At 38.1% G+C, this 57,224-nt stretch carries 48 protein-coding genes; 17 read left to right on the plus strand and 31 right to left on the minus strand.

The window, feature by feature from the left end:
- Nucleotides 1-238: 238 nt before the first annotated feature.
- Both ACZOVS_RS08220 and ACZOVS_RS08225 read right to left on the minus strand, forming a co-directional pair.
- Nucleotides 239-1,849 carry a S41 family peptidase gene (locus tag ACZOVS_RS08220; protein ID WP_483996747.1) on the minus strand — a complete coding sequence of 537 codons (1,611 nt, stop codon included), beginning with the start codon at nt 1,847-1,849 and terminating at the stop codon, nt 239-241.
- A gap of 49 nt (nt 1,850-1,898) precedes the next feature.
- The gene (locus ACZOVS_RS08225) at nt 1,899-2,474 is read right to left on the minus strand and encodes an L-threonylcarbamoyladenylate synthase (RefSeq protein ID WP_483996748.1); all 576 of its coding nucleotides are present in this window, start codon (nt 2,472-2,474) and stop codon (nt 1,899-1,901) included.
- 292 nt (nt 2,475-2,766) lie between these two features.
- On the opposite strand from ACZOVS_RS08225, the gene ACZOVS_RS08230 reads away from it, so the two are divergent.
- On the plus strand, nt 2,767-4,830 hold the full coding sequence (locus tag ACZOVS_RS08230) for a hypothetical protein (protein ID WP_483996749.1): 2,064 nt from the start codon (nt 2,767-2,769) through the stop codon (nt 4,828-4,830).
- Between the two features lie 39 nt (nt 4,831-4,869).
- Nucleotides 4,870-5,424, plus strand: coding sequence for an FKBP-type peptidyl-prolyl cis-trans isomerase (locus tag ACZOVS_RS08235; RefSeq protein ID WP_483996750.1), 555 nt, complete (start codon nt 4,870-4,872; stop codon nt 5,422-5,424).
- A 167-nt stretch (nt 5,425-5,591) separates the two neighbouring features.
- Here the strand turns inward: ACZOVS_RS08235 and ACZOVS_RS08240 are convergent, their stop codons facing one another.
- From ACZOVS_RS08240 to ACZOVS_RS08255, 4 genes are all read right to left on the minus strand, one after another.
- Nucleotides 5,592-6,233: an outer membrane beta-barrel protein gene (locus tag ACZOVS_RS08240; protein WP_483996751.1), complete on the minus strand. Its 642-nt coding sequence runs from the start codon at nt 6,231-6,233 to the stop codon at nt 5,592-5,594.
- Nucleotides 6,234-6,645: 412 nt separating this feature from the next.
- Complete coding sequence (locus tag ACZOVS_RS08245; RefSeq protein ID WP_483996752.1) at nt 6,646-7,713, minus strand: hypothetical protein; 1,068 nt, start codon at nt 7,711-7,713, stop codon at nt 6,646-6,648.
- Between the two features lie 97 nt (nt 7,714-7,810).
- Nucleotides 7,811-9,808: an alpha-amylase family glycosyl hydrolase gene (locus ACZOVS_RS08250; RefSeq protein ID WP_483996753.1), complete on the minus strand. Its 1,998-nt coding sequence runs from the start codon at nt 9,806-9,808 to the stop codon at nt 7,811-7,813.
- A gap of 26 nt (nt 9,809-9,834) precedes the next feature.
- Nucleotides 9,835-11,523 carry an alpha-amylase family glycosyl hydrolase gene (locus tag ACZOVS_RS08255; RefSeq protein WP_483996754.1) on the minus strand — a complete coding sequence of 563 codons (1,689 nt, stop codon included), beginning with the start codon at nt 11,521-11,523 and terminating at the stop codon, nt 9,835-9,837.
- Between the two features lie 160 nt (nt 11,524-11,683).
- Between ACZOVS_RS08255 and ACZOVS_RS08260 the strand changes: the two genes are divergently transcribed.
- Genes ACZOVS_RS08260 through ACZOVS_RS08270 form a run of 3 tightly spaced genes read left to right on the plus strand, consistent with a single transcriptional unit; the run spans nt 11,684 to nt 15,319 of the window.
- Nucleotides 11,684-12,142 (plus strand): nucleoside-diphosphate kinase, encoded by a 459-nt coding sequence (locus ACZOVS_RS08260; protein ID WP_483996755.1) that lies wholly within the window; start codon nt 11,684-11,686, stop codon nt 12,140-12,142.
- The gene (locus ACZOVS_RS08265) at nt 12,139-13,950 is read left to right on the plus strand and encodes an alpha-amylase family glycosyl hydrolase (RefSeq protein ID WP_483996756.1); all 1,812 of its coding nucleotides are present in this window, start codon (nt 12,139-12,141) and stop codon (nt 13,948-13,950) included. Before ACZOVS_RS08260 ends, ACZOVS_RS08265 begins: the two co-directional genes overlap by 4 nt.
- Before the next feature lie 7 nt (nt 13,951-13,957).
- Nucleotides 13,958-15,319, plus strand: a complete 1,362-nt coding sequence (locus ACZOVS_RS08270; RefSeq protein ID WP_483996757.1) for an alpha-amylase family glycosyl hydrolase — start codon at nt 13,958-13,960, stop codon at nt 15,317-15,319.
- Between the two features lie 64 nt (nt 15,320-15,383).
- Here ACZOVS_RS08270 and ACZOVS_RS08275 read toward each other — a convergent pair whose 3' ends face one another.
- From ACZOVS_RS08275 to ACZOVS_RS08300, 6 genes are all read right to left on the minus strand, one after another.
- Entirely contained in the window at nt 15,384-17,426 is a 2,043-nt protein-coding gene (locus tag ACZOVS_RS08275) for a S9 family peptidase (RefSeq protein ID WP_483996758.1), read from the minus strand.
- 1 nt (nt 17,427) lies between these two features.
- Nucleotides 17,428-19,764 (minus strand): TonB-dependent receptor, encoded by a 2,337-nt coding sequence (locus ACZOVS_RS08280; protein WP_483996759.1) that lies wholly within the window; start codon nt 19,762-19,764, stop codon nt 17,428-17,430.
- A gap of 228 nt (nt 19,765-19,992) precedes the next feature.
- Nucleotides 19,993-20,886 carry a DnaJ C-terminal domain-containing protein gene (locus tag ACZOVS_RS08285; protein ID WP_483996760.1) on the minus strand — a complete coding sequence of 298 codons (894 nt, stop codon included), beginning with the start codon at nt 20,884-20,886 and terminating at the stop codon, nt 19,993-19,995.
- Between the two features lie 208 nt (nt 20,887-21,094).
- Entirely contained in the window at nt 21,095-22,060 is a 966-nt protein-coding gene (locus ACZOVS_RS08290) for a LiaF transmembrane domain-containing protein (protein ID WP_483996761.1), read from the minus strand.
- Nucleotides 22,050-22,487 (minus strand): PspC domain-containing protein, encoded by a 438-nt coding sequence (locus ACZOVS_RS08295; RefSeq protein ID WP_483996762.1) that lies wholly within the window; start codon nt 22,485-22,487, stop codon nt 22,050-22,052. The genes ACZOVS_RS08290 and ACZOVS_RS08295 overlap by 11 nt, the downstream gene beginning before the upstream one ends.
- Nucleotides 22,488-22,498: 11 nt before the next feature.
- Nucleotides 22,499-22,699 carry a PspC domain-containing protein gene (locus tag ACZOVS_RS08300; RefSeq protein WP_483996763.1) on the minus strand — a complete coding sequence of 67 codons (201 nt, stop codon included), beginning with the start codon at nt 22,697-22,699 and terminating at the stop codon, nt 22,499-22,501.
- 319 nt (nt 22,700-23,018) lie between these two features.
- Between ACZOVS_RS08300 and hisS the strand changes: the two genes are divergently transcribed.
- From hisS to cmk, 5 genes are read left to right on the plus strand one after another with little or no spacing between them, the layout of a single operon-like run.
- Nucleotides 23,019-24,386: a histidine--tRNA ligase gene (gene hisS, locus ACZOVS_RS08305; RefSeq protein ID WP_483996764.1), complete on the plus strand. Its 1,368-nt coding sequence runs from the start codon at nt 23,019-23,021 to the stop codon at nt 24,384-24,386.
- The gene (gene hutH, locus ACZOVS_RS08310; RefSeq protein WP_483996765.1) at nt 24,383-25,891 is read left to right on the plus strand and encodes a histidine ammonia-lyase; all 1,509 of its coding nucleotides are present in this window, start codon (nt 24,383-24,385) and stop codon (nt 25,889-25,891) included. Before hisS ends, hutH begins: the two co-directional genes overlap by 4 nt.
- A gap of 54 nt (nt 25,892-25,945) precedes the next feature.
- Nucleotides 25,946-26,452 carry a hypothetical protein gene (locus ACZOVS_RS08315; RefSeq protein WP_483996766.1) on the plus strand — a complete coding sequence of 169 codons (507 nt, stop codon included), beginning with the start codon at nt 25,946-25,948 and terminating at the stop codon, nt 26,450-26,452.
- Nucleotides 26,449-26,961, plus strand: coding sequence for a hypothetical protein (locus ACZOVS_RS08320; protein WP_483996767.1), 513 nt, complete (start codon nt 26,449-26,451; stop codon nt 26,959-26,961). The genes ACZOVS_RS08315 and ACZOVS_RS08320 overlap by 4 nt, the downstream gene beginning before the upstream one ends.
- Nucleotides 26,958-27,752 (plus strand): (d)CMP kinase, encoded by a 795-nt coding sequence (cmk, locus tag ACZOVS_RS08325; RefSeq protein ID WP_483996768.1) that lies wholly within the window; start codon nt 26,958-26,960, stop codon nt 27,750-27,752. The genes ACZOVS_RS08320 and cmk overlap by 4 nt, the downstream gene beginning before the upstream one ends.
- A gap of 143 nt (nt 27,753-27,895) precedes the next feature.
- Here the strand turns inward: cmk and ACZOVS_RS08330 are convergent, their stop codons facing one another.
- The 8 genes from ACZOVS_RS08330 to ACZOVS_RS08365 all read right to left on the minus strand — a co-directional run bounded on the left by ACZOVS_RS08330 (nt 27,896) and on the right by ACZOVS_RS08365 (nt 36,498).
- Nucleotides 27,896-29,941 carry a cation:proton antiporter gene (locus ACZOVS_RS08330; protein WP_483996769.1) on the minus strand — a complete coding sequence of 682 codons (2,046 nt, stop codon included), beginning with the start codon at nt 29,939-29,941 and terminating at the stop codon, nt 27,896-27,898.
- A gap of 135 nt (nt 29,942-30,076) precedes the next feature.
- Nucleotides 30,077-31,603 carry a glycine--tRNA ligase gene (locus ACZOVS_RS08335; protein WP_483996770.1) on the minus strand — a complete coding sequence of 509 codons (1,527 nt, stop codon included), beginning with the start codon at nt 31,601-31,603 and terminating at the stop codon, nt 30,077-30,079.
- Between the two features lie 4 nt (nt 31,604-31,607).
- A complete protein-coding gene (queA, locus tag ACZOVS_RS08340; protein WP_483996771.1) occupies nt 31,608-32,657 on the minus strand; it encodes a tRNA preQ1(34) S-adenosylmethionine ribosyltransferase-isomerase QueA in 1,050 nt (349 codons plus the stop codon).
- A gap of 99 nt (nt 32,658-32,756) precedes the next feature.
- Nucleotides 32,757-33,776: a PTS sugar transporter subunit IIC gene (locus tag ACZOVS_RS08345; RefSeq protein ID WP_483996772.1), complete on the minus strand. Its 1,020-nt coding sequence runs from the start codon at nt 33,774-33,776 to the stop codon at nt 32,757-32,759.
- A gap of 7 nt (nt 33,777-33,783) precedes the next feature.
- On the minus strand, nt 33,784-34,497 hold the full coding sequence (gene truB, locus ACZOVS_RS08350; RefSeq protein WP_483996793.1) for a tRNA pseudouridine(55) synthase TruB: 714 nt from the start codon (nt 34,495-34,497) through the stop codon (nt 33,784-33,786).
- A 6-nt stretch (nt 34,498-34,503) separates the two neighbouring features.
- The gene (locus ACZOVS_RS08355) at nt 34,504-35,310 is read right to left on the minus strand and encodes an undecaprenyl-diphosphate phosphatase (RefSeq protein ID WP_483996773.1); all 807 of its coding nucleotides are present in this window, start codon (nt 35,308-35,310) and stop codon (nt 34,504-34,506) included.
- 34 nt (nt 35,311-35,344) lie between these two features.
- Nucleotides 35,345-35,605 (minus strand): DUF3098 domain-containing protein, encoded by a 261-nt coding sequence (locus ACZOVS_RS08360; protein ID WP_483996774.1) that lies wholly within the window; start codon nt 35,603-35,605, stop codon nt 35,345-35,347.
- A gap of 11 nt (nt 35,606-35,616) precedes the next feature.
- Nucleotides 35,617-36,498 (minus strand): cell division protein FtsX, encoded by an 882-nt coding sequence (locus ACZOVS_RS08365; RefSeq protein WP_483996775.1) that lies wholly within the window; start codon nt 36,496-36,498, stop codon nt 35,617-35,619.
- Between the two features lie 131 nt (nt 36,499-36,629).
- Between ACZOVS_RS08365 and ACZOVS_RS08370 the strand changes: the two genes are divergently transcribed.
- From ACZOVS_RS08370 to elbB, 4 genes are read left to right on the plus strand one after another with little or no spacing between them, the layout of a single operon-like run.
- Nucleotides 36,630-37,364, plus strand: a complete 735-nt coding sequence (locus ACZOVS_RS08370) for an MlaE family ABC transporter permease (RefSeq protein WP_483996794.1) — start codon at nt 36,630-36,632, stop codon at nt 37,362-37,364.
- The gene (locus tag ACZOVS_RS08375; RefSeq protein ID WP_483996776.1) at nt 37,361-38,113 is read left to right on the plus strand and encodes an ABC transporter ATP-binding protein; all 753 of its coding nucleotides are present in this window, start codon (nt 37,361-37,363) and stop codon (nt 38,111-38,113) included. Before ACZOVS_RS08370 ends, ACZOVS_RS08375 begins: the two co-directional genes overlap by 4 nt.
- A gap of 19 nt (nt 38,114-38,132) precedes the next feature.
- Entirely contained in the window at nt 38,133-38,696 is a 564-nt protein-coding gene (locus ACZOVS_RS08380; protein ID WP_483996777.1) for a CvpA family protein, read from the plus strand.
- A 4-nt stretch (nt 38,697-38,700) separates the two neighbouring features.
- The gene (elbB, locus tag ACZOVS_RS08385; protein WP_483996778.1) at nt 38,701-39,342 is read left to right on the plus strand and encodes an isoprenoid biosynthesis glyoxalase ElbB; all 642 of its coding nucleotides are present in this window, start codon (nt 38,701-38,703) and stop codon (nt 39,340-39,342) included.
- A 190-nt stretch (nt 39,343-39,532) separates the two neighbouring features.
- Here the strand turns inward: elbB and ACZOVS_RS08390 are convergent, their stop codons facing one another.
- Nucleotides 39,533-40,807: a M64 family metallopeptidase gene (locus ACZOVS_RS08390; protein ID WP_483996779.1), complete on the minus strand. Its 1,275-nt coding sequence runs from the start codon at nt 40,805-40,807 to the stop codon at nt 39,533-39,535.
- Nucleotides 40,808-41,758: 951 nt separating this feature from the next.
- Between ACZOVS_RS08390 and folK the strand changes: the two genes are divergently transcribed.
- A complete protein-coding gene (gene folK / locus ACZOVS_RS08395; protein WP_483996780.1) occupies nt 41,759-42,262 on the plus strand; it encodes a 2-amino-4-hydroxy-6-hydroxymethyldihydropteridine diphosphokinase in 504 nt (167 codons plus the stop codon).
- Nucleotides 42,259-42,900, plus strand: a complete 642-nt coding sequence (locus ACZOVS_RS08400; protein WP_483996781.1) for a deoxynucleoside kinase — start codon at nt 42,259-42,261, stop codon at nt 42,898-42,900. Before folK ends, ACZOVS_RS08400 begins: the two co-directional genes overlap by 4 nt.
- A gap of 36 nt (nt 42,901-42,936) precedes the next feature.
- On the opposite strand, the gene recN is transcribed toward ACZOVS_RS08400, so the two are convergent.
- From recN to dapA, 7 genes are all read right to left on the minus strand, one after another.
- Nucleotides 42,937-44,592 carry a DNA repair protein RecN gene (recN, locus tag ACZOVS_RS08405; RefSeq protein WP_483996782.1) on the minus strand — a complete coding sequence of 552 codons (1,656 nt, stop codon included), beginning with the start codon at nt 44,590-44,592 and terminating at the stop codon, nt 42,937-42,939.
- 6 nt (nt 44,593-44,598) lie between these two features.
- Nucleotides 44,599-45,510, minus strand: a complete 912-nt coding sequence (gene porD, locus ACZOVS_RS08410; protein WP_483996783.1) for a type IX secretion system protein PorD — start codon at nt 45,508-45,510, stop codon at nt 44,599-44,601.
- 8 nt (nt 45,511-45,518) lie between these two features.
- Nucleotides 45,519-46,727: a bifunctional phosphopantothenoylcysteine decarboxylase/phosphopantothenate--cysteine ligase CoaBC gene (gene coaBC, locus ACZOVS_RS08415; RefSeq protein WP_483996784.1), complete on the minus strand. Its 1,209-nt coding sequence runs from the start codon at nt 46,725-46,727 to the stop codon at nt 45,519-45,521.
- Nucleotides 46,728-46,739: 12 nt separating this feature from the next.
- Nucleotides 46,740-47,078: a DNA-directed RNA polymerase subunit omega gene (locus ACZOVS_RS08420; RefSeq protein WP_483996785.1), complete on the minus strand. Its 339-nt coding sequence runs from the start codon at nt 47,076-47,078 to the stop codon at nt 46,740-46,742.
- A gap of 5 nt (nt 47,079-47,083) precedes the next feature.
- A complete protein-coding gene (locus ACZOVS_RS08425; protein WP_483996786.1) occupies nt 47,084-47,896 on the minus strand; it encodes an outer membrane protein assembly factor BamD in 813 nt (270 codons plus the stop codon).
- A 92-nt stretch (nt 47,897-47,988) separates the two neighbouring features.
- On the minus strand, nt 47,989-50,508 hold the full coding sequence (locus tag ACZOVS_RS08430; protein WP_483996787.1) for a M14 family zinc carboxypeptidase: 2,520 nt from the start codon (nt 50,506-50,508) through the stop codon (nt 47,989-47,991).
- 6 nt (nt 50,509-50,514) lie between these two features.
- The gene (gene dapA / locus ACZOVS_RS08435; protein WP_483996788.1) at nt 50,515-51,402 is read right to left on the minus strand and encodes a 4-hydroxy-tetrahydrodipicolinate synthase; all 888 of its coding nucleotides are present in this window, start codon (nt 51,400-51,402) and stop codon (nt 50,515-50,517) included.
- 273 nt (nt 51,403-51,675) lie between these two features.
- Here dapA and ACZOVS_RS08440 point away from each other — a divergent pair, with 273 nt between their 5' ends.
- Entirely contained in the window at nt 51,676-52,443 is a 768-nt protein-coding gene (locus tag ACZOVS_RS08440) for an MBL fold metallo-hydrolase (RefSeq protein WP_483996789.1), read from the plus strand.
- A gap of 82 nt (nt 52,444-52,525) precedes the next feature.
- Here ACZOVS_RS08440 and ACZOVS_RS08445 read toward each other — a convergent pair whose 3' ends face one another.
- From ACZOVS_RS08445 to ACZOVS_RS08455, 3 genes are all read right to left on the minus strand, one after another.
- Nucleotides 52,526-54,436: an outer membrane beta-barrel protein gene (locus ACZOVS_RS08445; protein WP_483996790.1), complete on the minus strand. Its 1,911-nt coding sequence runs from the start codon at nt 54,434-54,436 to the stop codon at nt 52,526-52,528.
- Between the two features lie 139 nt (nt 54,437-54,575).
- On the minus strand, nt 54,576-56,411 hold the full coding sequence (locus ACZOVS_RS08450) for a TPR end-of-group domain-containing protein (RefSeq protein WP_483996791.1): 1,836 nt from the start codon (nt 56,409-56,411) through the stop codon (nt 54,576-54,578).
- Nucleotides 56,412-56,520: 109 nt separating this feature from the next.
- A complete protein-coding gene (locus tag ACZOVS_RS08455; RefSeq protein WP_483996792.1) occupies nt 56,521-57,054 on the minus strand; it encodes an RNA methyltransferase in 534 nt (177 codons plus the stop codon).
- Nucleotides 57,055-57,224 lie beyond the last annotated feature (170 nt).

Consider the following 57,224-nt stretch of genomic DNA (forward strand, 5'->3'; position numbering starts at 1 on the left):
TTGCTGAATGACCCTTCTGAGTTGCTTGCCATCCTCCTCCTCCCTTTCCGCTACGCTCCAAGGACGGAGGAGGATGGTTGCACTTCTATCTTGAATCTATAGTTTTTTTAAAACTTTTTATTCACAATAATATTAAACGTACAACTTTTTCATATCTCTCAATCCCATGACAACATAAACAAAGCCTCTTCAACATTATTGTCAAAGAGGCTGATATTTGAAAGTCGGATAATTATCATTATTTACCATTCAAAATGTCATTATACATTTTTTTATTGTGAAGAACTTCAAGAGCTTTTTTTACGGCATCATCCTCACGCATAGTTACTTGATAATAATTCTCGATATCCCATATATTTCTGGCTATCAATGCTTTAATCTGCATTTTCAACAACTTTTCCGAACGTTTGTACTGTTCCTCATCCCATGTCACGCCTTCTTTTTCTGCCAATGTCCGCAAATCATCTATCATGGAATCTGTAATTTCAAAGCTGTCGTTGTAGGATTTAAACACAGGATATTTTTCTTTGACTGCGTCTCGGTTTTCCAAGACATAATCCATAACATAACGATTCATGACACCCTTCCTAAGGACATCAGTATATAACCTCGATGAAAACGTTGTATCGACAGGTATGAAAATATCGGGCATGATACCGCCTCCGCCATAAACAGTCCTACCGTTTTTCATCGTTGCATATTTAAGAGAATCAGGGAACTGTATGCTGTCGGCATGATAGTACTCTCCATGATTGTATCGTTTAGTCAGTTCTTTGTAATAATCATCTGTGCCATTATCATACGAGCGTTGGATACATCTGCCGGTAGGAGTATGATAACGAGCTGTTGTAAGACGAATCAAAGAACCATCAGGCAGCATGAAAGGTCTCTGTACCAAGCCTTTACCAAAGGAACGGCGACCGATAAGCACGCCTCTGTCCCAGTCCTGCACCGCTCCGGACACTATCTCACTCGCCGAAGCAGATCCCTCGTCTATAAGCACCACAAGACCTCCATTTACAAAATTGCCGTTGCCTTTAGTTTTCTCAACCATTTTAGGAGAATGCAATCCTTCTGTATATACAACTACTTTATCCTTATCGATGAACTCATTACATAAATCGACGGCAATGTTGAGATAACCGCCGGAATTTCCTCTCAAATCGAACACTAAAGATTTCATATTCTGTTTCTTGAGTTTTTCCAAAGAAGCCTTGAACTCATCAGCCGATGACTTGGCAAATCTGTCAAGTCTGATATATCCTACATTTTTGTCCAACATAAACGCCGCATCTATGCTATTCAAAGGTATTTTATCTCTGATAACCTCAAAATCAATAAGTTCTTTCTCATTACCTCTCTTGACTGTAAGAAGTACTTTAGAACCCTTCTTACCTCTCAAACGTTTGGTAACATAATCGTTATCAACTTTCTTGCCGACAGAACTCTCCCCATCTATTTTAACAATTTTGTCACCAGCCATGATGCCGACTTTCTCAGAAGGTCCTCCTGATACCGGAGACACCACGAGTATTGTATCACGCAACAACTGAAAAGTGACTCCAATACCTTCAAAACTGCCAACAAGTTTTTCATTGGCTTTCTCAACATCCTCCTTGGAAATATAAGCTGAATGCGGGTCTAAATCTTTCAACATTCCCACAATGGCATCTTCTGTAACTTTCCTCAAATCCGAACTGTCAACATAGAAATTATCGATAATATATAAGGTGGTGCCAAGTTTCTGTAAAGTCTCCTTTTCATTGACAGAAATATTGTTTTGTGCTACTGCACCACAACAAAACGAAAAAATCAGACAAGCTAAAACACTAAATCTTAAATATCTCATATACAATTATTTATTCAATAACAAACTAAAAAAACATCTGTTCAGTAAATCATGACCTTATAACCTTAAAAGTATTATCTTCAAACAGTCTTATTATAGTGGAAGGCTTTGGTTTTGTAAGTACATCATGAAACAAAAGCACTTCATAATCAACTAATTGTTTGACATTATCAGAAATTTCACCATAATACATTGGAGAAGGATCCCCACTGATATTTGCCGATGTGGAAGTTATAGGACGACCAAATTTTTTTATAACCTCTTTACACAACTCATTTGATGTCACTCTGACACAAACAGTACCGTCTGCCGAAATATTTTTCGCTAATCCCTTTGATTCAGAATATATTATACTTAAAGGATTATGAGCAGCAGCAATAAGGTCTCTTGCAACCGCAGGCATATTCACCACATAGTCGGATATCCTTTCAATGCTGTCAACAAGTATTATAAGCCCTTTACCTAAAGGACGGTTTTTTATCCTAAAAAGCCGTTCCACAGCCTTACTGTTAGTAGCATCGCAACCTAATCCCCAAATAGTATCGGTGGGATACAAAATCACCTTGCCTTGCTTAAGATAATCCACACATCTGTTAACCTCTTGTTCAAATTCAACATTATTCATAAAACCAAAGATAATTACATATAATATTGATAATCAATTTACTCAAAATATAAAAAACTTCTTTTCAATTCTCTAAACGAAAAAATACCAGATTTTGTTATCATTGTATTGATTTTTGTTAAAAAATCTTAAAAAATCTTTTACAAAGATAAACATTTTATTTTGATTCATTCCAAAACAAGAAAGAAAATTATTATCTTTGCAAGCAAAATAAAATCATCGGATTTTTTGAAATCTTCATATATTTCAGTCGATATTCTGACTATCCGAAGCAAGAGAACTCATCGATAATATGTGGTTGATAGTTATCGCTTTATTAATAGGTGTCATTTATGCCTCGTTGCTTTATCTGTTCGACAAAAAACGTCAATACAGTATAAAACTTGCAGTATTGTTGTTTTTACTAAGGACATTGGCGACAGCATTGCTTGTACTACTGTTTTTCAATCCTATCATTAAACAAAAGACGAGTATCACAGAAGACCCCATATTGGTTGTATTGCAAGACAACAGCGCTTCGTTGGTTTCCGGCAGTGACTCTTCATTTTTCGCAAACGAATATCCTGAGTTATTTAATAATTTGAAAGACAGACTATTAGAGGATTATAACGTTGACATATACCTCATAGGTGAGTCTTTAACAGAAGGTGACAGCATCAATTTTGAAGAGAATTATACTGACATCGATTATGCTTTTGAAAGGATACGACGTCTTTATTCGAAAAAAAATGTCGGAGCCGTATTACTATTGTCTGATGGCATTTACAATAGAGGAATAGCACCTGAATTGCGTACTGAAAACTATCCATTCCCTATTTATGCCGTGACTCTCGGTGATACTACGAGACACCCGGATTTTCTCGTAAATGACGTGAGATACAATAAAACAGTTTCTTCAGGAATGTCTTTCCCAATCAGAGCTACAGTCAATGCCGTAAACTGCAGGAACGAAACAATGAACGTTGGCATCAAAGTCAACAATGAGATAGTTGACAGCAGGAACATTACGATCAATTCCGACAGATTTTCCCAAACCATAGACTTCATGTTGCAGGCTTATTATGAAGGGAGTATGCAGATTGAGGTTTTTGTTGACGGGCTGAAAAATGAAATACAGACAAAAAACAACAGACGACGTTTCTTTGTCGATGTCTTGGATCGCAAATACAAAATACTGTGTCTTGCTCAAGCCCCTCATCCTGATATTGCAGCAATAAAAAGCACACTTGGTGATAATTTCGACATGCAAATTATCTTCGATGTAAACGACATAAAAAACCTGTCGGATTATAACCTCTTGATATTGCATCAGATACCATATACATCCATGGTGTCTTTCGAATCATTGAAACACATATTGGATGACAATAAAAAACTTCCTATCTTGACAATAATAGGTAAAAATACTGATTATGAAGAACTTAACAAGATTCAAAATGCCGTATGTCTGAAAAAAGGAGCTGTTCAGTCTGTTCTGGAAGTCAAAGCACGCTACAACAACAATTTCGCTCTTTTCAATACAGAAAGTAAATTGAAAGAACAGATAACAACATTTCCACCCCTTGCTGTACAACATACTGAAATGTCATTCAACATGGGACGAGAAGATCTTATTTTGGCAAATATTGGTGACATGCAAACCCAATTTCCTCTTTTGACATTTACCACCGACCTTGAAGGAAGAAAGACAGCTTTTCTTTTTGGTACAGGAATATGGCAATGGAGATTGTATGATTATTTCAAAAACGACAATCATTCCGGATTTGACGAATTAATCAGTAAAACAGTGCGTTATCTGATTATTGACAAAGACAAAGAACTGGACATTTTCCACAAGGAAAGTTATCAAAACAACGAAAAGATACGTTTTACCGCAGAAATGTTGAATCCAACCGGAGAACTCACCAACGAGCCGGAACTGATGATACGTATGTTCAACAAACACACTAAAGAAACTTTCGACTTTATTTTCTCTAAAGATGAAAACAGATATATTCTAAATGCCGGCATCTTGCCGGAAGGCACGTATTCTTATATTGCACAAGCCACTTCGGGCAACATACAATACAAAGCTCAAGGCAATTTTGAAGTCGTCGCAACGAGCATCGAGGCTCAAGACGTTACTGCCAACCACGACAGAATGTCACTCATTGCTGAACATACCGGTGCTAAAGCATATTTGCTCAACGACATGGATTCTTTATTCGAAGACCTCAATCATGACAAAAGGATTACATCAATATCAAGACAAGAGACTCGTTATGATGATTTAATACAATTGAAAGGTATTTTCTTTATCATCTTGATTTTGCTTACGACAGAATGGCTCTTGCGAAAGATATTCGGAACATACTGACATTTGAATCGTTTTAAATTACAACATAAATATTGAATAATGAAGATAGCAAAAAACACATTGGTCACCATGACGTATATCTTGCGTCGTGAGAATGAAAACGGAGAGATTATACAGGAAGTCAAAGAAGACAAGCCTTTTGATGCCATTTTGGGCAAGGGCATGTTGCTTCCAAAATTTGAAGAAAACCTCATGGATCTCGAGCCCGGCGACACATTCAGCTTCCCTCTTACTCCCAAAGAAGGATATGGCGAATTTGACGAGACCAGACTTATGGATGTCAACAAAGAGATTTTTATGAACAACGGAGTATTGAATACCGAATTATGCAAAGAAGGAGCACAAGTTTGGTTCAGTTCCGGCGACGGTTCTCAACCTTTCCCCGGCATTGTGAAAGAGATTCACGACTCTACTGTCACTGTCGATTTCAACCATGAATTGGCGGGAGTGCTACTATATTTTACAGGAAAGATTCTTGAGGTTCGCGATGCTTCAGACATAGATTGCGGCTGTGGGCATTGCCACGGCAGCTGTTGCGATACCGAAGACAACAACGATTGTGGCTGTTGTTGTGACGGCGGCTGCAACAGTTGACAATTTAAAAAATAACAGTTGGACAAATAATCCAACTGTTATTTTATATGCATCAAAAAACATATCTAAAAACACTCTTTGATAAGTAACTACTTCCTTTAATATTATAAAAAAAGTGTGCCAAACAAAATACGACACACTCATTATACTTAAAAAATCAAATATTATTAAAACACATAAATAATACCCAATGTAATAGGTGAATTATTGTTAACTCCAAAATAGAAATTGTTGTCAATCGTTTCAACATCTAAATCAGTAACATCACCAAACTCTGTTTCCTTTATAGATTGATAACCTAATTGAAGGAGGTTGAGATTACTGTAGAACAAAATATTGTCTGTCAAAGAATATGAAATACCCGGTACAACAGAAATACCCCAAATATTGGTCTTGTTAATATCGACTGTTGTATTAGCAGCAGTACCTTTTGTTTTAGCATACGAATATGTAAACATAGCATCCGCATACAAATCGATATCGCCAAAATTAGCGAAAACATAACGGAAATATGGAGACACACTAAATGAATTCAATGTTCCCTTTAATTCCTCATTCAATTCTTTCTCCTTAACAGTTGTTGTTGAAAAACCCAATACAATACCGGCACCTATATTATCATTAAACATATAACCGACACTTGGGTTAAAATAGAAAGTAAAACTTTTGGGACCTTCATTAGTTTCAGAACCCATAGTAACTTTATTTGCGGTTGTTCCCAATCCAATATTACCACCTACAAAAAGTTGGGCGTTGCAGAAAAATGCTGCAGCTACAAAAACCATAGTAAAAAATAATTTTTTCATCATAATGTTGAATTTTAATTGATTAATAATAATTTTAATTAACAGTCATTTTTTATAAGACAGATTTTTCAAAGTTCATCATTTCCGCCTTTGATGCTGCAAAAATATATATTTTTTAAACATCCACAACAATATATCATCAAAACTAAACATATCATCAGCTTTTATATCTATTTTTACATTTAATAAAAAATTTCCAAATCATTATCTTATCTTAAAAACACTGTCATATTTAGAATGAGTATAAAATACAAATTGTCACAACAACATTTAAATAACCATACGACATCTAACAAGGTTTAATAAACCAATTTTGATTTTCGTCAACTTAAACTCACCAAACCGACAAGGACGTATCAAATAATCATAATGATACGTCCTTATTGACAAATAACAAAACCCATTAAGGATACTATTATTTTCTTCTTCCCGATGATGACGAAGTAGAAGTGTTAGTTGTATTTTTTTTGACTTTTACACTTGAAGATCTGTTATTTCTTGTATTGTTAGAGCTTGAATTGTTTGCATTATTGTTAACTCTTGGCGTAGAGTTATTATTCGTACCACTGTTTATCGTTGTCGCCCGATTTGTCGTATTTGTTCTTGTCCCGGAATTTATTGTAGTTGTCGTTGTGGTAGAGCGATTTGTCGTTGTAGCACTCGAAGTATTTGAAGATGTCGTAGGACGACTTGACGATGTTGTTGTTTTCCTCTCAGAACGACTGTTGACTGAAGGTCTTGCCGATGACACATTATTCACTGATGTTGCCGGGCGTCTGTTCCTAATTTGAGAACCTGCCGATGATGGCAAAGTATTGTTTACATGAACACCTCCACTTGAAGATGAAGGTCTCGTTAAAGTGTTATTATGAGGTCTGACATTTGACTGATATTGCGGACCACCTTGAATTATCACACCATAAGGACGTGCATATCCCGCTGTCACATATCCGTAAGTGTTATAATAACCATAGTAAGGAGGTCTGTGAAGACGCACATCAATATGATAATAAGTTGGCACCGGAGGAGCAGATTTTACGATATATGTCACTGAAGGCGGATTATTGACACATATCACGAGAGGTTCAAAATCCTCATACATGGTCAACGGATACCATTCACCCATATATTCATATATCGGCATCACGGTATAATAATTATCATAATACACATTCCTCAAATCTATATCGATTTTTATTCTCTTGATGCTTCCGGCCTTGACTTTTATTCTTTTTACAGCATAATAATATTCCGTATCCGGTTCAAGCAATATCATAAAATCTCCTTTGTATGTATCAGAACCAATATTCTGCACATCAAAATACAATCTCAGGAAGTCTGTATCCATATTAGAATAATATTGCATGGTGGGTTGTGACACCATCAGCAATTCCGGTTCATAATATTGAATATCGGTCTGTGCCTTTAGACCTACAGAAAAAACAAGAGTCATTGCCAAAACCATTATTTTCAATGTCTTCATAATATCCTCCTTTTTATTTATTTATTTCCATAATTGTAACTATCAAAAAGCGTGCAAAAAAACAAAGTAATATTTTTCAAAATAAAAACATCATTTTTTAAATCTTCTCATACACCGCAGCAGTACGGCTTACATTATAAATCTTCATTATAACGTGGTCCTCCCGTCTTTCAGTAGGGAACAACACATCATGGGAAATATTGCCAAATCCACCGAATTCAACGTCATCGGTAGTAAAAATCATACGGTAATCGCCTGTTTCCTTCACGTTGATTTCATAATCCGGAATGGATTTCACTCCCCAATTAAACACAAAAACGAGTCTGTTGCGTTCATATACCAATGTTTTATTGTCCTCATCAGCATTTAAGAGCCAAGCCATTTGGGAAGACATCAATTTATACCGTTTAACAAAAGCGAGCATTGCCTTGTCAAAGTCGTTAAGGAAATGATATCTGAGATAATCGGCATCGACAAGAGACCACTGACGGCGTGCATAATGATAACTGAGGTTGTTTTCCGGACGAGGAAAATCTATCCATTCCGGATGACCGAACTCGTTACCCATAAAATTAAGCCATGCCTCACCACCAACAGTTATTGTCAGAAAACGTATCATTTTATGAAGAGCCATACCACGGTCTATGATGATGTTTTGTGATTTCAAATCCATAAAATCATACATCTCCTTATCCATAAGTCTGAAAGCCAAGGTCTTATCACCCACAAGAGCTTGGTCGTGAGACTCACAGTACGCCACTGTCTTCGTATTAGGCAGCCTGTCGTTCATCACATGGAAAAACTCTCCCATATTCCATTGTTCATCAGTATAGTCTTTCAGCACTTTAATCCAAAAATCAGGCAACCCCATGCCGAGTCTGTAATCAAAATCGATGCCTCCGCTTTTCACGTCTGCACATAATCCCGGCATGCCACTGACATCTTCCGCAACAGTCACGGCATCATGTTTCAGCCCATGAGTCAACACATTTGCCAATTGCAAATATACCACGGCATCCTTATCCACATTATTGCCAAAATATTTCCATGGGTCATCGAAAACGACTCCCATACCATGGTCAAGATATAACATGGAAGTCACACCATCAAACCGAAAACCGTCAAAGTTGAAATCTTCCAACCAATAACGGACATTTGACAACAGAAAACGCAAAGTATCTTCTTTGCCATAATCGAACAGTCTTGAGTCCCATAGAGGGTGATAGCCTTCTTTTCCCGTCTTAAAATATTGATAATCCGTACCATCAAACAGATTGATACCCTCTCTTGTATTCTTCACCGTATGAGAATGTACCAAATCCATAATAACCTTGATACCGAGATGATGAGCTTCATCAATCAACATTTTAAGTTCTTCCGGGGTACCGAAACGAGAACTCGGGGCAAAGAAATTGGATACATGATAACCGAAAGAGCCATAATAAGGATGTTCCGCTATTGCCATCAATTGCAAAGCATTGTATCCATCTTCTTTAATACGAGGCAACACATTGATTCTGAACTCATCATAAGTTCCGACGCCTTCTTTTTCCTGAGCCATGCCAACATGGGCCTCATAAATAAAAAGAGGATCTTTTTTATTGGAAGGGCTATCATATTTAAAGACATAAGGGTGTGGAGGATTCCAAAACTGACCTGTAAAATCATGAGTAACAGGGTCTTGTACTGCTCTTCTTATGTATGTGGGGATTCGTTCCATTTCTCCAATACTCGACTGCACTATGACTTTCAAAAGACTGCCGTGAACGAGACGTCCGGCATACTGAGCATCAGGAAGAAACAATTCCCAGATACCATTGCCAACATTTTCGAGAGGATGATCATAACGTTGCCACCCGTTAAAATCGCCTGTCAAAGATAAATAAGATGCTGCAGGAGCAAACTCTCTATACCACCATCCATGCCGCATTTTATCGTAATTGAATCCGAAAAACTTATGCGCAGTAGCGAAGTTTGCAAGACTGCCATACTGCTGTACCAATCCGTCATAACGACGCTGATAACGTTCATAGCGTTCCCGGACAGCCTGCGCCACAGGCTCCAACCATGCATCTTGTTTTACTATATCCAACATACCTTGCTATTTTAACAACTACAACATCATTTTTTATAAAATTCTCTCAACGACATAACCTTGACATCAGAAGGTTCAAGTAATAAAGGTACTCCTTCATCATCAACAGTATGAATATCAACATCAATTTTACAATCATTAAAGACATCATACAATATCCACCTGCTGTTCACATCTACCTTCATCAATGACAAGGCATCAGAAGGGATCTTCACTTTCACATCTCGACACTCCTTGTCATTGAAATTAACGACGACAAGAAGCCTGTCATTATTATAATAACGCAAAAAAGCATATACAAATTGCGGGTCGAAGTCAGAATACCATGGATTAGCCCACATAAGGTCGTAAAACTCTCCACGACGTATGGCATCGCTGTCAAGACGCAAATTAAGCAATCGTTTGTAAAATTCATACAACTTTTTCTGTTGTTTGTCAAATCCGCCTCCGTCGAAAGCCCCATTATTCATCCAACGCTGATGTTTTGGCATTGTGACATAGTCAAATATCGACGTTCTGCCATCATCTCCGCTAAACCCGTTTGAGCCGCGGGCATCCTCTCCGCTCTCCTGTCCATCATATATCATAAAAGGACCTCTATTCATCAACGCCGACACTGTCACAGCAGGCAGAGCCTTGAAAGAATCACCATAATAATGTTCAGAAGCCACTCGCTGTTCATCATGATTCTCCATAAAACGCAACATCCTGTCGTCCAAACCGTTTAGCACCTTCCACGTATCCGTAATACTATCCGCTCTTTGTTTGTGACGACAAATGTTCTCCAAAGTATTGTACAATCCGACTTTATCATAAAGATAATCGAAACCGGCATCCAAATAACGACGATACAAGTCGGGACGGTAAATCTCAGCTATCATCACCACATCATATTCTCTATGAATATTATCCAACACCCAGGCCCAAAACTCGACAGGCACCATTTCTGCCATATCGACACGAAAGCCGTCAATATCCTTGCCACACCAAAAACGCAACACATGCAACATTTTATGCCACGTATCCGGAATATCTTCAAAATAAGTCCTGCCCTCACTATAATCAATACCATAATTCAACTTCACAGTATCATACCAGTCGTTGACAGATGGAGTTGGAACAAACACATCATTACCGGAAGCCTTGGCAGGATATTCCTGATAGTCGGAAACATCAGATGCAACACCATACGGCAAAACAAACTTCTGCTGAGGGCAATAATAGAAGTTGTTATTAGTAGAAAAGGACACCATGACATTGTCATGAGCACCAAAATCCTCTACATACGCCGGGCGACAAATAGACTTATATTCACGCGCAAGATGATTTGGAACAAAATCGATAATCACTTTAAGACCATGATCATGAATACGTCGCACTAATTCCTCAAACTCTTTCATTCTCTTATCAGGGTCAATGGCGAGGTCCGGGTCTATGTCATAATAGTCCACTATGGCGTATGGAGATCCTGCTTTACCCTTGGTTATTTGCCGATGTGTGGCATTAATACCAAGCTCAGGATATGCTGTCAGCGAAGCATGACGCAATACGCCGGTAAGCCATATATGCGTTATTCCCAATGACTTAAGAGCCTCAATGGCTGTATCGTCAATATCGGCAAAAGTGCCGCATCCGTTCTTATCTTTGTCCCCGTCAAAGACAGTATTATCATTCTTGTTTCCGAAAACACGAGGAAAAAGCTGATAAATATTCATGTTTTTTATTGTGTAACAAATTTAAAATGTAAAAGTACCAAAAAAAATCGATTATTTCACACTTTTAACCTTATTATTATTCAAATTTTACAAATAAAACTCCTTCAAAAAGAAAAAACATCAAACATTTAAGTGTTTGAAATGTTTATTAAGAAAAAACATGAACGACACATTATTAACAACCAAAGATAAAAGCCGGGACTATAGACAGATTTATTATGATGGATTTATCATCATCAAACCTCATTTTCTCGAACATTATGATGAAATTGCAAAAGAACTTCGCATGCGCGACTTCACAATAATTGAAGCAGAGCGCAAAAGACTCACCTTGGATGAAGCTAAGGAATTGTATGTGATGCACAAAAATAAGGATTTTTTTGATGAACTTATACATTATATGAGTAGCGACGACAGCATAGGCATGGCAGTATTGTCGCCCTTCAGTGACAGAGATACTGCAATAGAAGCTGTCAATGACATCAAAGATAAATATCGTAAAAGATACAGCACAGATTCCATTCATAATGTTATTCACAGTTCCGACAGTTATGATAACGTACTTCGCGAAGCTGCAATATATTTCCATGATTTACCTCTGTTTTCAAAAAACCAATGATGCGTATATACCTATTAATATTACTGACGATAATATGTCTCAATAAAACAAACTGCAAAAACATAGACATTATCATAGAACCTCCTTCCTGGTGGGTAGGAATGAAAAATCCGGAATTGCAGCTCATGATTTATGGTAAAGACATAAGCAGCTATGAGGTGAAATGTAACAGCAACTCTGTAACAATAAAAGATATTATCAAGACAAGCAATCCGAACTATCTCTTTATAGATATTGTCATAGATGAAAGTGCGCAAGCCGACACTCTCGATTTCATCTTCACAAAAAAAGGCAAAACATACAAAGTGCCATATATTCTTCAAGAACGCAAACCGATGTCTTCAGAACGACAAGGGTTCGACACTTCTGACGTGATATACCTTCTCATGCCGGACCGTTTTGTCAATGGGAATAAAAAAAATGACAATATCATAAGAATGAAAGAGAAAACAAATCTCCTTGACCCTGACGGTCGTCATGGAGGCGACATACAAGGTATCATAGACAGCATGAATTATTTCAACGACATGGGATACACAGCTTTATGGCTAAATCCCGTTCTCGAGAATAACAACGATGCTTATTCTTATCACGGCTATGCCATCACCGATTTTTACAATATTGACCCGCGTTTTGGTGACAATACATTATATAAAGAAATGGTAAACCAAGCCCACCGGAAAGGCATTAAAGTCATCAAAGATATGGTTTTCAATCATTTTGGTAAAGGACACCGATGGTATGAGGAACTGCCGGACAGCAGTTGGATCAACAGATGGGACAACTTTACACGCTCCAATTACCGTGGTTCTGTCATCAGTGACCCATACAGTTCCCAATACGACAAGGATATTATGACAAAAGGATGGTTCGACACAAGCATGCCTGACCTTAACCAGGAGAATCCTTTAGTTGCCAATTATTTGATTCAAAATGCAATATGGTGGGTAGAATATGCCGACCTCGATGGCATACGTATGGATACCTACCCGTATTCTGACGAAGCATTCATGAAACAGTGGATGCTGCGTATGAAAGAAGAATATCCCAATCTCAGCATAGTAGGTGAGGCATGGCTCAACAACAAGACACAAGTAGCCTTCTGGCAGGATAACGACTTCTATGGCAATGACAGTAATCTCGACTTTGTTATGGATTTCCCTTTACAAAGTGCTATTGTCAAGGCCTTCACCACTGATGAAGGCTGGGACAGCGGCATGGCTGCACTTTATGAATCACTCAGCCAGGATTTCGCATATCCAAATCCTAATAACATCTTGATTTTTATGGACAACCATGACTTAAGCAGGATATTTTCACTTATAAACAAAGACTTCGACAAATGGAAAATGGCAACTGCCTTTCTTTTGACGACAAGAGGAATACCACAGATTTGGATGGGTACAGAATTGTTGAACACCGGCTTCGAATGGAATGGTCATGGCAAAATGAGACAAGATTTCAACACAATAACAGATGATGTTGACAGCGTCATGGCATACGAGGCTCGCAACTATATGAAAACATTGCTTAACTATCGCAAAAATTCTGATGTTTTGCAAAACGGAAAACTGCTGCATTTCATACCTCATGACGGAATATATACCTACTTCAGATATAACGACAACGACGCCGTCATGGTGATCCTCAACAATAACGATGATGAGATGACTATAGACACAGAACGTTATAACGAGATATTACGTCATTATCATACAGGTAAAGACATAATAACAAATAAAAGATATGATATTAAAAATCCTGTCACAATAAAACCTCACAACGCATTAATACTTGAATTACAATAATAATATCATGAAAAAATCACCTATTATCTTAATTTCAATTCTTCTCGCCATTTCAAGTTGCAATACGGGAACAGAAACAAACAGCAGTGCCACCATCATAGACGCTCCACCATCATGGACAGAGAACGCGGTACTTTACGAGATGAATGTACGTCAGTTCACAAAGAAAGGCACTTTCAACGCAGCAGCGGAACATCTTCCACGATTAAAGAATTTAGGTATTGACATAATATGGCTCATGCCTATTTATCCCATTGGAGAAGTCAACCGCAAAGGCAGTCTCGGAAGTCCTTACGCTGTAAAAAACTATACTGAAATCAACCCTGAACTCGGCAATGCCAAGGATCTAAAAAACTTCATCGACAAGGCACACAACTTAGGCATGAAAGTCATCCTGGACTGGGTTGCCAACCATACTTCACCGGACAATATTTATCTCAGCCAATATCCCGACTGGTATGAATATGACATATACGGAGACCTCGTAATACCGGAAGACTGGACAGACGTCGTAGAACTTAACTACGACAATGCCGAACTCAGACAACGCATGATCAATGACATGAAATATTGGGTTACTAATTTTGATATCGACGGTTTCAGATGCGACATGGCAGGTATGGTGCCCACTTCTTTTTGGGAAGAAGCCACTGCTGCTCTTGACAGCGTCAAGCCGCTTTTCATGTTGGCAGAAGACGAACAAGACAGCACTCTTACATACAAAGCCTTCGATGCCAACTACGGTTGGGTGATGCATCATCTGATGAATGACATTGCAAAAGGCAAGAGAGATGCCAAAGACCTTGCCAATTACATAGGTACCAACATGCACAACTTCGAAAAGAGAGCATACAAAATGTTATTCACTTCCAATCATGATGAAAATGCCTGGAACGGCTCTGAAATAGAACGACTTGGAGACGGAGTAGAAGCATTCGCTGTGCTTACCTACAGTTTACCCGGAATACCAATGATGTATAACGGACAAGAAATAGGTCTCGCAAGACGTCTGAAATTCTTTGAAAAAGACAGCATACAATGGATTGACAATCCAAAATACAGTACGTTTTACCGTAAACTCAATGCAATAAAGCATTCCAATCCCGCCCTCGCCAATGGCAACAATGGCGGAAAAGTTAAGACATTCATCACCAATCATCCTAACAAGGTATTGGCATTTGAGCGTACAAAAGGTGAGAACTGCGTGATAACGATAGCCAATTTAAGCGATAAAACATTAGAACTTGACATCAACCTGAAAGGCAATTATAAAAACCTGTTTACAGACAAAATCATCACCATAAACAAAAGATTATCAATGGAACCATGGGGTTATTATCTTCTATCTCCCATCACTGATAACAAATAAAGCAAGTTTAAATGTAGGGGTATATCAGATTTGTTTGATATGCCCCTAAATTAAAAATGATATTTTATCTATCAATACCTAATTGGTCTAACATAAAAGCATATTCCATTGCCACTTCCTTATAAGCCTCAAAACGACCCGAAGCGCCTCCATGACCATATTCCATCTCTGTTATAAGAAACAAATCATTTTTGTCTGTCTTATGTGTCCTCAACTTAGCGACCCACTTGGCTGGTTCCCAATACTGTACCTGACTGTCATGTAATCCGGTAGTTACCAACATGGCTGGATAGTCCTTATATTCCACATTGTCGTATGGTGAATATGAAAGCATATAATCGTAATAAACCTTTTCATTGGGGTTTCCCCATTCATTATATTCTCCGGTAGTAAGAGGAATAGACTCATCCAACATTGTAGTAAGAACATCGACAAAAGGAACCTGTGCAATAATGCCGCGCCACATCTGAGGTGCCATATTGGCAACAGCACCCACGAGCAGACCTCCAGCACTGCCACCCATGGCAAACATCTTGTCATACGAGGTATAACCATGCTCTACGAGATATTTCCCACAAGAGATAAAATCAAGAAAAGTATTCTTCTTTTTAAGCAATTTACCATCTTCATACCATTTTCGTCCCATCTCTTCCCCGCCTCTTACATGAGCGATAGCCCAAATGAAACCACGATCCAACATGCTTAATCGTGCCACAGAAAAATAAGCATCAAGACTGTTTCCATAAGAACCATAACCATATAATACTAACGGATTACCCTCATTTTTTCTCAAGTCTCTCTTATAAACCATGGAAACCGGGACCTCGACACCGTCATGAGAAGGAACAAAAAAGCGCTCCGTCACATATTGAGAGGCATCATATCCACCCATCACTGTCTTCTGTTTCAATATCTCTTTTGTCTTATTCTTCATATCATATTGGAATACGGTATCCGGTGTCTTCATCGAAGTATATACATAACGCAGCAAATGAGTGTCGAACTCCGGATTTGAAGCCGTCTCTGCAGTATATGCCGGCTCTCCGAAATCCAAATAATAATCTTCCTTGCCGTCCCACGACACTATGCGCAGTTGCAGCAAGCCTTTATAACGTTCTTCAAGGACAACATAATCAGAAAAGAGACTGAAATTTTCCAACAACACATCATCACGATGAGGTATCACTTCTTCCCAGTTACACATCTCTGTAGCATCTATTGAAGTCTTCATCATCTTGAAATTACTAGCACCGTCAGCATTGGTATGAATATAAAACTTATCTCCATAGTGTCCTATACCATACAACATATCAGGTTGCCTTTTCTGAAACAGTTTGAATTCAACATCAGGAGTGTCGGCATCGATAAAACGACTTTCCGAAGACATGGTACTCTCACTGTTGATAATTATATATTTACCCGACTTGGTTTTAGACACAAAAGTATAATATGTGGCATCATCCTCATAATACACCTCCACATCATGCGATGTGTCGGTATCAAGAAGATGACGCATCACTCGACATGAACGCAATGACTCGTCCTTAACGCTGTAAAACAAGGTTCTGTTGTCATTTGCCCATACCATATTGCCGGAAGTATCCGCAATATCTTCTTCAAATATTTTTCCGGTAGCTATCTCTTTGATAAATATGTGATACTGTCTTCTACTGACAGTATCTATGCTGTATGCTATCAACTTATTGTCCGGACTGATGACGTAACTTCCTATATCGAAGAAAGCATGTCCTTCAGACATAGCATTACCATCGATAAGCACCTCTTCTTCATTATCCATATTGTCTTTGCGCCTGCAATACAGAGGATATTCCTTACCTTCCTCATAACGCACATAATAATAATAGCCGTTTTTCATAACCGGCACCGACATATCTTCTTGTTTTATTCTGCCTACAATCTCATCGTACAATGACTTACGCAGAGGTCCAATATGTTGCATCATAGCATCGGCGTAAGCATTTTCCGCCTTAAGATAATCAATAACATCTTGATTATCACGCTGATTAAGCCAATAATAATCATCAACACGAGTATGTCCATGTATTGTCATCTCGTGAGGTATTCTTTTCACCAAAGGTTGATTCATATCAGAAAGATAATGTTAAACCAAAGCTCGGCATCAGAGGTAACTGATAAATCTCTTCGCCGGTAAGTAAATCAATATAGAATATATTATTTCTGTTATAAACATTAGTAATACTAAAATCAGCTTCGAGCAAGATATTCTCGGTAAAATAGAACTTACGTTTCACATCTATATCAAGACGATGGTAAGTAGGTAACTGTCCTCCGTTAAGATCACTGTAAATTAACCCGAGGTCTCCGCTTGATAACAAGAAATTGTCATTCATATTTTCAAACTGATAATGTTCATAGAAACCGCCAAGCTGTGTAAACGGGAATCCCGTACCGAAATTCCAGCGACCACTGAACTCCCATTGTCTTCTCGGTCCTGCGGAATATGTCACTATAACATTTACATTATGACGTCTGTCATAGTGAGTACGGTAGTTTATCATCTCATGACCTTTATCCTCATAATTTTTATTTACATAGGCCAAAGAGTAGGCAGTCCAAATGTACCATCTGAAGTCTTCATATTTCAAAGAAAAATCCACACCGTATGCAGCTCCGTCCTCTATCATAAAATCTTTTTTCAATATCTCTTCCGTACCGGCAGGAGCATCATTCTCTGCATACAATTGATTTCTATTCATATTCGTCAACTGTCGGAAATCTTTATAATATCCCTCTATGTTGAGAGAAATATTTTGCATAACGTCAAACTCTGTTCCCAAAATATAGTGAATAGCTTTTTGCAGTTTCGATTTTACCTCTTTACCGTCAAAAGTAGAAGGAATATTATCTTGTCCTGACAAGAAACCATAGAAAAGGTTCACTACGTCACGATCACTATTGGCAGCAATAAGATTCTGGGAATAGAAACCACCGGCAGCTTTGATACGGAACCAGTCATTGACATTATATTTCAATGACAGACGAGGTTCAGGCGATATCTCTGCAAGAGAAGCATACCAATGAACACGCATACCCGGTTCGAGGATGAGTTTGTCAAATTGCATCCTGAATTTGGCATAAATACCAAGTTCAGTAGTGTTGTCAGTGTAATTGAGATGTATTCCGTTGGTCTTGGTATAATCGAAAACGGTTTTAAAACCAAGCATTTCTATACCATACTTAAGTGTATGTCTTCCAAGAAAATAGGTAAAGTTAAATCCTGCATTGAAACCATCTATGGAACTCGACCTGTCAGGGTTATTGGTCTCTCTCATTACCGCATCATAATTGGAATATGCTATATTACCTTCTACAAGTACCGGAGACTTGCCAGGTATAATAACAAAATTGGTACCTCCACCGTATGAAGTCCATCCGAAATCGGATATGGACTTATAATTATTAACATTATCTTTGAAGTTGAAACCGAACAAGTTTATTTTACTTCCATTGGAAGTATTTAAAGAAACCTTGCCATAAACGTCTTGATAATTATAAGGTAACACTTCACCGTCCAAGATACCCTTATAAATGGATTTACTTGTCTGTTCAAGATATGAATTTTTAGCAGAAAGTATGAATGATATACTTGTATCATCAAGGTCTTTAGCTTTTTTAAGAGGACCTTCAACCATAACTTTTGACCCGAAAGTAGTAGCACCTATTTTCCCGGATATACGTTTTTTATTGCCGTCACGAGTAGTGATATCCATAACTGATGACACTCTTCCTCCATATTCCGAACCGAAGCCTCCTGTATATATTTCAGCATTTCTGATGATATCGGTATCGAAAACAGAAAACAACCCGATGGAATGGAACGGATTGTAAACTATCATACCGTCGAGCAACACCTTATTTTGTATAGGAGAACCGCCTCTGATATACAACTGTCCTCCCTGGTCTCCGGTAAACACCACACCGGGCAACACCTGCAAATATTGCGCAAGGTCTGCTTGTCCACCAACAGTAGGTATCTTTGTAATTGTCTTGGGAGTAATATTGACTACGGAAGTCTTTGTCTCAGTACGCGCCTCTATCTTTTCAGCTGTCACACTGACAGCTTCCAACTGAACACTCGACTCAGTAAGCATGTACTTTTTGTTGATAACGACATTATTTCTCAACTCAACAGGGTCTTTTATAGTATCATAACCCAAAAACGTCACGATAACATCATATTTCCCGTCCGGTATTTTAGTGATACTGAAATACCCGTTTATATCTGTCGAACATCCATAAGTAGTACCTTTAAGATATACATTGCAAAACATGACAGGCTCACCGGTACTTTTCTCATAAACGAACCCTTTAAGTGAATTATCTGATTGACCGAAAGCTAAAATATTGACAAATAATATCAAAACAAAAACAACAATCTTCTTGCAAAAAAACATATTATACATATCCAAATACGGTTATACTGACTGAATAAATTTTAGAAAGCAAATTTACAAAAATATTCTAAAACAAAAACTGCATTTACCTTAAAAAATATCAATTCATAATTATTAACATCATCATGAAACAAAAATTGTCAAAGAACAAAAAAAGATGTCAATATCATGTTAAAAATATTGACATCTTTTCTGAAAATGATAATGATATAACAACAAAAACAATGGAAATTACCATTATTTTGATTCTTTCGCCTGTCTGATAAGTTCTATTTCCCTGTCAGAAAAATGATTAGGCAGCGTCAATTGTGTTTTAAGCAAGAGTGCCCCACTGCCTTCTTTGTTATAATGAGGCATTCCCATACCCTTTAGTCTCAACACTCTGTTATTCTGTGTCAACGGTTTCACAGGCACGCTAACAACACCTTTCATTGTCTCGATCTCTATCTTGCCTCCAAGTATGGCTGTATATACGTCAATGTTGACATTGCGAATAAGGTCATCACCATCACGTTGATAAACAGGGTCTTGTAAAATCACTATCTTGATAAGCAAATCTCCGTTCTCTCCTCCGTTGATACCTTTGCCGCCTTTACCTTTTACACGCAACATTTGTCCGTCTCGCACACCTGGTTTAATGCTTATCTTGATAGTATTACCGCCTATATCAAGCATACGTTGTGTACCATTATATGCCTCCAACAATGTCATCGTCAAAGAAGCCTTGACATCTTGACCTTTGACAGCACGTGTTCTTCTACCATTAGTAAAAATATCCCCTATGTCGAAATTCATTCCATTGCCGCCGAAAAACATATTGAAAAAGTCTGAAAATCCGCTTCCCGAAAAGCCCTCGAAACCTTCGCTGCCTTTATAACCTCCATTACCAAAACCGGCATTCTCATATTGTTTCCAATTGGCGCCGAGTTCATCATATTTCTTTCTTGAATCTGCATTTCCCAGCACCTGATAAGCCTCCGATATCTCTTTAAACTTCTCTTCTGCCTCCTTGTTTCCAGGATTTTTGTCGGGATGATATTTAACAGCCAATTTTCGATATGCTTTTTTTATAGCATCTTGCGTCGCACCTCGTTCGACACCCAAAACTTTATAATAATCTTTATATTCCATAAATAAACACCTCCTTAGAAAAATATGTCAAAACTCATGCCAACATGTGTTATGCATGACATATAACATTTATCACAGCATTATTTCACATTAAAATAAGATAAAATAACAACTAATAAAACAAACATCAATACTTTAACTCAGAAAATGTCACGACGCAATGTGACAGTCATTTTACAAAACATACTACAGACTGACATAATGTCAATCAATAACGCAATACTGTTATATTCGACAATCCTGATTCAATGTCTATAAAAACCTTATTATCAGAATATGCATAATTACCGCTTTGATACATATTTCGTTCCACCTTGTTGAATCCTTCCAGATTCTTGTTCGTAAAAGCAGAATCCATATCTATGGAACAGCCGGAATCCTTAGGTATTCTTAATACAATATCAGAGGCATCGGCATCTATTTCCACATACGTGTGATCCCATTTATCACCTAATTTAATGTCTATCTTAGATAATCCGCCATTAATATCTATTTTGGACACTTTATAATCGGAAAAGTCGAAATCCATATCCACCATTCCCACATCAAATTCCAGATCCCACACAGGATTCTCGTTGAGCGCCAGCGAATAGCTGTTATCTTTCGCATCATCGTTGTATGTCAAAGAATATTTTTTGTTATTGTAATTTATTTTCAATCCAGGCTCCATTTCAATGTCAACCTTCACCTTATCGTCATCATAACGCACTTCAAAAGTCTGACGCAACACATTACTTCCATTACATGACTCTATCAAATCTTCACAAGGTTTCTTCATAAACATTTTTCCGGCTCCGTACTCTACATTCACTTCGGCATAATCGACATCATGACTGTATGGTTCGGAAAACAACTGCGTATTTACATCATCTCCGATATTATCATAAGAATTGTCGTTATAATTATCATAACTATAACTATGTGTATAATCCTTCACCTCAACAGCATAAATGATACATGCAACTATTATGGTAACTGACAGGAATATTATCTTAATCAATGACTTGACAGGAAGGAAGAGGACTCCAATTATCAAGAGCAAGACAGGCCAAAACTTCCACATCAGTGAAAATACCACCGGTATGTCCGACAGGGTAAAAAACAAACCCACGACACCTATTGCAATAAGCAACACACCGGAATTAAAACCTTTTTTAATGTTATTATTGTTCACCACGTTTATTTTGAGAATTAATTATTAAAATAACACCTATTATGATAAGAGCGGCAGGCCAAAGTTTCCATAGCCATGTTATATGTACAAAATTGTTCAACAGCAGCACTATACCTATGACTATCAACAGAATACTGAAAGACACCAAAAGGGTGTTGCTACGATTTTCATCAAAGGAGTCATTCTCTTCAGATGTACCGGTCATATTGTTTTCATTTCCACTGCCATAATAATCAATTCGTTTTGCAGGCAGCACTATCCATAATATGATATAAAGCCAAAAACCGAAACTGCCACATAGAAACGCCACTACAAACAACACTCGCATCAGAGCAACATCTATTCCGAAATAATCAGCCAAACCGGAACATACTCCCGCAATGACTTTGTTGTAATAATTTCTCTGCAATCTTTTACCTTGTTCCATATCTTTGATATTTAATATATTATATACGCCTTAGGCAACACTATCCACAATATTATATACAGCCAGAAACCAAAACTGCCACAAAAAAATGCAGCTAAAAAAATTGCTCGCATCAAAGCAACATCTATTCCAAAATAATCAGCCAAGCCGGAACATACTCCCGCAATGACTTTGTTATTAATATTCCTTACCAATCTCATTCCTTGTCGCATAATCAATATATTAACAATACTTTATATAAAAACTCATTATCATTTGCCATAAGGAAGATATACTTTAGACCCAAAAAACAGAACCTTTCTATAGTTTTTTCATTAAAAGTCTCTGATATATCTTACCTTTTCAAAAATCAACTTACAAAAACCGTACCATACCATTATATTATAACAAAATGTCATATCTGTAAAAATGTCATGTCAAATTATTGTTAATATATATTTTAAAAATTAAGATAATGTTTTAAAAACTTGAAGAATAAATTTCATAACAAATGATATTATTACTACCTTTGCAGAATAAAAAATAGCATCAATGGCACAAAAACCGTCAATACCCAAAGGCACGCGTGATTTTCTTCCGGAAGTCATGATGCGTCGCAACTATATCTTCGACACTATAAAAACCGTCTTCAAGCGTTTTGGTTTTCAGCCTATTGAGACTCCTTCCATGGAGAATCTGTCAACACTTATGGGCAAATACGGAGAAGAAGGTGACAAATTGCTGTTTCGCATTTTGAACTCCGGAGATTTCATGTCGGGAGTAGAACAAAACGGTGAACCTTTGCTTTCAGAGAAAATAAGCAATAAAATATGTGAAAAAGGATTAAGATACGACCTAACTGTACCTTTTGCGCGTTTTGTGGTACAATACAGAGACCAAATAACTTTCCCCTTCAAACGTTATCAGATACAGCCTGTTTGGAGAGCCGACCGCCCTCAAAAAGGACGTTATCGTGAGTTTTACCAATGTGACGTCGATATTATTGGCAGTGACAGCATACTAAACGAAGCAGAGTTGGCACAAATAGTGGACGAGGTTTTCAATTCATTTAATATCAATGTATTGTTGAAAATCAATAATCGCAAGATATTAGCCGGCTTGGCAGAATATATTGGACGACCGGATGCGTTGATAGATATCACCACTGCCATTGACAAATTAGACAAAATAGGTATCGACGCCGTGAAAGACGAACTGTCACAACGTGGATTAGATGAAACTGCCATCAATAGATTGGAACCTGTATTGTTCATGCAAGGTGACTCAAGACAGAAAATAGACATGTTGAAACCTTTCATGCAAGGCATCCCAACAGGAGAAAAAGGCATAGAAGAAATCGAGACACTATTCAACTATTTGGATGTCATGAAGTTACATACAGATTACGAATTAGACCTTACCTTGGCAAGAGGATTGAACTATTATACAGGAGCCATTTTTGAAGTCAAGGCTAAAGATGTCAGCATGGGAAGCATCTCGGGTGGAGGACGCTACGACAACCTCACAGGCATCTTCGGTTTGCCGGACGTGTCAGGCGTAGGTATCAGTTTCGGCGCTGACCGCATTTATGATGTGCTTAACGAGTTGAACCTTTTCCCTGAGAGAAATATTGAGAACACTGAAGTGATATTTCTCAACTTCGGCAAAAACGAAGAATTGTACTGTCTGCCATATCTTCAGCAACTGCGCCGCGAAGGTGTCAACGCTGAGATATATCCAGATGCCGCCAAGATACAGAAACAGATGAAATATGCAAACCAACGCAACATTCCTATAGTGATAATGGCAGGCGAACAGGAAATGAATGACCATTGCTTCACTGTAAAATGTATGAACGAAGGTCGTCAGGAACGCATCAAATCAGAAGACTTAACAGAAATTATAAAAAAACAGATATGAATACACATTATATTTCAGCAGAGACTCTTACCTTTGAAATGGTAAATCGTATAATTAAAGAGAATTACAAGTTAGCTTTGTCTGATGATGCAGTGCGTCGCATTCAGCATTGCCGTGACTACCTCGACAAGAAGATGGAGAATCAGTCAACGCCCATCTATGGTGTGACGACAGGATTCGGTTCTTTGTGCGATCATAACATTTCCAAGGAAGATTTAAGCAAACTGCAAAAGAATCTCGTAATGTCGCATGCCTGCGGTACAGGCGACCTCGTACCCAAAGACATCATACGCATCATGCTGCTGTTGAAAGTACAAAGTCTTTCATACGGCAACTCAGGAGTGCAAGTCATCACTGTACAACGACTGATAGACTTTTTCAACAATGATGTCTTGCCTGTCGTTTATGACGAAGGCTCGCTTGGAGCATCAGGAGACTTGGCACCGCTTGCCAACCTCATGCTGCCACTTTTAGGCTTGGGAGAGGTTCATTATAAAGGAGAGATAAGACCTGCAGCCGACATCATGAAGATCTTCGGTTGGGAACCTATCACACTACAATCCAAAGAAGGTCTCGCACTGCTCAACGGCACTCAATTCATGAGTTCATACGGCACTTACGTACTGTTGAAAGCATTGCGTCTGTCGTATCTTGCCGACATGATAGGAGCCGTGTCACTTGACGCTTTCGACGGTCGCATAGAACCGTTCTATGATCAAATCCATCAGATAAGACATCACAGAGGTCAGATAGTGACAGCCGAGCGTTACCGTAACTTCTTGAAAGGCAGCGAGATGATAGCACGAGAGAAGAACCACGTACAGGATCCCTACTCTTTCCGCTGTATCCCTCAGGTTCACGGCGCATCTAAAGACGCCATCAATTATGTAAGCACCATCTTGGGCGAAGAGATCAATGCAGTGACTGACAATCCTACCATATTCCCGGAAGAAGACCTCGTCATCTCGGCAGGCAACTTCCATGGTCAGCCTCTTGCTCTCAGTCTTGACTTCCTTGCCATTGCCATGGCAGAACTCGGTAACATCAGCGAGAGAAGGACATATCAGCTCATAGCAGGCAAACGCGGATTGCCGTCATTCCTTGTGGCTGAACCCGGACTCAACTCCGGCTTCATGATACCCCAATATGCTGCCGCTGCCATAGTAAGCCAAAACAAACAGCTATGTACTCCCGCCTCCGTGGACAGCATAGAATCGTCCCAAGGTCAGGAAGACCATGTAAGCATGGGTGCCAATGCTGCTACAAAGGCATTGCGTGTAGCCAACAACCTCGAACGTATCCTCGCTATTGAACTGTTCAATGCAGCACAGGCTCTCGATTTCAGAAAACCGGTCAAATCATCGGAGTTCATAAACAACTTCGTTGCAGAATACCGCAAGGAAGTAGAATTCGTCAAAATTGACAAAGTAATGTACACCGAGATAGCCAAATCCGTGAAGTTCTTGCAAAACTATGAACTCGGCGACAAGATTTTTGAAAATTAATTTGTTTACAACAGGGAAAGACATTGTCTTTCCCTTTCATAAATAATATATATCATGAATGAATATAATGAAAAACAGAACAGCGACGGACAGGAATTAGAAAACATTCAGCCGCAAAGACCGACATCTTTAACGGTATTATGCGTACTATCTGCCATAAATGCCATATATCAGGTGTTTTCCAACATTACTGTTTGGAGTATGTATAACAGGTTTCAGGAATTACTCGATGAAAACAGCGAATTCTACGAACAAATGGGCGACATGATGGGCAATGCATGGGAAACACTTGCCTCAAGTTACAGCAGCATATTTTCCATCAACAGAAGTTATTACTTGATTAGCTGCATTCTTTATATAACTTCTTTTATCGGAGTGATGCAGATGTGGAGACTTAAAAAAAGAGGATTCCATATTTATACCGTAGCTCAGATTTTGATTCTGATTGTTTCCACTATATTTATTTACAATACATTGAACGGTTCACCTATTGCAGACCTTATTATAACGGCAGTATTCGTCATATTCTATTTCAAGCATTATAGAAATGTGATGCAATGACAAAAAAAGAAAAGAAAAAAAGCATATTCGTCGAGCGTGAACAACTGACTCTCGGTGTCAAACTCACTGCTACTTTCGCCATTACATATTATGGTCTGTATTTCCTTTTCACCACTTTTCTCGGTATATTTTACCGTTCCGTTTTCGACCCTTCATATCTCGACAACACCGTCAATGACCAAAGCGAGATGTACGCCTTGATAGATTATCTGACACTTTGGCTAACACTCGGCATGATAGTATTTAGTCTGATAGCTCTTTTTAGAAAAAAACACTATGGCAAATATCTTTTCATGATATTCACTGTGATATTGATAATCCATCAAATATACGACTCATCATCATCAAATATTTTACCATTAGTGATCGAGTTCATTATATTGTTGGTAATTGCCCCTCTGAGGGTTTTCAGAGAGTTCAGTCTGAATCCATTCTATCCGAAAGAAGAAACCGAAAAAAACAAAAAAGAAACCGAAACAGATAACAATAGTAAAAATATTACAGAATGAAAAACATCACTATAGCCGGAGAACTCGGAAGCGGAAAAACTACTGTATCCAACTATCTAATAACCAAAATAGACTATAAAATTGTTTCCGCAGGTATGATATTCCGTAACATGGCAATGAAACACAACATGTCGGCAAAAGAATTCAACGAATTTATTGAAAATGACCCTCATTATGATAATTACGTTGACGACACAATAGCTGATATGGGCAAAAATGAAAACAACATCATTTTCGACTCACGCATGGCATGGTATTTTGTCCCTGATTCATTCAAGATTTATTTGTACGTAGATGTCAATATTGCCGCAGAACGCATATTAAACGATAAAAAACGCATAAACGAGTCATACAATGACTTCGCTTCTGCAAAACAAAATATCATAGACAGAAGAAAAAGCGAAGTGTTGAGATATTCAAACTTTTATCATGTCGATGTTAATGACTACAGACATTATGACCTCATAATAGACACCGGCAGCGCTGACAAACAGGACATCAACGAACTTGTACTCAAAAGTTTCCAAGCCTATTGCAACGGCAGAGAATACGACAAAATTTGGTTGTCTCCTAAATCTCTGAACCTGATCGAGAATAATTGCGACGATGAAAACAAGACTCTAAAAGTCATAAAATATAACAACTGTTTTTATGTATTCGAAGGTAAAAATATTGTAAAAAATGCCATAAAAGAAAATAGAACACTATTGTCTGTCAATACTTTATATCAAGAAAACGACATTCTTCCACTTGGTATTACAGCAAAAGAATTTATTATGAAAAATAAATGATATAAGTATAAATAACGGTAGTGTTTCAAAAAGTATGTAAAATTCAGAATTTTATTAGATATTTATAGTTTCTTAAAAATCTTTTATCGGACATTCGTATATTATTTAAAACAGCAGAAGATAGTGTTTCATTTACATGGGATTTATGTCTCATCTATCATGGAATTTTCGTGATTCTGTTGAGGATAAACAGCTATTTTAGCATTTTTCCTGTAACTTTCAGTCAATTTATCTGTAATAATATCAAAACGTTTCAGATAAGAAGGGAATCCTTGTCTTGAAGAGACGACAACTATCAAATCATCTTTACTGATAAAAGAAGCCATATTGGAAAAGTTGTCCCAATCGGAATAAGGAACAGATGAAAAACTCACAGACATACGTTTGTTTTTCAATATATTATTTATACACAATGCTGTATGTTCTAGACCATAATGTACTACAGGAACATTAAGTTCGCTTGAGAGCAAAGCTATTTTATTCACCCAAGATTCGAAACCGACTTCCACCTCGGCGTATGGCGTTGTCATCAGAAGGATGCGGCGTACATCTATCAATGGTCTGTCGAAAGAACATACATAGACAGCCTTATCAGTATTGTTGACAATCTTCATGATATCGGAACCGAAGAATCTGTCTATCATACCGACGATTTTACCGGGCCAGCCGAGCATCAGAGTAGTGGCTGCAGTTACTCTTGCCATTCTCACTATGCCACCTGATATGCTATGGTCAATAGTAGCGGTTATTTTTACATCCACTTCAGCCGAAGAGCCGAGTTTAACAAAATGCTGCAACTTATTCGACGCCTTCATGATATTGATTTCTGCCTGTTCATTATCCGGCACCACAGACATTATTATCACCGGTGAGGTGGATTTTCTTTCTTTCATCAGTATGGCAAGGTCGAGTAATGGTTCAAGATTGGCTATATTGGCAACCGGAATGAGTATCTTGTCAGTAGTAACAGGCTGTACTGTTAGGTCAGTTTCGTTATTCTCGTTGAGTACTATCTGTTTGGCAGCTTTCTCAGTAACGAAAGAAGCCATCATACATGTTATCAGTATAAGAATGATAGTACCGTTAAGAATGTTCTCATCCAAAATACCGGCATTATAACCTGCCAATATTATGGCTAAAGTCGCTGCTGCATGAGAACTGCTGAGACCGAATACGAGCCGTCTCTGATACTTGGAGAACTTGTATATCAACTGTGTTATCCAAGCAGCAGCCCACTTGCCGAAAAAAGCGGAAACTGACAACACTATGGCGATCATCAATGGATGATAATCTTCCAATAACACTCCGAGATCTAACAAGATACCGACTGAGATAAGGAAAAACGGAATAAAAAAGGCATTGCCAAAAAACTCTATCCTGTTCATCAGAGATGAGGAATGCGGGATAAGACGATTAAGCACCAAACCAGCCACAAAAGCTCCGATTATAGACTCAAGTCCGGACACCTCTGCAAGAAAAGCCGCAAACAGCATCACTGAGAGAACGAAGATGAAATGTGCATACTTCTCGCTGTCCAATTTCTTGAAAAACCATTTCGTTACACGTGGCACCACTAAAAACATGACAAGTGAGAACCCAATCAATATCAAAAACATCTTCACAAAAAACATCACATCTACATTGCCTTCCTTGCTGTCAAGTATCAAGGCAAGAATGATAAGAACGAGAGTATCTGTCAAGATGGTTCCTCCTACTGTTATTGCGACAGCTTCATTTTTAGATATGCCAAATTTACTTACTATGGGATAAGCCACAAGAGTATGGGTAGAAAACATGCTTGCAGTGAGAAGACTCGCCAAAAAACCGAGATCCAAGAGATAATAACACACAGGAAATCCCACTAATAGAGGCAGCGTAAATGTCAGAACTCCAAAAACAAGACTCTTATTCCTAACCATCTTGAATTGGTTCATGTCGAGGTCCAATCCGGCGAGAAACATGATATACAACAGTCCGATAGTTGAAAACAATTCTATAGGAGAGTTGTTTTCAAGCAATCCCAAACCATAAGGTCCTATGATGACACCTGCAAGGATAAGGCCTATAATACCGGGAATATTGAATTTGCCGAGTATGAGTGGAGCAAGCAATATTATCAACAACATGATTGACAATATCAAGACAGGATTTGTCAGTGGAAGACTGAAAAAACCTTTAAAAAACTCCATTATATTCAGTAATACAACACTACACAGCATAATATGGGGTGTTAATATTCATTTCATAATTTTTTACGACTCAATAAAGTTTATCATGACTTTACAATTATGACATTACTTTATCGAGATATGGACCGACACACATTAAAATTTAACGTGTGATATTTTCTCACGTACTATCTCATGAAGTCTGTCCGCGTTAACGCGAATCTGTTCCATGGTATCGCGGTCGCGTACTGTAACGGTGTTATCTTCAATAGTCTGATTATCAATAGTAACACAGAGAGGAGTACCAATAGCATCCTGACGTCTGTAGCGTTTGCCAATAGAGTCTTTCTCTTCATACTGGCACATGAAATCCGGTTGCAGAGCTGACATTATCATGCTTGCCTTTTCCGGCATACCGTCTTTCTTGACGAGAGGCAATATTGCCACCTTATATGGAGCGAGAAGAGGCGGAAATTTCATCACCACGCGTTCAGAACCGTCCTCGAGTTTTTCCTCAGTATAAGCATAACTGAACATAGCGAGGAACATACGGTCGAGACCTATGGAAGTCTCAATGACATAAGGAGTATAACTCTCATTTGTTTCCGGATCGAAATATTGTATTTTCTTACCGGAGAACTCGGCATGACGTGACAAATCGAAATCGGTACGGCTGTGTATGCCTTCCAATTCCTTGAAACCGAAAGGAAATTCAAATTCAATATCAGTAGCAGCGTTAGCATAGTGAGCGAGTTTCTCATGGTCATGGAACCTATACATAGAAGCGGGGATGCCAAGAGAGAGATGCCATTTGAGACGTTCTTCCTTCCATTTGGCAAACCATTCGAGCTCGGTGCCGGGCCGCACAAAAAACTGCATTTCCATCTGTTCGAACTCTCTCATACGAAAGATAAACTGTCGTGCCACTATCTCATTACGAAACGCCTTACCGGTCTGTGCTATACCAAACGGTATTTTCATTCTCCCTGTCTTCTGCACGTTAAGATAGTTGACAAAGATACCCTGCGCTGTCTCCGGACGAAGGTATATCTCGTTAGCACCCTCAGCAACAGAACCCATCTGCGTTGCAAACATGAGGTTGAATTGACGCACATCGGTCCAGTTGCGTGAACCTGAAACAGGACATACTATGCCGAGATCTATTATCAGTTGCTTTATACCGGCGAGGTCGTTTTGTTCCATGGCAGAATAAAGACGGTGACTGATGTCTTCAATTTCTTTCTTATAGCCAAGCACTCTCGGGTTAGTGGTAATGAACTGCTGTTCATCGAAAGCGTCGCCAAAACGTTTTTTTGCTTTTTCAACCTCCTTGTTTACCTTATCTTCTATTTTGGCAATATGGTCTTCCACGAGCACATCGGCACGATAGCGTTTTTTGCTATCCTTATTATCTATCATAGGGTCATTAAAAGCATCGACATGACCGGAAGCCTTCCAAACTGTGGGATGCATGAAGATAGCTGCATCAAGACCCACAATATTCTCGTGCATCTGCACCATTGCTTTCCACCAATACTGTCGTATATTGTTTTTCAGTTCGACACCATTCTGTGCATAATCGTAAACTGCCGACAATCCGTCATAAATTTCGCTTGAAGGAAAAATAAAGCCATATTCCTTGGCATGAGAGGTTATCTTCTTAAAAAAATCTTCCTGATTCATAAAATTATAAAATTAACATAGCGTCACCATAAGTAAAGAAATTATATTTCTCGTTTATAGCCTCTTTATATGACTTCATAAGCAAGTCATAACCGGCAAAGGCTGCCACTTCCGTCATCATAGGGGACTTGGGAAGATGAAAATTGGTAATAAGAGCATCAGCAGTAGTAAAATCGTATGGAGGGAAAATAAACTTGTTTGTCCAACCCTTGTAAGGTTTCATTTTACCATTGATATTCACGGCTGTTTCGAGAACTTTAAGAGAAGTAGTACCAACGGCAAACACTTTACAGTGATTTGCTTTGGCGAAGTTTATCATATCGCATGCCTCTTGTGTTATTTCCATAGCTTCAGAGTCTGTTTTATGTTTGGTAAGGTCTTCGACCTCAATGTCTCGGAAATTACCGGTACCTGTATGTAATGTCACTTCAGCAAAACTAACATTATTGATTTCCAAACGCTTCATCAATATTTTGCTAAAATGCATTCCCGCAGTAGGCGCAGCAATAGAACCTTCGTATTTAGCATAGACAGTCTGATAGTTTTCAGCATCTTCCGGTTCCACCTCTCTGTTATGAATCTTAGGCAGAGGAGTATTACCCAACCGTGTGATGGTGTTTTTAAACTCTTCCGGTGTACCATCGAAAAGGAAACGCAAAGTCCTTCCTCTCGAAGTAGTATTATCTATCACTTCTGCCACAAGTTCATCATTTTCACCAAAATACAACTTATTACCTATCCTTATCTTACGTGCAGGGTCCACCAAAACGTCCCACAAACGACTTTCATGATTCAGTTCTCTGAGAAGCAACACCTCTATTTTTGCTCCTGTTTTCTCCTTCTCACCATAAAGACGAGCCGGAAACACCTTAGTATTATTAATGACAAAGACATCACCATCATTAGTATATTCTATGATATCTTTAAAAACACGATGCTCTATACTGCCATCCTCCCGATGTAGCACCATCATTCTCGCCTCGTCGCGATTCTTAGGCGGATAGTTGGCTATAAGATTCTGAGGCAGGTTGAATTTAAACTGAGACAACTTCATTTCTCAACAATTTTTTTACTGATTTGCAAATATACGATATCAAACAAGTTTTGTCAATAGTTATTTTTCAAACATCTTATTATCAACAAGATATATAAGTTATTGTTCTATTCTCAGGTCACCTTCCCTTATCAACTTCATTTTACGAAACAACAAGCCAAAACCATACGACAACAATGCCGGCAACACGAAGCATACCAGAAGTATGCCTATCCACATCATTGTTCCTCCATCCGGCATGGCAGACACTATGCCGAAAGGTCCTACAAGACCACATGTTCCCATACCGGAACCTATTGGTATATTTTCAAGACGAAAGACACATGTAGATATGGGTCCTGTTATGGCTCCTGCCAATGTAGGAGGGATCCACACAAGAGGATTCTTTATGATATTTGGCATCTGTAACATTGAGGTTCCCAATCCTTGTGAGACAAGACCGCTCCAGCGATTTTCTTTGAAACTCATGACAGCGAAACCTACCATCTGAGCGCAACAGCCTGCCGTGGCAGCACCACCGGCAAGACCTGACAACCCTATTGCTATACACAGTGCAGCACTGCTGATTGGCAATGTCAACGCCATGCCTATAGTTACCGATATAACCATTCCCATAACGAAAGGATGCAACACCGTCATACTTTCCACGAAATGACCGAAAGAGTCCATGAATGCCATAATGCCGGGACCGACGAACATAGATAGTAACACTCCCGATACTATCGCTACTGAGGGAGTAACAAGTATGTCAAGTTTAGTTTCTTTCGATACCATTTTGCCAAGTTCTGTACTTATTACCACTGCAATAAGTGCCCCTACAGGACCGCCGAGAGCATTTCCGGCAATACCCACAGCCACTTCACTGAACAACACCAATGCAGGAGCATGAAGTGCGTATGCGATGGCGACACCTATGGCAGCTCCTGTCGCCTGCTTAGAATACGTGGCTATGGTAATGAACAAGTCAAGACCTGTCTTTTCACCAAGCGTATTGAATATCACACCTATCAGCAGAGAGGCAAACAAACCCAATGCCATGGCTCCCAAGGCATCAATGAGATATGCCTTGACAGAAATATCAATATTTTTCCTTTTTAAAAAAGATGCAAAACCACCCATAAACACATCATTCTATTTTAACATCATGGTCACAACCATTTTCTATTATTGTCTTTTTCAGTTCCATGAGATCCCAGGCATCATCAACGCAGTAATCTCCAATATGAGTGCGGCGCAAAGCTGTAAGACAGGCTCCGTTGTTCAAAGCTTTACCAAAATCGTTGACAAGAGAACGTATATAAGTACCCTTGGAACACTTAACAACAAAATCTATTTCCGGGAATCTCTTTGTATCTATTTTGAAATCAAAGATATGAACGTTACGTTCCTTCATCTCGAGTTCTTTGTCAGACCTTGCATAATCGAAAGCCCTTTTGCCATTGATTTTAATAGCGGAAAACTTGGGAGGACGCTGTAATATGTCGCCAACAAAGGAGTTACAAACCGACTGCATCATATTCTCTGTTATCCCGTCAACAGGGAACAAGGCATCCGGCTCGCTTTCGAGGTCGAACGTAGGTGTGGTTCTGCCAAGCAACATGGTGCCGGAATATACCTTCTCTTTGGCTTGGTATTCATCTATCTGTTTAGTCTTTTTCCCGGTACAAACAATAAGAAGTCCTGTCGCAAGAGGGTCTAAAGTGCCGGCATGACCCACTTTCAATTTTTTTATGCCATGATAACGTTTCACCAAGGCACGTATAAGGTTGACAGCATCGAAAGATGTCCAGTCGAGAGGCTTGTCTATAAGAAAAACTTCTCCTTCTTCAAAATTGAACATCATGACTTATATTGAGAATGACACAGCAAGCACGCCGACAATGACACAATAGATGGCGAAATATATCAGTTTGCCGCGTTTTACGATATTTATCATGAACTTGCAGGCGAAACAGCCGGATATGAAAGCACCAAGAGTACCGGATATGATAGGCAACACCCCCAACCCTTGAGCCAGCATGGCAGGATCTTTCAAAAAATCAAGCAAAGAAAGAAACGCCTCACCGAGTATGGGAATGAGAACCATAAGAAACGAGAACTGTGCCACCTGTTCTTTTTTATTGCCAAGCAACAAACCTGTAGCTATGGTCGTTCCAGAGCGCGACAGTCCCGGAAGTACAGCTACTGCCTGAGCCAGACCTATAATAAAAGCATGACCGTATGAAATATTGTCTCTTTGTCTCGGTTTGGCAAAATATGAAAACGTAAGAAGCAATGCCGTTATTATCAGACAAATACCAACCACAAGCAGGCCACTGCCGAATATACGCTCTATATATTTCTTAAAAAACAGACCTATGATAAGAACAGGTATCATAGAGACAAATATCTTCATTACATAATCTTTCTCGGGATTCCACACCTTGGTGCAAAAAGTACCTTTGAAAAGATCCGCTATTTCTTTACGCAATATCACTATGGTACTCAACACCGTGGCAGCATGTACCATAACGTCAAATTCCAACAGTTCCGAAGGACTGTTTTCAACATTCAACAAAGTTTGCAATATAGTCAAATGCCCACTGCTGCTAACGGGCAAAAACTCTGTCAATCCTTGCAGGATACCCAACAATAATGCCTCTAACCAATTCATATCATTATATAATATAAAACCTACGTTCTAAATATCATTGTTTAGGACGTTTCATAATAGCATAAAACTCTATGCCGAAACCTGCAAGTACCAATACAGGAGCAAGAGTAAGACGACGGAAATTGAACATCCCTTCATTAAAAACATCAGGATCGTTGGAGCCGCCTCCTATCATCAATAGAAAACCTATCAACAATACCACCAAACCAATAATTACCCATTTATAATTCTCACGGGTAAAAGGCATTTGTTTTTCCTCATTATTTGTCTTGTCAATATCAACCTTTTTTTTCATCATTTTTATATTTAAGCATATAAATTATCAACATCTGCATTAAGATACTTGCGCATGGAAAAATACGAAGCCATTATCGTCATCAACATTCCAAAAAGCAAAACCGCAGCATATATCATGGCAACAGCGCCGAAGTTGCTCACCATAGAAAGCTCAGGAATACTTCTTTGAAGGCCAATAATCATAAATGTCAGTACTATCAAGGCAAGCAAAGCTCCCAGGAAACCCTGTATCATGAAAAAACGCATGAAAGGCTTCAGAATAAAATTTTCGGTAGCACCAACAAGTTGCATACTTCTCACAAGAAATCTTTTGGCATAAACTGAAAGTCGCACAGTATGACTAATCAATGTCACTGCCATGATAAACAAGACCATACCGACAACAAAAAGTACAATACCAATCCTTCTTATATTATTATTCAATACATTGGTAAGATTCTTTTGATAAATGACATCTTTGACTATATTATTGTCAGTGACGATTTTTTCTATCACCGCAATACTGTCGGCATTGGCATAAGAAGCCACAAAACGTACATCGATAGAAGGCAGTAATGGATTATCTACACTACCCAACCATTCTTTAATATCTATACCGAGGTCCTCTTCCAACTGTTGTGTAGCATCTTCCTGTGATATATACTCAGAAGATTTTATAAAATCATATTTATCGAGTTTTTGTTGAAATTTAAGTATTTCGGATTCCTTGACACCTTTTTTTATTACAATCTCGAAACCTATGTTTTCTCTAATATAATCAGACAATTCATTTGCATAAAACAACAATGAAGCAAACATTCCCAACACCAACAATACCAACATAATACTCATCAAAGAGATGAGATATGAGCCGGCAAGACGACGTCGTGTTGTTTTATTTTCAGAATACATAACAACAAATAATGAATTGCAAAGATATAAAATTCTTTTGAGATTTCTCAAAAAATGGACCAAAAGATTGAAGAATTTGTGTTTTGTAAAAAAAAATGTGTATTTTTACGCTTTCAAAAGAAATAGCGGCAATGTTAAAAACCATTGGAGATTATTTTATTTTGATTGGACAAACATTTCAGCGTCCACCGAAATTTTCAATATTTCGAAGACAGTTGATGCATGAGTTTTACAATCTGGGTGTCAGTTCGTTTGGCATAGTCTCCATATTATCTGTTTTTGTCGGAGCTGTTGCAGCAATCCTTGTCGCTTATAACACCGATAATCCCATGTTTCCGGAGGAATTGATAGGATTCTCCACACGTCAGATGGTTATTTTGGAGTTTTCACCCACTATTATAAGCATAATACTTGCAGGCAAGTTAGGCTCTCAAATAGCTTCTGAATTAGGCACCATGAGGGTAACTCAACAAATCGATGCGCTTCAGGTGATGGGTATCAACACTGCCAATTATCTCATTTTACCCAAGATAATAGCATGTCTGCTTTTCATGCCTGTCCTCATAGTGTTCAGCATAGCTCTCGGACTCATTGGCGGCTGGGCTGCCTGCCTGTTGACAAATATCATAACACCCTATAACTACATTCTGGGACTTCGGTCATGGTTCGACCCATTTTCCGTATATTTTGCTTTGATAAAAACAGAAGTTTTTGCATTTCTCATCTCATCCATAGCCGGATTCATTGGTTATAATGTCAAAGGCGGTTCAGTGGAAGTTGGCAAGGCAAGTACCAAAGGTGTGGTACACAGCAGTATCTTGATAATTATTTTTGACCTCATCTTAACACAAACTCTGTTGACATGATAACAGTCAAAAACATATCCAAGTCTTTCGGAGACAAGTTGGTACTCGACGATATCAGCTTATCGTTCCGAAGAGGCATGACTAATCTTGTCATAGGCGAAAGCGGCTCAGGAAAAACAGTGCTGATGAAGATCTGCACAGGATTAGTGGAACCTGACGCCGGAGAAGTATTGTTTAACGATATACGTTTTTCCAATAGGTCTGAAGATATTAGAGTGGACATACGAAAAGATATGGGCGTATTGTTTCAAGGCGGAGCATTGTTCGATTCCATGAATGTCGAACAGAATGTCATGTTCCCGTTGAATATGTTCACCGACATGTCATATAAAGAAAAGTTGGAAAGAGTGAACTTTTGTCTCAACAGAGTAAATCTTAACAATATCAACAAACTGATGACCAATGAGTTAAGTGGAGGAATGATGAAACGCGTTGCTATAGCACGAGCCATTGCCAACAGTCCTAAATATCTGTTTTGCGACGAACCCAATTCCGGACTCGACCCGGTAACATCCGAAATCATTGACGCCTTAATACTCGAAATAACTGAAGAATACAACATAACTACTGTCATCAACACTCACGACATGAACTCTGTTATGATGATAGGACAATCCATAAATTTCCTTTATAAAGGGCAACTTTGGTGGCAAGGAAACAGCAGTAACATCTTACATACTGATAATGAAGAACTTAATAATTTTATATTCTCAACAGAATTGACCAAAAGATTAAAAAATAATAAATAATAAATCAAAACCGTTAAAAATGAATTATTTAGATGTCATAATTGGACTGATATTGCTATTGTTTGCATATAAGGGTCTGAAAAAAGGTCTTATAGTGGAAGCTTTCTCGCTCGCCGCTTTCCTAATAGGCATTTACGGTGCCATGTATCTCTCCGACATTACGGCCAAAGGTCTTGCCAAAATCATTGACGCACCTCAGGAGATAATGACAATCATTGCCTTTATTATAACATTTATCATACTCGCTATTTTAGTGACCTTTATCGGTAAACTCATATCGAAGATAGTGGAAGCTCTGTTCCTTGGATTTATTGACAAGATAGGCGGATTTGTCTTCGGTATAGTAAAGGGTGCATTATTAATCAGTATTTTGATATTAGTGTTGAACTTTTTCGGGCTTACTGACATTGTTGACAATAAAACAAAGAAAAATTCATTTTTATACAGAAATACCGAATCTATAGCATATTATCTTTATCACAATTATGATGTTGTTAACAAAACAATAGAAAAAAACATAAAGAAAGGTATCGATACCATAGAAGATCTTGCAGAAGAAATTAACGATCAATACATTAAATAATATTATGAAAAATTTTGCAGTACTTTTAGGAGGATGCGGAACTAAAGACGGGTCCGAGATAAATGAGACAGTATGTCTTTTATTAGCATTAGACCAGCATGGCATTAAATATCAGTGTTTTGCTCCTGATTTAGACCAATTCGAAGTTATAAATCACATTACCGGAGAACCCATGAACGAAAAACGTAACATGATGGTAGAGGCAGCAAGAATAGTAAGAGGCGAGATATTGCCGCTGTCACAGTTCAGTGCAGAAAGATTCGATGCTCTTGTGATACCGGGAGGTGCAGGAATAGCAAAAAATCTCTTCACTTATTTTGTCAACGGCATCAACATGCAGGTCTTGCCAGGAGTAAAAGAAGCCATCACGGCAATGCATCAGCAACAGAAACCTATTGGAGCAATGTGCATAGCCCCAGTCGTACTTGCCAAAGTATTGGGCAATATTCACATCACTTTGGGCAGCGACAACTGTCAACCGGCTCATGACATCAAAGTCATGGGTGCCAAACATATTGCTGCATCCAATGGTGATGTAGTCAGTGATTTGGAAAACAAAATATTCACCACTCCGTGTTTCATGCTGAACGCAACATTGAAAGATATTTACGAAGATGCATGGAACTTGGTAGAAGCCATGATATGATTTTTTCTGAAATCATAAAATAAAACAAAGTGCACCAGTTGTAATTTCAGGTGCACTTTGTTTTTGATATTTTAATAAGGTTATTAGCAAAATCATTGGTCTAAAACAACTTACAACCAAATCATAATACTTATCCTTAACTTCCAACAATTAAATATTTTTTCATTATTTCAATATAGGATCCATCTCATCACTCAGAATAATACAATATCATTCTTTCTATTGCACGTTCACATGCCTCACAAAACACCTTACCATTAAAAGTATTCATAAGACAGTCCATTTTGGGACGATAAATACCTTTTAACTGATAACCGGCTCCCTCATAAGCACCAATGACATCAATATTCTTATCCTTAACAGGTGTAGGAATAGGAGTTTTTTTCTTGACCAGGTCCTGCCATTTACTTTCAAAATCCACCAATGTTGTAATATTGGGTTCCCATGGTTCCACATCGAGAGGATAATTGGCACCACCATCGTATGCATATTCGTCTCCAAGACCAGCGAAGCCATGTCCGAACTCATGGATAATGACTTCAGAGGAGAAAGAGTTAGCCGATGAGCTTACACAATACGAGTTAAAAATGCCGCCTCCGCCATACTTCTCAGTGTTAGCGAGAATGTATATCTGATCATAAGGCACCTGCCCGGCAAGGTCTCGCATCGTTTTATTTTCATAAGTCATACAATAACGTTCACTGTTCAAAGTATAAAAACTACAACCTATCGCTGTATTTTTCCAAATATCATCAGCAGGAACAGTTATTCCCGAGTCTTGAGAAGGAACGAGAACAGCTCTCACATTAAAACAGTCGGGATATTTGTCGTATGGTTTGTAACTAAAAAGACTTTCCACAAAAAAGTCACAATCTTTTTTAAACTTCTCCATCTCATCCATAGTATAACCGTCAGGAAGTATTACTATATCGACAGCTTCTTCAGGCTCCTGTTCGCCATATACATTATATATCTCATAAGGCAATCTCTTTGCATCGGCAATAAAATAATTTTCCGGATCTATACTATATCTAAACACCTCTTGCAACGTACCTTTCAATGTTCTGAAATAAAAGACCACCTCTACCGGCTGTTTCGGAAAAGGCATCACCACGGTTTCAGAGAAGCCTCTTTTAGTACGTAGTGCCTCTTCTGTAGTCTGCCATTCTCCAAAAAGAGCACAGTAACCATAAGAATATATCACCTTATCTGTTTCAGGCAATTTAACCTCAAAATAAAAGTTTCCATATCTCATATTATCGACAAGGTTGTGCCTCCTGCCTCCCCAAACAGGCTCTTTTACCATCTTATCAATAGCATAAACGACATTATTGGCATCTGCCACTACGTAATAATCTATGCGCAACTGATTATCGGTAAAATAGTCATCATAATCGACTTGCGCTTCTACAGCAAGGAACGAAAACCATGCAAATACAAATAATAATGATTTTAACACTTTCATGACTTTTTTTTGCAAATATAAAAATTTCGTTTCAAAAAAATGTAAAAATATATTGCAGAAAATTTATTCTGAGAAAGTATATCGAATCATTTTATGAATTATCTTTTATGTTTTTATCTTGTGTATTTCTATCAAAAGAAAAAGTATAAGAACCAAAACATATGCGAGTTTAACTTCTATCCTTAACACCATAATGCACGAGATTTTATCCGCAGAGATATCATTTTCTGCAATTTGAATAGAAATATAGTGTTATCGATAACTAATTTTACTTAGCACAACAAAAAAGGGAGCGGGGAGCTCCCATTTGCATTAATAAACCAAACTACTTACAAAGCTATAGAGAATGTTTAGTACTTATTGTGGGTACAAATATACAACATTTTTTAAAAAAAGCAATATTTTTTTTACTTTTTTTTTTAATATCAACTAAAAAATTTTTTAATTTTCTAAAATAACTAATTATATTTTGATAATCAATATATTAAATCGCATGAAGTTCTGCAATCATATTTTTTTGTCCATTTACACTCCTTATTTTTGTTCTGACAAAAATAACGTCTGTAACACTTTGATCAACATACAGTTATAAAACTCCATCTATAATATAAGAGATATAAAAGAAAACCAAAACATAATGACAACTGTACTCTATCACCTGCAGATAATATCAGAAATATGAATGTCACACCTTATTAATATCACAACAAATTAACAGTAAACATATTACGATATGCACAAGAATGGGAGCATCCGGCTCCCATCGCATTAATAAACCAAACTACTTAGAAAGCTATAGAGAATGTTTAGTACTTATTGTAAGTGCAAAATTAAGATTTTTTTCAACATGAGCATGAGATTTTAAAACATTTGACATTTTTTTAAAGTATCACTTTCATAAGCTGCAATTAAAACAAAAAAGATTTTATATTTGCAGCATAAAAGAATAACATGAAGGTTGAAGCATTTATCCTGATGGGAACAAACATGGGTGACAGGGTGGCTCATCTTGACACTGCCTGCAAAACAATAGGCGAAAAATGTGGCAATATTGTCAAGACATCGAAGTTGTATGAATCAGAGCCATGGGGATTTGATGCGAAAGAATGGTTCATTAACCAGATAATATGTATAAAAACAGTTATGACAGCAGAATTGCTGTTAAAGGAGTTGCTTGACATAGAATCCACCATGGGAAGAGTCAGGACTGAAATTCACAATGGCTATTCTTCACGTCCCATTGACTTGGACATAATATATTATGGCAATGAAGTAATAAATCAGACGGAACTTATAATACCGCATCCGAGACTTCAACTCAGACGTTTTGTCTTGATACCTTTATGTGAAATCGCCCCTGATATGATACATCCTGTATATAAAATCACCAACACCAAACTGTTAGAGTTGTGCAAAGATAATTCAACAGTCAAACTTTACAAAACAGAGTCATGAGATATAACTATATAGCAATAGAGGGCACCATGGGAGCCGGTAAGACATCATTGGCAACAGCCATTGCCAATGATTTCAACGGAAAACTGATTCTTGAAGAATACGAACCTGACAAAAATCCATTTTTGGAAAAATTCTACATAGAACCTGACAAGTATGCTTTTCAGGTAGAAATGACTTTCCTTGCTTTACGATTTCAACAACTTAAAGATAAACTGTCCAACTATGACCTGTTTCACACATTTACCATTTCGGATTATTATGTAGCCAAGTCACTGATATTCTCACGTGCCACTCTGCAACAAGATGAATATGCCTTGTTTTCACGCTTCTTCAACATCATATTCTCCAATCTTCCAAAACCGGATCTGTTGGTATATCTTTATCTCGATATAGAACACCTGCAATACAACATAAAAAAACGAGGCAGATCGTATGAACAAAATATCACAGCCTCATATTTGGAAAACCTTCAAAATGGATATTTTGAATTTATCAAGGAACAAGAACAAAATATGCGCATCCTGATATTAGATACCAACAACATGGACTTTGTTGCAAACAAGAAAGACTATCATGTCATCATAGATGCCATGAATCAAGAATATTCAAAAGGCATACACAGAATAACATTTTAAGAAACACCTATTAATAATATGGGTAAATTACCATATTTAAGAATTCAGCAACACTTCTGCGGCTCTTACAGCCTCGACCGAAACCTTATCGTTACTCAGCATCTTGGCTATTTCACCCACTCTTTCCTCTGATGACAACAATTTGATACAAGAACGGGTATGTTCTCCGGTACTATCTTTATAAACAAAGAAATGATATTTTGCTTTACTTGCTATTTGCGGAAGATGGGTTATGCTGACAAGTTGAAGACTCTCCCCCATCTCTCTCATTATAGAACCTAGTTTTGATGCCACTTCGCCTGACACACCTGTATCTATCTCATCGAATATCAAAGTAGGTACGTAATTATTACGTGCCGCCACGCTCTTCACCGCCAACATAAGACGTGACAACTCGCCTCCGGAAGCCACCTTGGCTATATCATCCGGCATGACACCTTTGTTGGCTGAGAAAAGAAAACGTATCTTATCATTACCAATTGACGTAAAATCATCAAGTTGTTCACAACGAATCTCAAAAACAGCATGAGGCATTGCAAGTTGCCGTATAATACCAATGACCTTTTTTTCAAAATCTTCTTTCGCATTCATTCTGCTATCATGTAACTTCTTGGATAAAATTTTCAGTTCTTCCACTTTTGATGCTATATCCTCTTTTTTCGCAGCAATGATATCATCAAGATTTTCATAATCCGACACTTTCCGTTTAAGTTCGTCACGTTTCTCAATAAGAGCAGAATAATCATTGACATGATGTTTCAGCATAAGCCTATTAAGATAATCATATCTTTCTTCCAAAACATGCAAAGTATCATCATCATATTGAATATCATCAGCATATCTTTGAATATCGTAAGAAATATCCTTCAGTTCCACATTAGCCGCATTCACTCTTTCATAAAGAGATGAAATATCCGGAATAAATGTCTTCAATCTATTCAGAGATGATGCAAGTCTGTTAAGCATAGACAACACTGAATCGTCGGAATTTTCTAACAAAGACAGAGCATTATCCAAAATTTGAGCCACCTCCTCAGCATTTTGCATCATTTTCAAGCGTGATGACAATTCATCATACTCATTATCCTGCAAATCTGCTTTTTTCAATTCTTCATATTGAAACGACATGAACTCATATTCGGCAACACCTCTTCTTGACTCATCCATAAGAGCATCGAGTTCTTTATTGCTTTTTACAAAATCATGATATTCAGATTGATAAGACTCCAACAACTGTGTATTATGAGCAGCATCGTCAAGCAATCTGAGTTGGAAAGCATTGTCAACTAAAAGCATGGAATCATGCTGAGAATGAATATCAACAAGCAGATTTCCAAGTTCTTTCAACTGTGCCAAAGTGACCGGTGTATCATTGATAAAAGCGCGAGACCTCTTCTGAGGCGACAATTCTCTTCTCAATACGCACGGCATGCTGATATCCAAGCCATTACGTTCGAGAAACGGTCTTATCATATCAACATTCACATCGAAATATGCCTCTACTACGCATTTGCGAGACTCGTCAAGCATGACGAAAGAATCAGCTCTTTCGCCAAGAACAAAACCGAGTGCGCCAAGCAATATAGATTTTCCTGCGCCTGTCTCACCTGTAATGACAGAAAACCCGTCATCGAAATCTATCGACAACGAGTCTATCAATGCATAATTCGATATATACAGACTGCTAAGCATCCCTTATCATTTCTTTCCGGAAGACGACAGCAAATCTTCATATTCTGTAGCATGAGAAGCGTCAATCTCTCTCAATATATTGATAGCCTTAGTCCTTTCTTGCTGAGGTCCTTCAGAATAGACATTCATCCATTCATCACGTTTGGTATCATTAAGAATTTGCAAAAACATCTGATTAGGTTTAGTAGAATATACCTGTTTCAAATAAGACAGCGAATTGGTAATAGCAGCACGACCATCTTCCACCTTAGAAGACATGACATCAAGTCCAAGTCTATGATATTCATATAGATACTGACGCAAAGGACGATAAGCGGCATTAGTAAAACTCTCCAGCAGCCAATAACGGTTTTTATTGCTGTCAAATGCCTTCCATCCGGATTCAGAAGCACTTTGTGCAGCCGTAACAATTTGTTCTGCAGCAACATAGAAATCATCGCCGCCATATAAACCGAATGTATCGAAATATATGCCAAGACACAGATAAGCATAATAAGCCAAAGTAGATGTGATATTGGATGTATAACTTGTCTCACTAAAGTCAAGAGGTTGATAATCAATATAAGTAAATGCAAAATCGCTATCAATGTAATTAAACACCGGGGTATTGAAAGACGACTTAAATGTAGGTCTTCTCAGAGCGATATTGAGTTCTGCATCATAATTATTACCATCTTTAGACTTTATTGTCACTACTATGGCGCCTTCCAAACGTTCCTGCTGTTCAAATTTAATATTGGTCCACACTCTATTATTAAGAAAGGTGACCATTGCTTCTTCAAGGCTTTCATAAGCACGCTGGTCAGTACCGCCAACCTGCGAACTATTTATTTTCACCTCGAAATTCAGTTCTTGAGTCTTGGAGGTTAATGATGAAAGCATTAAACATGCCAATGTTATCAAAACAATTTTTCTCATAAAGCAATTCATTTAACAAGAGATGAATAAATAACATTTACTATATCCGATGCTACTTCACTTTTTGGTTTAAGGTCGAAATCTATCATCTCACCATCTTTAACGAAAACAGTCACCTTGTTAGTATTTGTCTTGAAACCCACATCAGGCCGATTCATAATATTTAACACTATCATATCAGCTTTTTTGGCATTCAGTTTCTTAATAGCGTTATCCATGCCGTTATCTGTCTCAAGAGCAAAACCGACAACAAACTGGTTATCGTTTTTTTTCTCTCCGAGAGTTTTTAATATATCTTTATTCTTGACAAGATGTATTACCAACTCATCCACATCAGGGTCTTTTTTTATTTTACTATCGGACACGATTTTCGGCTTAAAATCAGCCACAGCAGCAGCTAACACTGCTATATCAGTAGAAGGAAAGAGCGACATGACTGCATTATACATGTCGTCGGCAGAAGTGACAGGAATAACGGCAATGTCATTTCTATTTACTCTTATGGAAGAAGGACCGAGTACAAGAGTCACATCAGCGCCCTGATCAGCAAAAACTCGCGCTATTTCAATACCCATAAGTCCCGAACTATGATTACCAATAAAACGTACGGGGTCAATGGCCTCAAAAGTAGGACCTGCCGTTACCATGACTTTCTTTCCCGCAAACCTCTTCTTTCTATTTAAAAACCCATCTATTATCGTAAATATCTTTTCCGGCTCCTCCATTCTGCCTTCACCACACAAACCACTTGCAAGTTCCCCTGAAGAAGGTGTTATCATCATACAACCACGATGTTGCAAAGTTTTGATATTATCCTGAGTAGCCTGATGTTTAAACATGTCGAGGTCCATGGCCGGAGCGAACATCACCGGGCATTTAGAAGCGAGGAAGACAGTAAGCAGATAATTGTCGGCTATGCCGTTAGCCATCTTCGCAATAGTATTGGCTGAAGCAGGTGCGATAACAAAAAGATCAGGCCACATGCCAAGTTCCACATGACTGTACCACTGTCCTGTTTCAGCATCGAAGCCATTTGATAAAACAGGTGAGCCACTCAACGTAGATAGTGTGAGTGGCGTCACGAAATCTTTAGCTGAAGGAGTCATAACGACCCTTACTTCCGCTCCTTGTTTCTTCAACATACGAACAAGAAGCGGGATTTTATAGGCGGCAATGCTACCCGTTATTCCAAGAAGAATTTTCTTTCCGGCTTGCATTGTCCCCAAATATTAAAAATCACCTTCACTTTTCTTATTAGGATTGCGATAATATATCTTATCGTGCAAAAACTCATCGATAGCTATAAGAGTAGGCTTTGGAAGACGTTCATAAAATTTTGCAACCTCAATCTGTTCCTTATTGATAAATGTCTCCTCAGAATTAGAATCGTTGCTTGTAGCATATTCCTCTATCTTTTTGTTGATTTCCTGTTTCATCTCCACAGCTATCTGATTTGCTCTTTTTGCCAGGATAGCTACTGTTTCATAGATGTTACCCGTACCGGCATAAAACTGGTCTTTTTGGCGGGTTATCGCTGTTGTTTCCGTTTTAATTTTCTTAAAATCCATCTTCTTTATTTATTATTATTTTCCATTCTTGCCAATCTGGCTCTCATTTTTTCCACTACAGGAGCAAGTTCTTTCAACTTCTCACTGTCAGGAAAAATATATGATAATGTATTGTATTTCTCAAGCGCGAGTTCATAACGCTCTCTTTGTTTGTCTGCAACACTTTTCTCAGCATAATGATAATATGTCATTACCATGTAAACGAGTATCTCTTCACGATGTAAAGTCGCAGGATAATCTGCGAGAAAAGCCTCGAATGTTGTTATCGCAGCTTGATATTCATCCATCTTATAATACAGCATTGCCTTATTGAAATCTTTCTCTTCTAATTTCAGTCTCAGAGTATCGATGCGAGCATTGGCATCATCGACATAGTCGCTTGAAGGATAGGCATCGATAAACTGTTGGAACTCACGTATGGCATTATGAGTATCTGTCTGATCCAACGAAATGTTGGGAGATTCCAGATAATAGCAATAGGCACTTTTATATAAAGCATCTTCTGTACGTTTCCCGAAAGGATAAGTAGAAGCATATCTCTTATAATAATGGCTTGCTATAGAATAATCTTCTAATTGAAAATAACACTCTGCCGTCAAAAAAGCTATCTCTTCGCCCTGAGGTTTACCTCTATATGCCGATTGAAGCATATCAAAAAGTTCTAACGCCCTATTATAATCTTTTTTTTCATAATATGACATCGCCGCCTGATATTTCAATTCATTATCAGTACTTTTTAACAATTTGGCATGTTTGCCGCATGAAAACATCATCGGCAGACACAAGGCTATCAGAATAATTTTTTTATTTCTAAACATGTGGCAAAATTACATTATTTTCAGCAATCTAAAACGTCATATCGTCAAAAATATTTTACCCAAACAAATACGACACCTTTCTGTCTGTATGATTATTCCACTACAATCTTCCTAACTATATTATGATCTCCAACTTTGACATTCAAGATATACAATCCCGGAGTAAGGCCATCAGAAACAACTACGAAATTATCATTATTTATCGTTGCTCTTTTAACAATCTGACCATGTATGTTGGTTAAAGTCCATACCGCATCTGCTTTTTCATTCAACTTGACATAAATATTCGATGATGATGGATTTGGATAGATCATTACAACATTTGCATTTTCTTCTTCCACGCCCTGACACGACACGACCACCACTGTCACGGAAGCATCTTTTTCATTATTACCGTCAGACACTGTCACAGTATATGTCGTCGTCTCCGAAGGATTAGCCATAGGTGTCGCCGAATGAGCATCATCAAGCGAGGCAGCCGGCGTCCAACTATAAGAATATTCCCCTGAACCTCCTGTCACATCTACATAAAGACGTGTTGTCTCACCCTCGCATATAGTATCACTCTCACTTCCTGCAATAACGTTCATTTCTCCACCCACACAATAAACCACTGCACTCCATCCATATTCTGTTACACTTCCATCAGAAGTAAAACGGAATGTCAATGCGCCTTCATCATTTGTTGCAGTCAACACTCCCGGTGACGATGATCCTGAATAAGAGCCAATTTGAGTTGCCGAGGTCGATGTCCCATCATAAATATATAAGACATCATAATCTCTTTCAGTTTTAAAACTTTCAAATTTCACTCTCAACAATGAACCTTCTGTTGCAGGTAAAAAAGTCATCGTCATATTTTCATTATTGCCATAATCGCTGTCTGCACCACCGGTATCATAAAACATGGCATCATTAACCGTTACTGTAGTATTGTTCATGAGATACATTTCCGACACCGTGATAAAATTACGTTTTGTCAACGATTCGGTATCGCCATCCTGATTAGTAACAGTAAGAGTAACATCGTAACTACCTACAGCATTGTATTTTATACCTTCCGGATTCTGTTCATTTGATGTGGAAGGCGTAGCACCTTCGAACTCCCATTCCCATGACACTATGCCGGCTCCCCATGAAGCATCAGTAAACGAAACTTCCTGTCCTATTCCTATATTAACGTTGCTTGCTGTAAAATCAGGAATAATACCTTCACCTGAGACGAGTTTCACATCGAGATTGACAGCCTCATTATCAGCTACCGTTACAGTATAATCTTTAGGATAATAACCATTGGCAGTAAAAGTAAGGGTATATGTTCCACCTTTTATCAATCTGTGATAATCACCTGCCGGAAGGTGGCTGCTGACCTTGGAATAATCCTCATCATGACCTGCTATAGTCACCGTCGCCTCCAATGGAGCACCGGTAATGGAATCCGTCACCACTCCATGAATGCCGTTCAATGCCTGTCCGAGATAAGCCATAATTGCATTGACATTGTAATTCCAGTAAGTTGGAAGTTGATACGCAGGAGGTGTTTTGGTATCGGAACATTCTATGGTAACTTCTCTACATCCATGATAATAATTCATATAATCCTGACGACCGCCACTCACAGAATACCATTCATAACCGTTGGTAATACCATCATTAAAATCATCCATATAGTTGGTATCGACCTCATGTACCAAGTCGGCATATTGACGGCATACATGTTGCCACCAGGCATCATCTACATGTAAATCACTTTCTGTATCCCAAGGATAATTAAGAACCTCAGCACCGCCATGATAGTTGGCTCCCATAGTAAAGTTATAATCTTCAGCAAGTTGCATAAACAACACTGTCTCCTCTGCATAAGGATTGTTGTCAGGATGAGGACCATCGTTGAAATCAGGGAAATTGCGATTGATGTCTATGCCGGCTCCATTTTCACGTGTGGCGCCGTTAACAGTGTGGTTGCCGTTGTGGTAAGTGCCATCCGGATTGGAATTAGGACCAATGAAAATATCCATGTTGTTTACTACATTTTGCACATCAGCATCATTGCTCGTAAGAAGATAATCTATTAGACGCAACATCATAATGAAACCCGTACACTCATCGCCGTGTATGGTAGAAGTATATAAAAACTTAGGTTTCCCGTCAGGATTGCCATTATTAATTCTTGCCAACAATATCTTTCTTCCGCTTGAAAGTGTCCCGAGTTCTATTATGGAACATTTGTCCGGATGTGAAGAAGCGAAGTCATACATCATCGACTCATAAGCCTCATACGTAGGATAAGAATCCCATTCATATTCCTCACGTGTACCATCGAACATATCATATTCAATCAACATAGAAGGAGGAGTCTCAAGAACAATATCATAACCCATCTCAGAGAATTTTTCAAACTCCTTATTATTAGCGTATGCGGTAACGACATCACCTTCGACATTATCAACAGAAATGATTTTGGCAATTTTTCTCAATTCAGTTACGTCGTCAATTTTGAACTTAAAATAGAACTCATTACGTTGGCTCATTATTGAGTGCCAATCTGTTTCTTGTGAATATACAGTCCAAGAAAACAGTAAGAAGAAACATATCAGTAGTCGTGTTTTCATAACAAATCATTTAACTAACAAATATTTACAATTATTTTCTATTTCATTTCCAACGTTATCGTTTACCGGCAGGAGTGGCAGGCGTAACACATTATTGCACAAGCCTCTATGAGCAAGTAAAGCTTTTATTCCGGCAGGATTGCCATCAGCAAATATTAGACCATTCATTTTAAGCATGGCATAATGTAAAGGCAAAGCCTCATCATAACGTTTTTCCAACATCAGATGTACCATCTTGCAAAACATCTCAGGGTAAGCGTTGGCAGCTACAGAAATAACACCCTTAGCGCCTAACGCCATCATAGGATATGTTATTCCGTCGTCACCGGACAACAAGTCGAAATCTTCCGGTTTGTCGCGTAATATCTCCATAATTTGCTGCAAGTTGCCGGATGCCTCTTTCACAGCCACTATATTATCATGACAAGCGAGACGTACTGTCGTTGCAGCCTGCATGTTGACACCGGTTCTGCCGGGCACATTATAAAGCACAACAGGGACAGGAGAAGCATCGGCTATAGCAGTAAAATGTGCTATCATGCCACTCTGATTAGGTTTATTATAATAAGGTACTACACTGAGAATACCATCAATACCGGTAAAATCCTGTCGTTCTATATTTTTCAACAATGCCGCAGTATTGTTGCCACCCATACCGAGCAACACGGGGCAACGACCTGCCACAGTATTCACTACCGTTTTGACGACTTTCCTTTTCTCGTCATCATCGAGAGTAGGAGACTCGGAAGTGGTACCTAACGCAACCATAAAATCCGAACCGTTTTCAAGGTCAAAATTTATCAGATTTCTCAATGAGACATAATCTACTGAACCATCCTCATTAAAAGGTGTCACAAGAGCCACACCGGTACCGATGAATTTATTTTTTTTCATTTCTTTTATTTATAACACAAACATATCATCTTTCTCCAACTTTATCGCAAGACAATACATCCGACAAATTTATCACCATGTATCACAATAACTTACACAAATACATAAACAAAATAAAATACATGTTATGTTTTTAATATGCAAAGGTACATTATTATTGTCAATTATCTATGTGTTTTATCAATTTTTTTCAAAATCAAAATGAGATAAATTCAACAATACCACTAAGAGAATTATGGAAATTTATAATTTTGCAATATAATAAACGATGAAATGAAGATAACTGTACTTGGCAGCGGCACATCTCAGGGTGTGCCTATAATAGGTTGTAAATGTGAAGTTTGCAAATCCGATGACCCTAAAGACAAACGATTGAGGACATCTATATTAATAGAAGAGAGAGACACAGTGATATGTATAGATGCAGGTCCGGATTTCAGGGCTCAGATGCTGAGAGCCGGCGTCACACATCTTGATGCTATTCTGATAACACATCAACACAAAGACCACATAGGAGGTCTCGACGATGTAAGACCCTTTAACTTCATTCAGCATAAGGCAATGCCTATATATGCCTCATCGGAGGCACAGAACGAGATAATAAAAGAATATTCATACGCTTTTGTTGAAGAAGACAAACGCTATCCCGGCTCTCCAAGTTACAATCTCATTGAGATTGACGGCAGCCCTATAGTCATCAATGGCATCACCATCGAACCTGTTGAAATGAATCATTTCAACATGTTGTGTTATGCATTTAGAATAGGTCGTTTCGGATATGTAACTGATTTAAGTTATCTTTCAGAAGAAGCCTTTCAGAAACTGACTGGTATAGATTATTTGGTAATAGAAGCATTACGTAAAGAGCCTCATTATTCTCATCTCTGTTTGTCACAGGCAATTGATATAGCTGAAAAGTTAAATGTCCGCAAGACATGGTTCACGCATGTAGGACACCGTATGGGTAAGGCTGCCGAGGTTAACCCGGCACTGCCGGCAAACATGATGCTGGCATACGACGGACTTATTATTGAAATATAGAACTTACAATTTTTTATTTACTGAATACAAAAAGACCGGCATTAAAACCGGTCTTCTTTTATAATGTCAAAATATAAATTTATTATTTTACAGAAGTGATAGTGATACCAGCGCGGCGCAATTGCGGGAACAGTTTTCTCACCTGAGGATACTTTGCCATTATTTCACGCAAAGCGTCTTCGCGTTCTGTCGTACTGTTAAGTGTACTTACTATCTCATCTCTTCCTTCAATATTAGATTCCTTGACAGCCTGGATAAATCCTTCCCAGTCAGCGCCTTTGCCTTCAACTACGAAGTCTATCTCTGTGATATTGACTTCCTTGCTCAACTCTTGTTTCATATAGTCGGCTGCAGCATTGGCACGATTTTCCGACAATTGAAGATTCAACTCAGCAGGACCTTCAGGAGAAGCATAACCGTTGACGACCACTTCTCTGATTTGAGCAGAACCATCAGCAGCTTTTTCCACTATAGGAAGGTTTCTATAGTCCTTATGAATTTGAGAATCACCAACACCGAAGAATGCATCAGTATAAGCATTGTAATAGACATGAGTCTTCTCTATCACGACTGTATCTCTGATAATGATAGGTTCCGGTGTTTCAGGTTGTATGTATTGTATAATAGGTTCAACCGGTTCCTCTTCAACTACAGGTTCACATTTTTTATTAAACTTATAACGCAAACCTACATTGGCAGTATTGAAATAGTCATAACAATTACCGGAAGCTCTTCCATCAAGAATATCGGTATTTGTCCAATTTACTGTATAATCGGCATAAATATCTAAATTCTTATGGAATCTATAAGTAAGTTCAATACCCATAGGAACTGTAGCAACAACTCTTCTATTGTACATACCATCGCCTTTCAAGTTGTTCTCACTATCATTGTCATAACCGAACATCAAATACTCATCACCGGCAAGAGTTTTTGTTCTATATTGAATCTGACCATAACCGATGTGAGGAGACAATCCGAAAAGACGATTTTCTTTATAACCGAAGATACAGTTGATAAGGTCCAACGACAAGTTGATATTTGCAGCATAATAGTCTGAATAAAGGACTTCAAAAATGACATTATCCTGCCACACCTGAGCTCCTTCAAGAATACCATAGCCAAACTTGGCATAAACAGACCAACAGTTACCGAAGAAATAACCGACACCTATATTTAAATTACCTTTGACATCATCCAATGATTTTGTGTTATCACCATAAAGCCATGCTGCACCACCGTCAAGAGTAAGAAACCAATTATTATACTTAGCAGAATCTCTCTTAGAAGCATTATTGAGTTTATAAACAGCACCCAAATTAAAGCTTGTAAACCAGTCTCTCTTATCACCATCTATTTTGCCGTCAAGTGTACGTGAATCGACTCTACTTGCAGTATAGTCAAGATAGATGCCCCAATGTTGACCAAGACGGAAGTTAAGTTCGGCACCCATAGGAATAGTGAATACAACTTTTCTGAACAAAATACCGCCACCTTTTTCATTAATTGGGTTATTATTGTCATAACCCACCTGACGGATAACATTGCCATTTTGATCTTCAAACTGCTGTCTGTACTGAAGTTGACCTATACCGATATGAGGCACAAAGTTGACAAGTCTGTTCGGATTATAACCAAAAATAATGTCCGTAAGACTCATAGTCAAACTAAGTGAAGACTCTATATAGTCCAATTTCATTGTGTTAGCATCAGTAAGATCTGTGCCGAGTGCACCATAACCAATTTTACCCTTAAGACCTACAATATTGTCAAATTGCCAGCCCATTCCTATGTGTCCATTAGGTTTAAAAGTCTGGTTGAAATTGTCAGCTGATGGCATACCAAGACCAAAATCACCTGTGAAATACAAATAATTCTTGAAATCAGCTCTTGTAGGTTTTGATGGTCTATCACTCTCTTGCCCAAAGAAACTAAATGGAATCATGGCAAAAATAATGATAACCAATGTCTTTGTAAAACTAAACTTATTCATAGCCTTAGATTTAATTAATAATACTTTCCTAATTATTTTGCTACAAAAGTAGCAATTTTTTAAATACAAAAGTTTTTTTTAAAAAAAAATATAAAAAGCCGCTTTTTATTTTTGCGGCTTATAGATTCAAAAAATCTATTTATTGTACTAAAGCCATAAAAACAGGGTCATTTTTCATTACGGCAAATTCTTTGTCTTTTTTAGCTTTTTCTTTCATCTTAACATCTGATTTTATAGCTTTGCCAAGATGTTTCAGTGCTTTTTCTACATTTTTAGTACGTGCGGCAATGACAGCCTGAAGATACAACGTCTGTCCATTTTCCTGAAGACAAGTAGCTGTTTCTTCCGCCAATGTGTATTTTTTGTCCAAAGTCTGTGCCAAGGCTATGTTATAATCGCAATTGGGATTGTTTTTACTCATCAATTGTACTGCTTGTCCATAGTTTCCTTTGTCGATATGTACAACTCCCATATTGTAGTCTGTATTGAGTCCGAGTGACTGAGCTTGATTGAAATACGAAGCAGCTGCATCGTAATTATTTTCCATCACTGCCACAATACCAAGATTATTATAAGCTTCAGCAAGTAAATCATTGATTTGCAATGCTTGTTGCAACATTTTCTTTGCATGTTTGGTATTTCCCTGTTCTATGGCAACTGCTCCGGCATTGCAATACAGACCACAACAATCAGGGTAAGTTTGAACGGCATTAACATATATTTTCTCTTTATGTTTCAAATCTTTAACCATAGATGCTGCAACTATCAACTGATTACACGTTAGGTCTGACGGAGTATCACTCGCTTTGGCAACCATTTGGTCTGAAGTCATCTTAGGTTCCACAGTATTTACATCAATGACGACATGGCGTAACGATGGCAAAATTGTTTTTTCCATCTCGGGATATTGTTTTATGTATTTATTTAGTTGTGCCACTCTCTGTTGTTCAGTTTGTACGCTCAAAGTATTTATAATCATTTGTTTATCTTTAATATTGGATTTTTTTACAGCCTCTATCAAACCGTTCCAATCCGGACCATTACCTACACATGTTATCTTAACATCATTTACATTAGAGTAACTCACCTTGGTACCTTTCTGTCCGGCGAGTGCGGCAAGCCGTTTTTTAACGAAAGTATCTACCATATCAGCTCTGTTATCTGACAGTGTTACATTATATTGTACCGGACCCTCGGGGGAAGCCCAGCCTGTGATGGTGATATTCTGAATCTCCCAACCATCGGCTATATGAGCAGTCATGTTTTGTAGAGCCTCTTTGTTCTGTGCAACTTGATTTAAAGGAACATTCCAGTTGATATTGTCGGAATTTACATTAAAATAAATATCACTAATCTCATGATTTACGACCCTTTCATCAGAAGGCTTCACGTATGCCACTCGCATCAGCGACTTATCAACATTTTTAGCAGTAGTAATTACACCTTCTGCAAGAAGCATGGCATCGCATAATGCAAAATCCTCTTTAGTCTTTATACTTGCACGGTCGGGATGTACCTTATTTTTATAGGTGTATATTATAGGTTCTACCATCAACACTGAATTTGCCATTTTGTCATTGTATTTTATTGTGGTAGTATAAGAATATGTGCCGCCATTGTCGTGACTTATCACGACACCTTGACCCTCAACCTTCTCTCCAATAAAATTCATAGCTGGTAAATCCGTCTGCCCTGCATCATAAACAAGAACAGGAGTAACATTCATAACGGTTTTTTTATCGAAATACTTGGGAGGAAACATTACCTCTATGGTAACCACAATCTTGTTACCTACCTCTTCTAAAATCTGTGGAGTAGCTGAAAATTGCACCTTATCGACATGTTTTGCCATATCTTTTACATTTCTATGTACTTCCATTTTCATTGAAGTATTGGGCTCGGCATGAAAAACCAAAGGCATTATTGTCAAGGCTGCGACAATAAAACATCTTAAAATTGAATCGATTTTTTTCATAATGTATTTGTTTATTTCTAGTTTTTTTACTTAAAACAGAACAATACATTATTGTGTTAGTTCAACAAAAGGTGTTAAAGAATCGAATAAGATGTAAAATTTAACAAAATCAACTCAACAGATGGTGCAAAGAAGCAAAAATACGATACATTACTATGCCGGCACTGACAGATACATTGAGCGAATGTTTGGTACCCATCTGAGGTATCTCCACTGCCTGAGTACAATATGGCAGCAGAACATCGTCAATACCATCGACTTCATTACCAAAAATATATGCAGATTTCTGTGGTACAATAAAGTCATCGAGCATGATGCTATTCTCCACCTGTTCCACAGCAAAAACAGAATAACCGGCATTTTTAAGACATTCGCAAGCCTCAACTGTTGTCTTGAAATAACGCCACTGCACACTGTCATCGGCCCCAAGTGCAGTTTTGTGAATCTCACGATGCGGAGGACATGCCGTTATACCGCAAAGAAAAAGCGTCTCTATCCTAAAGGCATCGGCAGTTCTGAAAAATGAACCTACATTGCTGAGCGAACGTATATTGTCGAGAACTATCACTATAGGCAATTTTTCGACATTTCTATATTCTTCCACATCCATTCTGTTCAACTCAGACATAGTTAATTTACGCATAATTTTTCTTTTTGGTGCAAAGATAATTTTTTATTTCATAAGTAAAAAAATATCACTTCATTATTTGTATCGGTAGAGTCAAACAGCAAGTGCAATATTACGAAATAAATTTGAAGAACTCCTTTTTTGGAGTGGAGAAGTTTAATTTTTCCCTTGGTCTTCGGTTAATT

The sequence above is a fragment of the Candidatus Limimorpha avicola genome, assembly GCF_056978975.1.

Coding starts and splice junctions, on each gene's coding strand:
- ACZOVS_RS08220 (WP_483996747.1), bottom strand. CDS start 1,849: ATGAGATATTTAAGATTTAGTGTTTTAGCTTGTCTGATTTTTTCGTTT.
- ACZOVS_RS08225 (WP_483996748.1), bottom strand. CDS start 2,474: ATGAATAATGTTGAATTTGAACAAGAGGTTAACAGATGTGTGGATTAT.
- ACZOVS_RS08230 (WP_483996749.1), top strand. CDS start 2,767: ATGTGGTTGATAGTTATCGCTTTATTAATAGGTGTCATTTATGCCTCG.
- ACZOVS_RS08235 (WP_483996750.1), top strand. CDS start 4,870: ATGAAGATAGCAAAAAACACATTGGTCACCATGACGTATATCTTGCGT.
- ACZOVS_RS08240 (WP_483996751.1), bottom strand. CDS start 6,233: ATGATGAAAAAATTATTTTTTACTATGGTTTTTGTAGCTGCAGCATTT.
- ACZOVS_RS08245 (WP_483996752.1), bottom strand. CDS start 7,713: ATGAAGACATTGAAAATAATGGTTTTGGCAATGACTCTTGTTTTTTCT.
- ACZOVS_RS08250 (WP_483996753.1), bottom strand. CDS start 9,808: ATGTTGGATATAGTAAAACAAGATGCATGGTTGGAGCCTGTGGCGCAG.
- ACZOVS_RS08255 (WP_483996754.1), bottom strand. CDS start 11,523: ATGAATATTTATCAGCTTTTTCCTCGTGTTTTCGGAAACAAGAATGAT.
- ACZOVS_RS08260 (WP_483996755.1), top strand. CDS start 11,684: ATGAACGACACATTATTAACAACCAAAGATAAAAGCCGGGACTATAGA.
- ACZOVS_RS08265 (WP_483996756.1), top strand. CDS start 12,139: ATGATGCGTATATACCTATTAATATTACTGACGATAATATGTCTCAAT.
- ACZOVS_RS08270 (WP_483996757.1), top strand. CDS start 13,958: ATGAAAAAATCACCTATTATCTTAATTTCAATTCTTCTCGCCATTTCA.
- ACZOVS_RS08275 (WP_483996758.1), bottom strand. CDS start 17,426: ATGAATCAACCTTTGGTGAAAAGAATACCTCACGAGATGACAATACAT.
- ACZOVS_RS08280 (WP_483996759.1), bottom strand. CDS start 19,764: ATGTATAATATGTTTTTTTGCAAGAAGATTGTTGTTTTTGTTTTGATA.
- ACZOVS_RS08285 (WP_483996760.1), bottom strand. CDS start 20,886: ATGGAATATAAAGATTATTATAAAGTTTTGGGTGTCGAACGAGGTGCG.
- ACZOVS_RS08295 (WP_483996762.1), bottom strand. CDS start 22,487: ATGGAACAAGGTAAAAGATTGCAGAGAAATTATTACAACAAAGTCATT.
- ACZOVS_RS08300 (WP_483996763.1), bottom strand. CDS start 22,699: ATGCGACAAGGAATGAGATTGGTAAGGAATATTAATAACAAAGTCATT.
- hisS (WP_483996764.1), top strand. CDS start 23,019: ATGGCACAAAAACCGTCAATACCCAAAGGCACGCGTGATTTTCTTCCG.
- hutH (WP_483996765.1), top strand. CDS start 24,383: ATGAATACACATTATATTTCAGCAGAGACTCTTACCTTTGAAATGGTA.
- ACZOVS_RS08315 (WP_483996766.1), top strand. CDS start 25,946: ATGAATGAATATAATGAAAAACAGAACAGCGACGGACAGGAATTAGAA.
- ACZOVS_RS08320 (WP_483996767.1), top strand. CDS start 26,449: ATGACAAAAAAAGAAAAGAAAAAAAGCATATTCGTCGAGCGTGAACAA.
- cmk (WP_483996768.1), top strand. CDS start 26,958: ATGAAAAACATCACTATAGCCGGAGAACTCGGAAGCGGAAAAACTACT.
- ACZOVS_RS08330 (WP_483996769.1), bottom strand. CDS start 29,941: ATGGAGTTTTTTAAAGGTTTTTTCAGTCTTCCACTGACAAATCCTGTC.
- ACZOVS_RS08335 (WP_483996770.1), bottom strand. CDS start 31,603: ATGAATCAGGAAGATTTTTTTAAGAAGATAACCTCTCATGCCAAGGAA.
- queA (WP_483996771.1), bottom strand. CDS start 32,657: ATGAAGTTGTCTCAGTTTAAATTCAACCTGCCTCAGAATCTTATAGCC.
- ACZOVS_RS08345 (WP_483996772.1), bottom strand. CDS start 33,776: ATGGGTGGTTTTGCATCTTTTTTAAAAAGGAAAAATATTGATATTTCT.
- truB (WP_483996793.1), bottom strand. CDS start 34,497: ATGTTCAATTTTGAAGAAGGAGAAGTTTTTCTTATAGACAAGCCTCTC.
- ACZOVS_RS08355 (WP_483996773.1), bottom strand. CDS start 35,310: ATGAATTGGTTAGAGGCATTATTGTTGGGTATCCTGCAAGGATTGACA.
- ACZOVS_RS08360 (WP_483996774.1), bottom strand. CDS start 35,605: ATGAAAAAAAAGGTTGATATTGACAAGACAAATAATGAGGAAAAACAA.
- ACZOVS_RS08365 (WP_483996775.1), bottom strand. CDS start 36,498: ATGTATTCTGAAAATAAAACAACACGACGTCGTCTTGCCGGCTCATAT.
- ACZOVS_RS08370 (WP_483996794.1), top strand. CDS start 36,630: ATGTTAAAAACCATTGGAGATTATTTTATTTTGATTGGACAAACATTT.
- ACZOVS_RS08375 (WP_483996776.1), top strand. CDS start 37,361: ATGATAACAGTCAAAAACATATCCAAGTCTTTCGGAGACAAGTTGGTA.
- ACZOVS_RS08380 (WP_483996777.1), top strand. CDS start 38,133: ATGAATTATTTAGATGTCATAATTGGACTGATATTGCTATTGTTTGCA.
- elbB (WP_483996778.1), top strand. CDS start 38,701: ATGAAAAATTTTGCAGTACTTTTAGGAGGATGCGGAACTAAAGACGGG.
- ACZOVS_RS08390 (WP_483996779.1), bottom strand. CDS start 40,807: ATGAAAGTGTTAAAATCATTATTATTTGTATTTGCATGGTTTTCGTTC.
- folK (WP_483996780.1), top strand. CDS start 41,759: ATGAAGGTTGAAGCATTTATCCTGATGGGAACAAACATGGGTGACAGG.
- ACZOVS_RS08400 (WP_483996781.1), top strand. CDS start 42,259: ATGAGATATAACTATATAGCAATAGAGGGCACCATGGGAGCCGGTAAG.
- recN (WP_483996782.1), bottom strand. CDS start 44,592: ATGCTTAGCAGTCTGTATATATCGAATTATGCATTGATAGACTCGTTG.
- porD (WP_483996783.1), bottom strand. CDS start 45,510: ATGAGAAAAATTGTTTTGATAACATTGGCATGTTTAATGCTTTCATCA.
- coaBC (WP_483996784.1), bottom strand. CDS start 46,727: ATGCAAGCCGGAAAGAAAATTCTTCTTGGAATAACGGGTAGCATTGCC.
- ACZOVS_RS08420 (WP_483996785.1), bottom strand. CDS start 47,078: ATGGATTTTAAGAAAATTAAAACGGAAACAACAGCGATAACCCGCCAA.
- ACZOVS_RS08425 (WP_483996786.1), bottom strand. CDS start 47,896: ATGTTTAGAAATAAAAAAATTATTCTGATAGCCTTGTGTCTGCCGATG.
- ACZOVS_RS08430 (WP_483996787.1), bottom strand. CDS start 50,508: ATGAAAACACGACTACTGATATGTTTCTTCTTACTGTTTTCTTGGACT.
- dapA (WP_483996788.1), bottom strand. CDS start 51,402: ATGAAAAAAAATAAATTCATCGGTACCGGTGTGGCTCTTGTGACACCT.
- ACZOVS_RS08440 (WP_483996789.1), top strand. CDS start 51,676: ATGAAGATAACTGTACTTGGCAGCGGCACATCTCAGGGTGTGCCTATA.
- ACZOVS_RS08445 (WP_483996790.1), bottom strand. CDS start 54,436: ATGAATAAGTTTAGTTTTACAAAGACATTGGTTATCATTATTTTTGCC.
- ACZOVS_RS08450 (WP_483996791.1), bottom strand. CDS start 56,411: ATGAAAAAAATCGATTCAATTTTAAGATGTTTTATTGTCGCAGCCTTG.
- ACZOVS_RS08455 (WP_483996792.1), bottom strand. CDS start 57,054: ATGCGTAAATTAACTATGTCTGAGTTGAACAGAATGGATGTGGAAGAA.